The sequence below is a fragment of the Pseudomonas sp. RIT-PI-AD genome, assembly GCF_025642785.1.
Taxonomy (GTDB): domain Bacteria; phylum Pseudomonadota; class Gammaproteobacteria; order Pseudomonadales; family Pseudomonadaceae; genus Pseudomonas_T.
Genome location: NZ_JANZKU010000005.1, coordinates 56,600 through 114,270, shown reverse-complemented (window position 1 = coordinate 114,270; position 57,671 = coordinate 56,600). Strand labels below are relative to the sequence as shown.

General features: G+C 67.5%; 44 protein-coding genes and 1 tRNA gene (2 of these 45 running past the window's edge). 21 read left to right on the top strand and 24 right to left on the bottom strand.

The features are described 5' to 3' along the window. Together fadA and fadB are read right to left on the bottom strand one after the other, a co-directional pair. On the bottom strand, positions 1-169 hold the start of the coding sequence (gene fadA / locus OGL92_RS06205; protein ID WP_263141750.1) for an acetyl-CoA C-acyltransferase FadA. It extends 1,007 nt beyond the left edge of the window; the window shows 169 of its 1,176 coding nt (coding positions 1-169); it begins with the start codon at positions 167-169; the stop codon falls past the left edge of the window. An 18-nt stretch (positions 170-187) separates the two neighbouring features. Beyond that, positions 188-2,335 (bottom strand): fatty acid oxidation complex subunit alpha FadB, encoded by a 2,148-nt coding sequence (fadB, locus tag OGL92_RS06200; RefSeq protein ID WP_263141749.1) that lies wholly within the window; start codon positions 2,333-2,335, stop codon positions 188-190. Between the two features lie 402 nt (positions 2,336-2,737). On the opposite strand from fadB, the gene OGL92_RS06195 reads away from it, so the two are divergent. Next, positions 2,738-3,535 (top strand): hypothetical protein, encoded by a 798-nt coding sequence (locus tag OGL92_RS06195; protein WP_263141746.1) that lies wholly within the window; start codon positions 2,738-2,740, stop codon positions 3,533-3,535. A 20-nt stretch (positions 3,536-3,555) separates the two neighbouring features. On the opposite strand, the gene OGL92_RS06190 is transcribed toward OGL92_RS06195, so the two are convergent. Further along, the gene (locus OGL92_RS06190; protein ID WP_263141743.1) at positions 3,556-3,993 is read right to left on the bottom strand and encodes a hypothetical protein; all 438 of its coding nucleotides are present in this window, start codon (positions 3,991-3,993) and stop codon (positions 3,556-3,558) included. Between the two features lie 84 nt (positions 3,994-4,077). Here OGL92_RS06190 and OGL92_RS06185 point away from each other — a divergent pair, with 84 nt between their 5' ends. Beyond that, positions 4,078-4,518, top strand: coding sequence for a universal stress protein (locus tag OGL92_RS06185; RefSeq protein WP_263141740.1), 441 nt, complete (start codon positions 4,078-4,080; stop codon positions 4,516-4,518). Between the two features lie 36 nt (positions 4,519-4,554). On the opposite strand, the gene OGL92_RS06180 is transcribed toward OGL92_RS06185, so the two are convergent. Then, positions 4,555-5,241, bottom strand: a complete 687-nt coding sequence (locus OGL92_RS06180; RefSeq protein WP_263141737.1) for a hypothetical protein — start codon at positions 5,239-5,241, stop codon at positions 4,555-4,557. 16 nt (positions 5,242-5,257) lie between these two features. After that, on the bottom strand, positions 5,258-7,171 hold the full coding sequence (locus tag OGL92_RS06175; protein ID WP_263141735.1) for an ATP-binding cassette domain-containing protein: 1,914 nt from the start codon (positions 7,169-7,171) through the stop codon (positions 5,258-5,260). Positions 7,172-7,350: 179 nt separating this feature from the next. Between OGL92_RS06175 and OGL92_RS06170 the strand changes: the two genes are divergently transcribed. Further along, complete coding sequence (locus OGL92_RS06170) at positions 7,351-9,279, top strand: transglycosylase SLT domain-containing protein (RefSeq protein ID WP_263141732.1); 1,929 nt, start codon at positions 7,351-7,353, stop codon at positions 9,277-9,279. Positions 9,280-9,349: 70 nt separating this feature from the next. Here the strand turns inward: OGL92_RS06170 and OGL92_RS06165 are convergent, their stop codons facing one another. The 6 genes from OGL92_RS06165 to OGL92_RS06140 form a co-directional block, all read right to left on the bottom strand. Beyond that, positions 9,350-10,159 (bottom strand): MOSC domain-containing protein, encoded by an 810-nt coding sequence (locus OGL92_RS06165; RefSeq protein ID WP_263141730.1) that lies wholly within the window; start codon positions 10,157-10,159, stop codon positions 9,350-9,352. Between the two features lie 80 nt (positions 10,160-10,239). Beyond that, positions 10,240-11,169: a chemotaxis protein CheV gene (locus OGL92_RS06160; RefSeq protein WP_263141728.1), complete on the bottom strand. Its 930-nt coding sequence runs from the start codon at positions 11,167-11,169 to the stop codon at positions 10,240-10,242. A gap of 155 nt (positions 11,170-11,324) precedes the next feature. Then, positions 11,325-12,218: a lipid kinase YegS gene (yegS, locus tag OGL92_RS06155; RefSeq protein ID WP_263141726.1), complete on the bottom strand. Its 894-nt coding sequence runs from the start codon at positions 12,216-12,218 to the stop codon at positions 11,325-11,327. 253 nt (positions 12,219-12,471) lie between these two features. Then, complete coding sequence (locus tag OGL92_RS06150; RefSeq protein ID WP_263141725.1) at positions 12,472-14,031, bottom strand: FGGY-family carbohydrate kinase; 1,560 nt, start codon at positions 14,029-14,031, stop codon at positions 12,472-12,474. Then, positions 14,028-15,662 (bottom strand): glycerol-3-phosphate dehydrogenase/oxidase, encoded by a 1,635-nt coding sequence (locus OGL92_RS06145; RefSeq protein ID WP_263141723.1) that lies wholly within the window; start codon positions 15,660-15,662, stop codon positions 14,028-14,030. Before OGL92_RS06145 ends, OGL92_RS06150 begins: the two co-directional genes overlap by 4 nt. After that, positions 15,659-17,254 carry an FAD-binding oxidoreductase gene (locus OGL92_RS06140; RefSeq protein WP_263141721.1) on the bottom strand — a complete coding sequence of 532 codons (1,596 nt, stop codon included), beginning with the start codon at positions 17,252-17,254 and terminating at the stop codon, positions 15,659-15,661. Before OGL92_RS06140 ends, OGL92_RS06145 begins: the two co-directional genes overlap by 4 nt. Positions 17,255-17,410: 156 nt before the next feature. Here OGL92_RS06140 and OGL92_RS06135 point away from each other — a divergent pair, with 156 nt between their 5' ends. Then, on the top strand, positions 17,411-18,472 hold the full coding sequence (locus tag OGL92_RS06135) for an AraC family transcriptional regulator (RefSeq protein ID WP_263141719.1): 1,062 nt from the start codon (positions 17,411-17,413) through the stop codon (positions 18,470-18,472). 39 nt (positions 18,473-18,511) lie between these two features. Here OGL92_RS06135 and glp read toward each other — a convergent pair whose 3' ends face one another. Both glp and moaB read right to left on the bottom strand, forming a co-directional pair. Then, positions 18,512-19,726, bottom strand: coding sequence for a gephyrin-like molybdotransferase Glp (glp, locus tag OGL92_RS06130; protein WP_263142117.1), 1,215 nt, complete (start codon positions 19,724-19,726; stop codon positions 18,512-18,514). After that, a complete protein-coding gene (gene moaB, locus OGL92_RS06125; protein ID WP_263141717.1) occupies positions 19,723-20,262 on the bottom strand; it encodes a molybdenum cofactor biosynthesis protein B in 540 nt (179 codons plus the stop codon). Before moaB ends, glp begins: the two co-directional genes overlap by 4 nt. Positions 20,263-20,330: 68 nt before the next feature. On the opposite strand from moaB, the gene mobA reads away from it, so the two are divergent. From mobA to OGL92_RS06105, 4 genes are all read left to right on the top strand, one after another. Next, entirely contained in the window at positions 20,331-20,933 is a 603-nt protein-coding gene (mobA, locus tag OGL92_RS06120) for a molybdenum cofactor guanylyltransferase MobA (protein WP_263141715.1), read from the top strand. A 61-nt stretch (positions 20,934-20,994) separates the two neighbouring features. Continuing rightward, positions 20,995-21,216 carry a YgdI/YgdR family lipoprotein gene (locus OGL92_RS06115; protein ID WP_263141712.1) on the top strand — a complete coding sequence of 74 codons (222 nt, stop codon included), beginning with the start codon at positions 20,995-20,997 and terminating at the stop codon, positions 21,214-21,216. 89 nt (positions 21,217-21,305) lie between these two features. Then, positions 21,306-21,382 (top strand) — tRNA-Pro (locus tag OGL92_RS06110). 513 nt (positions 21,383-21,895) lie between these two features. Then, complete coding sequence (locus OGL92_RS06105; protein WP_263141710.1) at positions 21,896-22,729, top strand: AraC family transcriptional regulator; 834 nt, start codon at positions 21,896-21,898, stop codon at positions 22,727-22,729. A 166-nt stretch (positions 22,730-22,895) separates the two neighbouring features. Here the strand turns inward: OGL92_RS06105 and OGL92_RS06100 are convergent, their stop codons facing one another. Then, positions 22,896-23,057, bottom strand: coding sequence for a hypothetical protein (locus OGL92_RS06100; protein ID WP_263141708.1), 162 nt, complete (start codon positions 23,055-23,057; stop codon positions 22,896-22,898). A gap of 79 nt (positions 23,058-23,136) precedes the next feature. Beyond that, positions 23,137-23,343, bottom strand: a complete 207-nt coding sequence (locus OGL92_RS06095; protein WP_263141705.1) for a hypothetical protein — start codon at positions 23,341-23,343, stop codon at positions 23,137-23,139. Between the two features lie 242 nt (positions 23,344-23,585). Here OGL92_RS06095 and vgrG point away from each other — a divergent pair, with 242 nt between their 5' ends. The 4 genes from vgrG (at position 23,586) to OGL92_RS06075 (ending at position 30,722) form a co-directional block, all read left to right on the top strand. Beyond that, the gene (gene vgrG / locus OGL92_RS06090) at positions 23,586-25,076 is read left to right on the top strand and encodes a type VI secretion system tip protein VgrG (protein WP_263141703.1); all 1,491 of its coding nucleotides are present in this window, start codon (positions 23,586-23,588) and stop codon (positions 25,074-25,076) included. A gap of 118 nt (positions 25,077-25,194) precedes the next feature. Next, positions 25,195-26,526 (top strand): deoxyguanosinetriphosphate triphosphohydrolase, encoded by a 1,332-nt coding sequence (locus tag OGL92_RS06085; protein WP_263141702.1) that lies wholly within the window; start codon positions 25,195-25,197, stop codon positions 26,524-26,526. A gap of 28 nt (positions 26,527-26,554) precedes the next feature. Continuing rightward, positions 26,555-27,673: an FUSC family protein gene (locus OGL92_RS06080; RefSeq protein ID WP_263141700.1), complete on the top strand. Its 1,119-nt coding sequence runs from the start codon at positions 26,555-26,557 to the stop codon at positions 27,671-27,673. Positions 27,674-27,773: 100 nt separating this feature from the next. Next, positions 27,774-30,722: an HD domain-containing phosphohydrolase gene (locus tag OGL92_RS06075; protein ID WP_263141698.1), complete on the top strand. Its 2,949-nt coding sequence runs from the start codon at positions 27,774-27,776 to the stop codon at positions 30,720-30,722. Between the two features lie 59 nt (positions 30,723-30,781). On the opposite strand, the gene OGL92_RS06070 is transcribed toward OGL92_RS06075, so the two are convergent. Further along, positions 30,782-31,120 (bottom strand): 50S ribosome-binding protein YggL, encoded by a 339-nt coding sequence (locus OGL92_RS06070; RefSeq protein ID WP_263141696.1) that lies wholly within the window; start codon positions 31,118-31,120, stop codon positions 30,782-30,784. 256 nt (positions 31,121-31,376) lie between these two features. Here OGL92_RS06070 and dacB point away from each other — a divergent pair, with 256 nt between their 5' ends. After that, positions 31,377-32,831, top strand: a complete 1,455-nt coding sequence (gene dacB, locus OGL92_RS06065) for a D-alanyl-D-alanine carboxypeptidase/D-alanyl-D-alanine-endopeptidase (RefSeq protein WP_263141693.1) — start codon at positions 31,377-31,379, stop codon at positions 32,829-32,831. Between the two features lie 117 nt (positions 32,832-32,948). On the opposite strand, the gene OGL92_RS06060 is transcribed toward dacB, so the two are convergent. Beyond that, complete coding sequence (locus tag OGL92_RS06060; protein WP_263141690.1) at positions 32,949-35,762, bottom strand: diguanylate cyclase; 2,814 nt, start codon at positions 35,760-35,762, stop codon at positions 32,949-32,951. Positions 35,763-35,838: 76 nt separating this feature from the next. After that, positions 35,839-38,058, bottom strand: coding sequence for a bifunctional 23S rRNA (guanine(2069)-N(7))-methyltransferase RlmK/23S rRNA (guanine(2445)-N(2))-methyltransferase RlmL (gene rlmKL / locus OGL92_RS06055; protein ID WP_263141689.1), 2,220 nt, complete (start codon positions 38,056-38,058; stop codon positions 35,839-35,841). A gap of 416 nt (positions 38,059-38,474) precedes the next feature. Between rlmKL and OGL92_RS06050 the strand changes: the two genes are divergently transcribed. Beyond that, a complete protein-coding gene (locus OGL92_RS06050; RefSeq protein ID WP_263141687.1) occupies positions 38,475-38,690 on the top strand; it encodes a ribosome modulation factor in 216 nt (71 codons plus the stop codon). A 116-nt stretch (positions 38,691-38,806) separates the two neighbouring features. On the opposite strand, the gene OGL92_RS06045 is transcribed toward OGL92_RS06050, so the two are convergent. After that, on the bottom strand, positions 38,807-39,835 hold the full coding sequence (locus OGL92_RS06045) for a quinone-dependent dihydroorotate dehydrogenase (RefSeq protein WP_263141685.1): 1,029 nt from the start codon (positions 39,833-39,835) through the stop codon (positions 38,807-38,809). Positions 39,836-39,888: 53 nt separating this feature from the next. Next, entirely contained in the window at positions 39,889-40,110 is a 222-nt protein-coding gene (locus OGL92_RS06040; protein ID WP_263142116.1) for a DUF2835 domain-containing protein, read from the bottom strand. Positions 40,111-40,257: 147 nt separating this feature from the next. Between OGL92_RS06040 and OGL92_RS06035 the strand changes: the two genes are divergently transcribed. Continuing rightward, positions 40,258-41,163 carry a DUF6685 family protein gene (locus OGL92_RS06035; protein ID WP_263141683.1) on the top strand — a complete coding sequence of 302 codons (906 nt, stop codon included), beginning with the start codon at positions 40,258-40,260 and terminating at the stop codon, positions 41,161-41,163. Between the two features lie 102 nt (positions 41,164-41,265). Here the strand turns inward: OGL92_RS06035 and OGL92_RS06030 are convergent, their stop codons facing one another. Together OGL92_RS06030 and OGL92_RS06025 are read right to left on the bottom strand one after the other, a co-directional pair. Next, on the bottom strand, positions 41,266-46,131 hold the full coding sequence (locus OGL92_RS06030) for an NAD-glutamate dehydrogenase (RefSeq protein ID WP_263141680.1): 4,866 nt from the start codon (positions 46,129-46,131) through the stop codon (positions 41,266-41,268). A gap of 579 nt (positions 46,132-46,710) precedes the next feature. Continuing rightward, the gene (locus tag OGL92_RS06025) at positions 46,711-46,869 is read right to left on the bottom strand and encodes a metallothionein (protein ID WP_263141678.1); all 159 of its coding nucleotides are present in this window, start codon (positions 46,867-46,869) and stop codon (positions 46,711-46,713) included. A 379-nt stretch (positions 46,870-47,248) separates the two neighbouring features. On the opposite strand from OGL92_RS06025, the gene OGL92_RS06020 reads away from it, so the two are divergent. From OGL92_RS06020 to OGL92_RS05995, 6 genes are all read left to right on the top strand, one after another. Then, positions 47,249-48,229, top strand: a complete 981-nt coding sequence (locus tag OGL92_RS06020) for a MoxR family ATPase (protein ID WP_263141676.1) — start codon at positions 47,249-47,251, stop codon at positions 48,227-48,229. Between the two features lie 69 nt (positions 48,230-48,298). Next, entirely contained in the window at positions 48,299-49,225 is a 927-nt protein-coding gene (locus tag OGL92_RS06015; protein WP_263141674.1) for a DUF58 domain-containing protein, read from the top strand. Then, on the top strand, positions 49,222-49,719 hold the full coding sequence (locus OGL92_RS06010) for a DUF4381 domain-containing protein (RefSeq protein ID WP_263141672.1): 498 nt from the start codon (positions 49,222-49,224) through the stop codon (positions 49,717-49,719). Before OGL92_RS06015 ends, OGL92_RS06010 begins: the two co-directional genes overlap by 4 nt. Beyond that, a complete protein-coding gene (locus OGL92_RS06005) occupies positions 49,712-50,716 on the top strand; it encodes a VWA domain-containing protein (protein ID WP_263141670.1) in 1,005 nt (334 codons plus the stop codon). The genes OGL92_RS06010 and OGL92_RS06005 overlap by 8 nt, the downstream gene beginning before the upstream one ends. Further along, positions 50,713-52,626 carry a VWA domain-containing protein gene (locus OGL92_RS06000; protein ID WP_263141669.1) on the top strand — a complete coding sequence of 638 codons (1,914 nt, stop codon included), beginning with the start codon at positions 50,713-50,715 and terminating at the stop codon, positions 52,624-52,626. Before OGL92_RS06005 ends, OGL92_RS06000 begins: the two co-directional genes overlap by 4 nt. Then, positions 52,623-54,266 (top strand): BatD family protein, encoded by a 1,644-nt coding sequence (locus OGL92_RS05995; RefSeq protein ID WP_263141668.1) that lies wholly within the window; start codon positions 52,623-52,625, stop codon positions 54,264-54,266. Before OGL92_RS06000 ends, OGL92_RS05995 begins: the two co-directional genes overlap by 4 nt. A gap of 141 nt (positions 54,267-54,407) precedes the next feature. Here OGL92_RS05995 and OGL92_RS05990 read toward each other — a convergent pair whose 3' ends face one another. Continuing rightward, positions 54,408-56,795, bottom strand: coding sequence for an RND family transporter (locus OGL92_RS05990; RefSeq protein WP_263141667.1), 2,388 nt, complete (start codon positions 56,793-56,795; stop codon positions 54,408-54,410). 18 nt (positions 56,796-56,813) lie between these two features. Then, positions 56,814-57,671, bottom strand: partial view of a YCF48-related protein gene (locus OGL92_RS05985; protein WP_263142114.1) — the 3' portion only. 210 nt of this gene lie beyond the right edge of the window; only the last 858 of its 1,068 coding nucleotides appear in the window; its start codon lies off the right edge, out of view; its stop codon occupies positions 56,814-56,816.

Here is a 57,671-nt window from a genome sequence, read left to right as displayed (position 1 = left end):
CATCTTCCACTTCGGCGGGGTCGACTTTGTCGTTGCGCTTGAGCAGTTGGCTTATCAGGTGCGCCGACATGTCCTCGGCGCGGGTATTGCGGTGCATGCCACCCTTGGAACGGCCCATGGGGGTGCGGCCGAAGTCGACAATGACGGCGTCTCTCGGATTCAGACTCATATCTTCACTCTCGCTCGATTAACCGAAGAACTTCTGGCCGTTCTTGGCCATTTCGCGCAGTTTTTCGGTCGGGTGGTACAGCGGGCCGAGATCAGCGTACTGGTCGGCCAGGGCGACGAATTCGGCCACGCCGACACTGTCGATGTAGCGCAACGCACCGCCACGGAAGGGTGGGAAGCCGATGCCGTAGATCAGGCCCATGTCGGCCTCGGCCGCGGTCTCGACGATGCCGTCTTCCAGGCAACGCACGGTTTCCAGGCACAGCGGGATCATCATGAAATTGATGATGTCCTCGTCGGTCACTTCGCGTTTTTCGTAAACGATCGGCTTGAGCACTTCCAGCACCGACTCGTCGAAGACTTTCTTCGGCTTGCCGCGCTTATCGGTCTCGTAGACGTAGAAGCCCTTGCCGTTCTTCTGGCCCAGGCGCTTGGCCTCGTAGAGGGCGTCGATGGCCGACTTGCGGTCGTCCTTCATGCGGTCCGGGAAACCCTCGGCCATGACGTCGCGGCCGTGGTGGCCGGTGTCGATGCCGACCACGTCCATCAGATAGGCCGGGCCCATGGGCCAGCCGAACTTCTCCATCACCTTGTCGATGCGGACGAAGTCCACGCCGGCGCTGACCAGCTTGGCGAAGCCACCGAAATACGGGAACAGCACGCGGTTGACCAGGAAGCCCGGACAATCGTTGACCACGATCGGCGTCTTGCCCATTTTCTTGGCGTAGGCGACGGTGGTGGCGACGGCGGTTTCACCGGACTTCTCGCCACGGATCACTTCCACCAGGGGCATCATGTGCACCGGGTTGAAGAAGTGCATGCCGACGAAGTTCTGCGGGCGCTTCAGCGCCTGGGCCAGCAGGCTGATGGAGATGGTGGAGGTGTTGGAGGCGAGGATCGCATCCTCCTTGACCGCGCCTTCCACCTCGGCCAGCACCGCTTGCTTGACCTTGGGATTCTCGACCACCGCCTCGACCACGATGTCGACGTTGGCGAAGTCGCCGTAGGACAGGGTCGGACGAATGGCGTTCAGCGCCTCGGCCATCTTCGCCGGGGTCAGACGCCCTTTCTCCACGCGGTTGCCAAGCAACTTGGACGCCTCGTTGAGGCCCAGCTCGATGGCTTCCTCGCGAATGTCCTTCATCAGGATCGGTGTGCCCTTGACCGCCGACTGGTAGGCGATGCCGCCACCCATGATGCCGGCGCCGAGCACGGCGGCCATCTTCACATCCTTGGCCTGCTTGTCGTAGTCCTTGGCCTTCTTCTTCAGTTCCTGGTCGTTGAGGAACAGCCCGATGAGGCTTTCCGCGACGGACGTCTTGGCCAGCTTGGCGAAGCCGGCGGCTTCCGCCTCCAGGGCCTTGTCACGGCCGAAGTTGGCGGATTTCTGGATGGTCTTGATCGCTTCGACCGGGGCCGGGTAGTTCGGACCGGCCTGGCCGGCGACGAAACCCTTGGCGGTCTCGAAGGCCATCATCTGTTCGATGGCGTTGAGCTTGAGCTTCTCCAGCTTGGGCTGGCGCTTGGCCTTGTAGTCCAGCTCGCCGGAGATGGCACGCTTGACCAGGTCGACGGCCGCTTCCTTGAGCAGGGCGGGTACGACCACGGCGTCTACCGCGCTGACTTTCAGCGCGTCGGCGGCGGAGTTCTCTTTACCCGAGGCGATCCACTCGATGGCGTTGTCGCAGCCGATCAGGCGCGGCAGGCGCACGGTGCCGCCGAAGCCGGGGTAGATGCCCAGCTTGACTTCAGGGAGGCCGACCTTGGCGGTTTCGCTCATGACGCGGAAATCGCTGGCCAGGCACATCTCGAAACCGCCGCCCAGGGCGATGCCGTTGATGGCGGCGACCGTGGGCACGCCGAGGTCTTCGAAATCGCTGAAGATCTTGTTGGCTTCGAGGTTGCCGGCCACCAGTTGCTCGTCGGGAAGCTTGAAGTTCTCGACGAACTCGGTGATGTCGGCGCCGACGATGAATACGTCTTTGCCGCTGGTGACGATCACGCCCTGGATCGAAGCATCGGCTTTGATCGCATCGACTGCCTGGCGCAGTTCGTTCAGGGTCAGACGGTTGAATTTGTTGACGGACTCACCCTTGAGGTCGAAATTCAATTCGACGATGCCGCCCTCAAGAGCCTTAACCGTGATGGCTTTACCTTCGTAAATCATCAACTGATCTCCACGGTATAGAAGCTGGACAATTACACATCGGACGCCGCGTCGCGCCGCCCGCGGCGTCAGCCAACGAGCATAGGCACGAATCGCGCGGCATACCCGCCGACGCGTTAATCGGGCCGTAGCGGCGTCGACCATCCGGGCAAACGCTCAATTCATACGCCCGTTTGATTGGGGTTCGCACACCTTCGGGGAAAAGCGTGCGATTGTCAATTGCACGACGAACAGCGCTTGCCCCGAGCGCGCCATTCGCGCATGGGGCGGGCGCCGGAGGACGCAAAGCGTCGATCTGGCCAAACGACTATGCTGGCGCTAAAGTCGCCCGGATCGGCCGGACGGATCGTTCAGTCTTCAGGATTACAACAACGAAACCCGCCCCGGGTTCCCGGAGATGCCATGTCCAGTCGCCTGCTGGCCCTTCCGTTGAGCATTCTGCTCCTGCTCTCCCCGCTGCCCAGCCTGGCCTCCGATGTCGCTGCCCCGCTGCTCGGGTTGCACCGCATGCGCCTCGCCGTGCAGAAGAGCCTCGGCGATTTCTATATGTTCAAGGGCATGGAAGGCGATCGCGCCTATGCGCGGATGCTTGAGCAATCCATCGCGCAGGCGAGGACCCAGCTGGATGCCCTCGGAGAACTGCCCACCCCGGATGCGCCGAAGCTGCGCGAGCAATTACGGGAACAGTGGCTGGCCTATGTCAGCCAACTGGAAAGCCTGGTGGCGGCGTTCCGCAAACAGGGCTTCACCGATCTGCAACCGGTGACCGAACTGGCCACTCGTAACCAACGGGTGCTGGGTACCCTCGACGAACTCTCTCGAAGCCTGCGACACGACAATGCGTCAGCGGTGCCGGCCCCGGTGCAGAGTTGCCGCGACCTCAGCGTGAGCATGCGCGGCATTTCCGTGGAATACGCGTCGCGCAGTGCCTCGGTGGGCGCGCTGTCCTCGAAGGATTCGGCCATCGATCGCCAGACCGGCGGGTTCGCCGAGCGCCTGCAGAAGCTGCGCGAGTCTCCGGCGAACACCGACGAGACCCGACAGACCCTGCAACGGATCGAAGCGCCCTGGCACTATATCGAAACCGCCCTGCATCACCCCGACCAGAACAGCATGCCGCTGCTGGTCGACAAGTACGCCGGGCAGATCGTCGAGGGTTTGGAGCGCCTGTGCGAGCAGTACGCAGCGGCAGCTCGCTGAGCCCGGTGCCGAGGTATCGCTCAAGCGAGCGCCTGGAGGGCGGCCCGGACCTGCTCCAGCTCGGCCTCGTCGCCCCCCTCGCCCCAACACAGGGCGATCATCCGGGGAGTGGCCTCGACCTTGTAGACGTCTGCTGGCAAGCGCGCCAAGTGCTCGGCGAGCCGCGGGTCGCTACAGGGCTCGCGCCAGCGATCCAGCCACTCTCCGGGCTGCGCCTGCCAGTAGCACCAGGCGTCCGTGCGGCCGTGCGGGCGGGCGCGATGGTACTGCGGGCAGGAGACCGGCAACGGACGCTCCAGCCAGTGCGGCCAGTTCTCCGGGGACAGTTGCATCGCCAAGCCCAGGCGTCGCGCGCGCAGGCGCATGTCCATGCGGCCACGCTGGCGACGCGACGGCAGCAGCCATGCCAGGGGGCTCAAGGCGATTCCCAGCGATATGATTACCCACCACCCTGCCATAGCTTATCCTGCCGCGAATCAGTGTTTTTGTACGGCCCAGGCGGCCATACTCCTGTCCAGGCGCACATTAGAAGGAGATCCACCATGCCCTACCAGCACATCCTGATCGCCGTCGATCTCACCGACGACTGCCATCCGGTCATCGAACGGGCCCAGTCGCTGGCCCGGACCAACAACGCCAAGCTGTCCCTGGTGCATATCGTCGAACCCATGGCCATGGCCTTCGGCGGCGATGTCCCCATGGATCTGTCGATGCTGCAACAACAGCAGTTCGAACAGGCCCGCGTGCGCCTGGACACGTTCGCCACACGCTATCCCGAGCTGCAACCCGACCAACGCCACCTGGCCTATGGCCAACCGCGCCAGGAAATCCACCGCCTCGCCGAGGAACAGCATTGCGATCTGGTGGTGGTGGGCAGCCATGGCCGACACGGCCTGGCCCTGCTGCTGGGCTCCACCGCCAACGACCTGCTGCACGGCGCGCCCTGCGACGTGCTGGCGGTGCGCCTGAAGAAGAGCGAGTGAGGTCCAGGCCGCCGGCCTTGCGGTCCGGCGGCCTCTTCAGTCGAAGCCTTCGCCGGCGCTCATCACCAGCGGCCGGATCTTCTGCAACTGGGTCTCCAGGGAATAGGTCATGCTCGACGCCATGGAGAAGAAGGTGAGGAAGGCCTTGAGGTTCGAATCGCCCTCGCAGGTGTCGTGAATGCGCTGCCAGAACGCCTGATTGACCAACTGCAATTGCTGGAACAGGCGCACCAGGCCCTTCAGCTCCCAGTCCGCGTGCCGCCCCTCGCGCATGTTGAAATACTGCCGCGCCAGATAGAGCGACACGGTGCGCAGGGTGAATTCCTGGTGGCTGGCGAACGGAAGATGCTGGTGGGCCATGGGTTTCAGCCGGTTCAGGATCGGGCAGGCGCTGGTGGCCATGATCACCCCGAGCAATGCCCGCAGCCCCTCCTCCAGTCCCACCGTCTTGGCGTATTCGCGCTCCGGCGTGCGCACCCAGACCATCGCCCGCTTGAACGCCGGCAACCCGTGGAAATCCTCGATGACCCGGTGCAGATCCACCGCCGCCGGGCAATGGGGAAACGCCTCGCGCCTCAACGGGCAATTACTGCACTGCTGATACTCGAGGCGGGTCCACTTGGGCGCGATGGCGGCACGTTCGCGGTCGTAATCCCGGTCGATCTCGATGCGATAACTGAACTCGTGGTCGTCATCCAGGTTAATGCGGTACTCGATGGCCATGGCCGCTCCCCTTCACTCAGCCGTCCAGCTCAGCCCAGCGCTCCAGCAATGCATCCAGCTCATGCTGCAGCTTCTCCAGGCGCTCGAGGGTACTGGCGGTCTGCGCGGAAGGCCGTTGATAGAACGCCGGATCGGCGGTTTCCGCCTGCACGCGAGCCAACTCGCGCTCCAGTTGCTCGATCTGGGCCGGAATGGCTTCCAGCTCCCGTTGCAGCTTATAGCTCAATTTCTTCTTCGCCGGCTCGGCCTTGCTCGGCTCGGCGACAGCAGGCTGTGGCGCGGCGCCGGAGGCCTTGGCGTCCCGCGTCTCCTTGCCTTCGCCGACGCCCAGCAGGCGCGGCGAGCCGCCCTGGCGCAACCAGTCCTGGTAGCCGCCGACGTACTCGCGGACCCGCCCTTCGCCTTCGAACACCAGGGTGCTGGTGACCACGTTGTCGAGGAAGGCCCGGTCGTGGCTGACCATCAGCACGGTGCCCTGGAAGCTGAGCAGCACTTCCTCGAGCAGCTCCAGGGTTTCCACGTCGAGGTCGTTGGTCGGTTCGTCGAGCACCAGCAGGTTCGCCGGCTTGCTGAACAGCTTGGCCAGCAGCAAGCGCGCCCGCTCGCCGCCGGACAGCGCCTTGACCGGCGTGCGCGCACGCTGCGGGCTGAACAGGAAGTCGCCAAGGTAGCTCAGCACGTGCCGGCTCTGGCCGTCGATGACGATGAAATCGCGACCTTCGGCGAGGTTGTCGATCACGGTTTTTTCCAGATCCAGCTGATGGCGCAACTGATCGAAGTAGGCCACTTCCAGCTTGGTGCCGACCTCGATGCTGCCGGTCGTCGGCTGCAGGTCGCCCAGCAACAGCTTGAGCAAGGTGGTCTTGCCGGTGCCGTTGGCACCCAGCAGGCCGATGCGATCGCCGCGCTGCAACACCAGGGAGAAATCCCTCAGCAAGGGTTCTCCGCCACCATGGGCGAAGCCCACGTGTTCGGCGACGATCACCTGCTTGCCGGACTTCTCCGCGGTTTCCAATTGCAGGTTGGCCTTGCCCTGGCGCTCGCGCCGCTCGCTGCGCTCGGCGCGCATTTCCTTGAGCGCGCGGACCCGCCCTTCGTTCCGGGTGCGGCGGGCCTTGATGCCCTGGCGGATCCACACCTCTTCCTGGGCCAGGCGCTTGTCGAACAATGCGTTGGCGGTTTCCTCGGCGGCGAGTTGCTGTTCCTTGTGCACCAGGAAACTGGCGTAGTCGCCGTTCCAGTCGATCAACCGGCCGCGGTCCAGTTCGAGGATGCGCGTGGCCAGGTTCTGCAGGAAGGAGCGATCGTGGGTGATGAAGAGCACGGCGCCGTTATAGCCCAGCAAGGCTTCTTCCAGCCAGGCGATGGCACCGATGTCGAGGTGGTTGGTCGGTTCGTCCAGCAGCAGCAGGTCCGGCTCGGAGACCAGCGCTTGGGCCAGCAGGACGCGTCGGCGCCAACCACCGGACAGCTCGGCGAGGGTCTTGTCGGCGGGCAACTGGAGCCGGCTGAGGGTGCTGTCGACCAGTTGCTGCAAGCGCCAGCCGTCGCGGGCCTCGAGGTCCTGCTGGACATGCATGAGCTTGTCGAGGTCGGCTTCGTCGCGGATGTTCTGGCTCAGGTGGTGGTATTCGGCCAGCAGGGCGCCGACACCGGCGAGGCCCTCGGCGACCACGTCGAACACCGTCCGCTCGTCGGCGCGAGGCAGTTCCTGGGGTAGCTCGCCGATCTTCAGGCCGGGCGCGCGCCAGATTTCGCCGTCGTCGGCCGCCTGATCGCCCTTGACCAGGCGCAGCAGGCTGGACTTGCCGGTGCCGTTGCGGCCGATGATGCAGACCCGCTCGCCGCGGTCGATCTGCCAGGAAACGCCGTCCAGCAACGGGGTACTGCCATACGCCAGGGCGACATCGGTGAACTTGAGCAGGGCCATGGGCACCTCCGGAAAACTGGGCGCGCATTCTACCCGAGTTGCGACGCTACTCTCCCGGCAATTTTCGCCGGTCGGACCGATTCGGCCATACGCTTTCGCCGCCCCCGGCCAGAGGCTAAGCTAGGCGCTCTTGGCGCCGGCGAGCCCGGCCCTCCACGATCCCCTTACCCGGAAGTGTCATGCGCGGTCGCCTGCTCAGCCTGTTTTCCTGCCTGCTCCTTTCCACCCTCCCCTACACCGGCGTCCAGGCCGCCAACCTGGACCAGCAACGCCAGATGTACGACGAAGCCAAACGGGCGCTGGCCAAGGGCGACGGTGAACCCTATCGCCGCTATGCCAGCGCGTTGCGCGACTATCCGCTGGAACCCTACCTGGCTTACGACGAACTGACCGCCCGTCTGAAAAGCGCCAGCAACGAAGAAATCGAGAAATTCCTCGCCGAACACGGCGACCTGCCCCAGGCGGGCTGGATGAAGCTGCGCTGGTTGCGCTGGCTGGCCGACCGCGGCGACTGGAAGACCTTCGTCGACTATTACGACCCCAAGCTCAATTTCACCGAGCTGGACTGCCTGTACGGCCAATATCAGTTGAACCACGGGCTCAAGGCTGAAGGCTACGCCAGCGCCGAGAAACTCTGGCTGGTGGGCAAATCGCAGCCAGAGGCCTGCGACGTGTTGTTCGACATGTGGAGCGCCGAGGGCCAGCTCACCGAAGAGAAGCGCTGGAAACGCGCGAAGCTGGCCGCCGAGGCCCGCAACTATGGCCTGGCCAGCCATCTGGCGAAGACCCTGCCGAGCCTCGCCAACCAGGGCAAGCTGCTGGTGGACGTCGCGCAGAAGCCGCAGATGCTCGACCAGCCCGGGCTGTTCGTGCCCGCCGACAAGGCCATGGCCGATGTGGTCGGCCTCGGCCTCAGACGCCTGGCGCGCCAGGACCCGGAGAAAGCCCTGGGCCTGCTGGAGCAATACGCCAGCCGCCTACCCTTTTCGAAGGAAGAAAAAGTGGCCATCGCCCGCGAGGTCGGCCTGACCCTGGCGAAGAAGTTCGACCCGCGTGCGCTGCCGATCATGGCCAAGTACGACCCGGAGCTGCACGACGACACTGTCTCCGAGTGGCGCGCCCGGCTGCTGCTGCGCATGGGCCGTTGGGACGAGGTCTACCGTCTCACCGGGCAGATGCCGACGGAGCTGGCCAATACCAACCGCTGGCGCTACTGGCGGGCGCGCAGCCTGCAACTGGCGCAGCCGCAGAGCCAGGAGCCGCTGGCGCTCTATCAGCCGGTGGCCAAGGAAAGGGACTTCTACGGCTTCCTCGCCGCCGACCGCACCCAGGCGCCCTACAGCCTGAACAACAAGCCGCTGGCCCTCGACCCGAAGGTGGTGCAGAAAGTCCGCAACACCGCCGGTATCCGCCGCGCCCTCGAATTCCACGAGCGCGGGCAGATCGTCGATGGCCGCCGCGAGTGGTACCACGTCAGCCGTCTGTTCAGCCGCGAGGAAATGGTCGCCCAAGCCAAGCTGGCCTATGACCTGCAATGGTATTTCCCGGCAATCCGCACCATCAGCCAGGCGCAATACTGGGACGACCTGGACATCCGTTTCCCGATGGCCCACCGCTCCACCCTGATCCAGCAGTCGAAGGTACGCGGCCTGCACTCCAGCTGGATCTTCGCCATCACCCGCCAGGAAAGCGCATTCATGGACGATGCCCGCTCCCAGGTAGGCGCCATGGGCCTGATGCAACTGATGCCCGGTACCGCCAAGGAAACCGCGCGCAAATTCAGCATTCCCCTGGCTTCGCCGCAGCAAGCGATCGACCCGGACCTCAACATCCAGCTCGGCGCCGCCTACCTGAGCCAGGTACACGCGCAGTTCAACGGCAACCGGGTGCTCGCTTCCGCGGCCTACAACGCCGGCCCCGGCCGGGTGCGGCAATGGCTGAAAGGCGCCAATCACCTGGCCTTCGACGTCTGGGTGGAGAACATCCCCTTCGACGAAACCCGCCAATACGTGCAGAACGTGCTGTCCTACGCGGTGATCTACGGGCAGAAGCTCAACGCCCCGCAGCCCCTGGTGGACTGGCACGAGCGCTTCTTCGACGATCAGTGAACCAGGGGGAGACCCGCCCTCGGCTGAACGAGACGAACATCCGGCCAAGCCGCCGGACCGGGTGTTCCGCTCAGGCCAGGACCTCCACCTCCATGCCCACTTCGATCCGCCCGGTTCCGAGATTGACCAGATTCTGCCCCAGGTACACCGCCCCCTCGTGCTCGCGATAGGTCTTCAAGGTGGTCAGGGGTTCCCGATCGGCGCTGCGCTCGCCGGTATCCGGGTCGATGGTGGTCAGGATGCAGCGGCTGCAGCCCTTGGCCACCCGAAAATCCAGGTCGCCAATGCGGATGCGCGACCAGCCGTCTTCGGCGTAGGCCTCGCAGCCTTCCACCACCAGGTTGGGCCGGAAGCGACGCATGTCCAGGGGCCTGCCCACCCGCGCGCCCAGGTCGTCCACCGAGGCTTGCCCCATCACCAGCAGTGGATAGCCGTCGGCGAAGCCAACCTTTTCCTCGCCGTGCTGGGCATCCTCGACGAGCCGCGCCCGCGCCTCCGGCACATGGACGAGGCGGGTCGGCTTACCCACGAAGCGCGTGACCCACGCCGCCGCCTCTTCGCCGGCGTCGGGCACCCGCATCGCGTCCTTCCACAGGATCACGCCACGCAGGTCGGCGCGCTCGTCCGGGAGGGCGACCTCCAGGGCGGGCAACCCGGGCGCGGCCAGGGACAACCCGCCGGACGGACTCCAACGCGCCAGCAGGTGGGCCATGCGAGGAAGTGCCCGTTGGGTGAGGAAGCGGCCGCTGTCGGCATCCACCAGCATCCAGCGGCGATCGCCCACCGGGCCGAGCGCGTCCAGCTGCAGCGCCGGCACAGGCTCACCGATGGCGGATTTCAGGGGGTAGCGATACAACGCGGTCAATCGCGGCTTGGACATGGCATTCGCAACGTGGAAAAACGGAACGCCATGCTAACCCGAACCCGGCCGCGCAGAGCAGCGCGCCGGGCGGCGCCCCGCTAGGCCTGGTCGAGCATCAGGCGCTCGCGCACCACGTCGACCAGCTTGTCCGGCTGGAACTTGGAAAGGAAGTTGTCGCAGCCGACCTTCTTCACCATGGCGTCGTTGAAACTGCCCGATAGGGAGGTGTGCATGACCACGTAGAGGCCCCGCAGGCGCGGGTCCTGGCGAATCTCGGTGGTCAGGCGATAGCCATCCATTTCCGGCATCTCGGCGTCGGTGAAGATCATCAGCAACTTGTCGGTCATGACCTCCCCGGTGTCGGCCCACTTCTTCAGCAGGTTCAACGCCTTGAGGCCGTCGCTGGCCACGTGCATCTTCACCCCGAGCTGGCTGAGGGTGTCGCGCATTTGCGTCAGGGCCACGTTGGAATCGTCCACCAGCAGCACCTCGCGGCCACGGGCTCGCTCCAGCACCGGGTCCTGCAAACGGTCCTCGGAAACCTGGGTGCTCATGGGCACGATTTCCGAGAGGACCTTCTCGACGTCGATCACTTCGACGATCTGCTCGTCGACCTTGGTGATCGCCGTCAGGTAATGCTGGCGCCCGGCGCCTCCGGGCGGCGGCAGGATGGATTCCCAATTGAGGTTGAGGATGCGATCGACGCCGCCGACCAGGAACGCCTGCACCGAGCGGTTGTATTCGGTGACGATGATGGTGCTGTTCTGATCCGGGACCAGCGGGCGCATGCCGATGGCCTGGGACAGGTCGATGACCGGCAGGGTCTGCCCGCGCAGGTTGACTACCCCGCAGACCACCGGGTGGCGCTGGGGGATCAGAGTGAGCTTGGGCAGTTGCAGGACTTCCTGCACCTTGAAGACGTTGATGGCGAAGAGTTGCCGACCGGCCAGGCGGAACATCAGGATTTCCAGGCGGTTCTCGCCCACCAGTTGGGTTCTTTGGTCAACGCTGTCGAGAATGCCGGCCATCGTGTGCTCCTTTCGTGTTCAACGAGTCTAGCCCAGGTCGGCGAGAGTATCCCCCAGGGACATGGTTCCTGGAATCATGCCAGCCATGCGCCATCATGCCCGAGCGTCAAGGCGCGCACCAGCGCACCGCACGCGCCCGCACCGACCCTGGCCCCTCAGCCCAGCAACGGCGAGCCCATGGGCAAATGCACGCGCAGCGCCTTCGGACGAATGGCGAAGCGCAACCGCTGGCTTTCCAGCGGCTCGCCGTCCAGGTTGATGTCCAGCCCTTCCGGCGCCTCCACCTCGATCCAGGGCACCCGCGCCCGCAGCGCCACCGTGTCGACGCCGCGGACACCGCCGGAAAGCAGGGTACCCAGGGTGCCGACGACGTCGGCCGGCGCCGGGACGATGCACAGGTCCAGCAAGCCGTCGTCCACCAAAGCGTCCGGGCACAGCAGGTGCCCACCGCCCGCCTGGCGGCCATTGCCGATGCCCAGCGCGAGAAAGTCGCCTTCCCACTGGAAATCCGGCGCGTTGAAGCGTCCGAAGGCCGCGTGCACCTCGGGAAAGCGCGTCAACCCGGTGAGCAGGTAGGCGGCGCCGCCAAGCATTTTCTTCAGGTCCTCCGAGGTATTGGCGGTGATCTTCGAACCGAATCCGCCGGTGGCCATGTTGAGAAACAGGTGCTCGCCCGCCTCGCCCAGGTCGATCGCCTGGGCGGGCAGTTCCAGCAAGGCCAGGGCTTCGTGGGGAATCAGCGGAATGGCGGCGGCGCGGGCGAAATCGTTGGCGGTGCCTAGGGGCAGGATCGCCAGGCTGGCCTCGGCGCCGGCCTGGACCATGGCCTCGGCGACCTCGCGCAGGGTGCCGTCGCCGCCCCCGGCGATCAGCGTCGGGTAGCCCGCGTCCAGGGCAGCGTGGACGATGCGCTGGGCATCGCCGCTTTCCCAGGTCACCCGCACATCCAGCGCCCAACCGCTGATGCGGCAGTGGCGCACGGCATCCCGTACCTGTTCGTTCGAAGCCTGCTTGCCGTGCAGAATCAGCAAGGCCTTGCGTTGCGTCATCACTGTATGTCTCCGCTTACGCAGCCAAAGCCGCACCACGGCCCGCCGTCCTCGGGATCGACCGGCCGCTCACTGGGAATGCTGTAGTGCGCGAGGATACGTCCTCCGCCGACCCGGGTCGCGGGATATCGACTCAGCCGAAGGCATCGCGAGCGACGTCGGCCCAGCCCCGTCGGCCGGTCCGGCACGCAGTGTTAGGACCGGGGCGGCGAAGAATTGGTTTCCGTGGGGAACACCTGCCGTCGGCAGGCGCTCAGGCCGGATAGCCGGTGATGTCGCGGATGCTCAGGTGCAAGGGTTTCAACTGCCGGTACATGCGCTGGTAGACCTCCCGGTAGAGCCGCTGGTAGGTACGCTGGGCCTGGGGATCGGGCAGGAACACCCGGCCCACGCGGGTCATCGCCGCGAGGGCGCTGGGGAAGTCGGCATGCAGCCCCAGCCCCACCGCGCAGTCGATGGCGGCGCCCAGCCCGGAGGTTTCGTAGACGTGCGGCCGCTCGGCGGGAAGCCCGAAGATATCTGCGGTGAGCTGCATCGCCGCGTCACTCTGGGAACCGCCGCCGGACACCCGCAAGCGCTCGATGGGCGTACCCGAGCGGCGCTCGATGCGCTCCTTGCCCTGGCGCAGGGCGTAGGCCAGGCCTTCGAGGATCGCCCGATACAGGTGCGCCCGGGTGTGCACGTCGCCGAAGCCGATGATCGAACCCTTGGCTTCCAGCCCCGGCTCGCGGATGCCCGGCGACCAGTAGGGTTGCAGCATCAATCCCATGGATCCGGGCGGAACCGAATCGACCAGTTCGTCGAACAGGGCCTCCGCCTCGATGCCCAGGGCAGCGGCCCGCTGCTGCTCGTGCAGGCCGAACTCCTGCTTGAACCAGCTGACCATCCAGTAGCCTCGGTAGATCATCACCTCGGTGTTGTAGTGGTCGGGCACCGCCGCCGGGTACGGCGGGAGCAGGGGGATGGTCTCCAGGTAACGCCGGCGGGTGGTGTTGATGGTCGCGGTGGTGCCATAGGACAGGCAGGCGGTACTCGCCTCCACCACGCCGGCACCGAGCACCTCGCAGGCCTTGTCAGCGCCCGCGGCGATCAGCGGCAGGCCCGCCGGGATCCCGGTATGGCGGCTCGCCGCCTCGCTGATGCAGCCGAGCCGCTCGCCGGGCTTGCGTAGCTCCGGCAACTGCTCGCGGCGCAGGGCGATGGCCTGCCATTTCCAGTCGCGCGGGCCGGCCCAGCGCAGCTTCCTGTAGTCGAACGGCAGATAGCCCACGGTACAGCCCACCGAATCGACGAAGCAGCCGGTCAGGCGCTGGGTGAGGAAACCCGACAGCAGCAGCACCTTGTGGGTCTTCGCCCAGATCTCCGGTTGCTGCTGGGCGATCCAGTTGATCTCCGCCTGGGCGCGGAAATGATCCACCGTCGCCTGCGCGCCGATCAGCTTGAACAACCAGCCCCAGGGCCCGCGAATCCGTCCCTGAACCTCGGCGCGGCGCTGGTCGAGCCAGAGGATCGCCGGCCGCAACGCCTTGCCCTGCTCGTCGACGTTGATCAGCGTGCCGCGCTGGGTGGTCAAGGCGACGCCGCGGATCAGGCGCTTGTCGATGTCCACTTCGGCCCATAGCCGCCGGCAGGCTTCGCCCAGGCTCGCCCAGTAGTAGTCGGGGTCCTGCTCGGCCCAGCCCGGTTGCCGGGAGTAATAGGCCTCCAGCGGCACCTTGCCCTTGCCGATCAGGTTCCCGGCCAGGTCGAAGAGCAGCGCGCGGACGCTCTGGGTGCCGTTGTCGATGGCCAACAGGTAGCTTTGTTCGCTCAAGGCAGGGTTCCCGTGTCGGTGGAGGCGGCGTTGAGGGAGGCGCCTTCGTCCGGCAGGCTGTAGCAACGTCGCCAGAGCGCGCGGTAGGCGTCTTCCTCGCGGGCCCAGCGGCGGTCGTCCCAGCCCAGCAGCGGCTGGCACAGCGCGCGGATGCGCGGCAACTCGGAGGCGGCGCCCTCGGGCAGCAACAGCCCCAGGCGGGTGCGGCGCAGCAACAGGTCGTCCAGGTGCAGGACCAATTCGTGCCCCGCGGCCCAGGCCAGTTCGGCCCAGGCGGTCTCGCTGGCGCCGACCCGGGCATCGCCCAGGGCTTCGAACAGGCGATGCAATTCGGGAAGGGCTCGGCCGTAACGGCCCGCCAGGCGCCGTTGCCGGGCGGTCGAAAGGCCGTCGATGGTCGCCGGCGGCGGCCTGGAAAACACCGGGCCAGTGCCTTCCAGCAAAGGGCGGCCGACGAAGGGCGCACAGGCACGCAGCACTTCCAGCGCCAGGGGGCGGAAGGTGGTCAGCTTGCCGCCGGCCAGGGTGACGCTGCCGGGCTCGACCCACAGGACGTGCTCGCGGGGTTCGTCGGACGGTTTGCGCGACGTCTCGCCGGCACTGACTACCGGGCGTACCCCGGCCCAGGTGGACAGCACGTCGCGCCGGCCGATGCCGGCGCCGGGGAATTGCTGGGCGCAGGCGGCGAGCAGGTATTCCACCTCGCCTTCGGCGATCCGCGCCTCCTCCGCCAGGCTTTCCTGGTGATCCAGGTCGGTGGTGCCGATCACCGTTGCGCCTTCCCAGGGAAATACGAATACCGGCCGCCGATCGGCGGCATGCATGAAACTGAAGGCGTGGACCACTGGCAGGCGCCAGGCGGGCAACAGCAGGTGGCTGCCGCGCAGGGGCCGGACCCGCTCGCGGCCGCCGTCGCCCCGCCCGAGGCCGCCGGCCCAGGCCCCGGTGGCCTGGGCCACCGCCCGGCAACGAACGGTGAAGGCGCGTCCGCTCTCGCGGTCGGTGGCGACCAGGCCGACCACCTTGCCGGCGTCGCGCAGCAGCTCGCTTACGCCCATGCCGTTCAGCGCTTCGCCGCCGTCGGCGCGGGCTTCGTCCAGCACGCGCAGGACCAGGCGAGCGTCGTCGGTCACCGCGTCGAAGAAACGGGTGGCGCCAAGCAGGCCCGGCTCGCGCAGGCCGGGTGCCAGGTAGCGCAGTTGCCCGGCCGAATGGAAACGGTGGTTGCGCTGCCCGGCCAAGCCGTCGTAGACCGCCAGCAAGGCGCCGAACAGCCGCGGGCCGGGGAAGCCGCCGCGGTAATGGGTGAGCATGAAGCTCAAGGGATCCACCAGGCCGGGGGCCTCGTCCAACAGGCGTTGCCGCTCGCGTACCGAGGCGCGGGTCAGGCCGAACTGGCCGCGGGCGATGTAGCGCAGCCCGCCGTGCACCATTTTCGAGGAACGGCTAGAGGTGCCCCAGGCGAAGTCGCGCTGCTCCAGCAGCAGGCACTTCCAGCCTTGCCGGGCCGCCTCGCGGAGGATGCCGGCGCCGCTGATGCCGCCGCCGATCACCAGCAGGTCCCAATCGCGGCTCGCCAGTTCGGGCAGCGCCGCCTGGCGCCAGGCCGCATTCCAGGCCGGCGCGCTCATTCCTGCAACAGCACGCCCGGAACCAGGCGGCCCTCGGGATCGAAATGCCGGGACAGCGCGCGCAGCGCGGCCAACCCCTGCTCGCCCTTCTCCACCGCCAGGTAGGGCGCGTGATCGCGGCCCACGCCGTGCTGGTGGCTGATGGTGCCGCCGTTGTCGACGATGGTCTGGCTGGCGGCATGCTTCAGGCGCCGCCAGCGCGCCAGCGCCTGCGCATAGTCGCTACCGGGGCGGAACACATAGGTGCTGTACAGGCTCGAGCCCTGGCCATAGACGTGGGACAGGTGGGTGAAGACGTGGACGCGCTCGCCCTCCGCCGCCAAGCCCTCGCGCAGGCTCTTCTCAATCTGCGCCATCAGCGGCGCGACATTGGACCAGTCGGTGGCGGTTTCCAGGGTGTCCACCACATACCCGGCGCGCCACAGGGCTTCGCGCAGGTAAGGAAAGCGAAAGCGGTTCTCCGCCCATTTGCGCCCCAGCAGGGTGCCGGTGAACACCCCGCCGAAGCGCTTGAGCCAGTCCTTCGCCTGGCGCAGCGAAGCGGCGTTTTGCCGGCGGCAGCCGGTGACGCCGAAGGTCAGCATGCATTTGCCCTCGCGGGCGCCGCGCAGGGCCAGGTATTTCTCCAGCAGGGCGATCTGCTGCGGATGGCCGGCCAGGGCCAGTTGGGTCTGGGTCTCCTCGGCATTGGCCAGGCGCAGCATGGACAAGGGCACCCGTGCCTGGGTCAGCCGGCGCACCGCCTCCAGCGCCCGCTCCCACGACGGCAGGAACACCGCGTAGAAGCGCTCCTGCTCGGCCAGGGGCGTGACCCGCACCTTGATCTCGGAAAGCACGCCGAAGCGCCCCTCGGACCCCAGGACCATTTCCCGCAGGTCCGGGCCGGCGGCGGACGCCGGAAAGCTGGCGATCCGCAAGGGGCCGGCGAAGGTTTCCAGGGTGCCGCCGGCGAACAGTTGCTCGATCCGCCCGTAACGCAACGACTGCTGGCCACTGGAGCGGCTGGCCACCCAGCCGCCGAGAGTCGACAACTCCCAGGACTGGGGGAAATGCCCCAGGGTGTAGCCGCGGGCCCGCAACTGGCTTTCCACCTGCGGGCCGTTGGCGCCGGGGCCGAAGGTGGCGATCAGACTGGCTTCGTCGAGGTCCAGCAGGCGCCCCATGCGGGCGAGGGACAGGGTCAGCACCGGCCTGTCGCTGACCTGGGGATTGATGTGCCCCGCCACCGAGGTGCCGCCGCCATAGGGGATCAGCAATGCGTTCTGCTCGGCCGCCCATGCCAGCAACTGGCGAATCTGCTCGGCGCTCTCCGGGTAGGCGACCCCGTCGGGGAACACCTCGAAGCGCCCTTCGCGCATCGCCAGCCAGTCCGGCAGGCTCTGGCCACGGGCATGGCGGATGCGCGCCTCCGCGTCGAGACTGACCAACGGGTGCGCGCTCAACCGCGACGGCGGCACGCGCGCCACCACCTCGGCGAGGGAGGCATCCGCCAGGGCCTGGCCGGTGCCAATCCGCGCCGCCAGGAAACCCGCCCCATGGGCCGGCAGATCCACCACCGTCGCCTCGTCGCCCCACCCGTTCCAACGCCGCATGCCACCCTCCCCCGTTCGCTCGGCCCCGCAGCCGTGTTCCGCCGCCGGGTCTTTCCTATCGCTCGTCATGGCTGCCTATACTAGTCGGCCCCTGTCGGGCGTCACTGTCGGATCGGGACAGCGACTGTCGCCAATCGAGCCAAGCGGAATCGACGCATGCACGCACTGGGCTATACCGCCGTCCCCGTCCTGTCGAAGTACCTGCGCTACGCCGAACACCTCGGCCTGGATACGGCGGCGGCCCTGCGCGAGGCCGGCATCGCCGCGCAAGCGCTGGCGGACAACAACGCGCGCCTGCCCAGCGAGGCCCACGAACGGCTCCTCGAGCACCTGCTGCGGCGCTCCGCGGACCCCTTGTTCGGGCTACGGGCGGCGCGCTTCGTGCAGCCCGGCTCGTGGAGCGTGCTCGGCTACATCACCATGAATTGCGCCACCCTCGGCGAGGCCATGGGGCGCATCGTGCCCTACGAAAAACTGGTGGGCGACATGGGCGTCAGCCGGGTCGAGGCAAGCGCCGGCCTGGTGCGATTGATCTGGAGCTGCCGGCATCGGACCGCGGAAATCCGCCGGCACATGGTGGAGAACGTGCTGGCCTCCTGGTTGCTGTATGCCCGTTGGATCGCCGACACCGAGCGCTCGCCGCGGGAAGTCTGGTTCAGCCACCGCCAACCGCCAGGGGTCGCGCTGGAGGCGTATCAGGACGTCTTCGGCTGCCCGGTGCGCTTCGAACAGGACTGCGACGCCTTGCTGATCCCCCGGGAATACCTGGACCTGCCGCTGCGCCTGGCGGACGCCCACCTGCTGCGCACCCTGGAAGCACATGCGCTGGGGCTGATGGCCGAGCTGAGCGAGGACGAGCCGCTGCCGCAGCGGGTGAAAGCCGCCCTGCGCGCCTTACTCAAGGACGGTCTGCCGCGCAAGGAGCGGGTAGCCGACAAGTTCGGCATGACCCTGCGCACCCTGCAACGCCACCTGCAGCAGGAAGGCACCAGCTACCAGCGGCTACTGGACGAGCTGCGCCGCGAACTGGCGGAGCATTACCTGCTGCGCAGCGACCTGGCGATCCAGGAGATCGCCTGCTACCTCGGCTTCAGCGAGCCGCGCTCGTTCCATCGCAGCTTCAAGCTCTGGACCGGCAGCACGCCTGGCGAGTACCGCGACGTCCAGCGCCAGGGTCAGCCCGACACGCCCCGGCCGGCAGCCTTTACCACGTCCTGAATCCACAGGGCGCAGCGACCACGCCGGCACCCGACCGGCTCAGCCGAGCAACTCGCTCAGGGGAATGAAACGCAGGCGATCGCCCTCGGCCAGGGTTTTCCCCTCCAGCACCTCGGCGAAGCCTTCGGCCCAGGCCGCGCTGCGCAGCACGCCGGAGCTCTGGTTCGGATAGGGCACCGCGCGACCGCCTTCCAGGCGCGCGCGCAGGTATTCGCGGCGATTGCCCGGCATCGGCCAGGCGAAACCGGCCGGCACCTCGAAGCCCAGGGGGTCGACCCGCTCGACACCGAGCCGTCGCAGCAGGTAGGGCCGCGCCAGCAGGGCGAAGGTCACCAGGGTGGACGCCGGGTTGCCGGGCAGCCCGATCACCGGGACGCCACGAAAATGACCGCAGGTGAGCGGCTTGCCGGGTTTGATCGCCAGCTTCCACAGGGCCAGTTCGCCGTCCTCGCGCAACGCTTGACCGAGGAAATCCGCCTCGCCCACCGAGACCCCGCCAGTGGACAGGATCAGGTCGACCCCGCCCAGCCCGGCCAAGGCCTCGCGGGTGCGCTGCAAGTCGTCAGGCAGGATTCCGGCATCCACCACCGCGCACCCCAGGCGTTGCAGCCAAGCGATCAGTAGGCGCCGGTTGCTGTTGTAGATTTGCCCGGACCGCAGCGGCTGACCGGGCTCCACCAGTTCATCGCCGGTGGACAGCACCGCGACGTTCGGCCGCCGGCGCAGCGACACTTCGGCCAGGCCCAGGGAAGCGGCCAGGCCCAGCTCGATCGGCCCCAGGCGGGTACCGGCTGGCAGCACCACCTCGCCGCGCCGGGTCTCCTGGCCCTGGGGCCGCACGTGCTGGCCGGCCTGCAGGGGCTCGAGGAAACGTACCCGTCCCTGCGCGTCCAGCACAGCGTTTTCCTGCATCTCCACGGTGTCCGCGCCCGCGGGTAGCGGCGCTCCGGTGAAGATGCGCGCGCAGGTTCCGGGGACCAGCGGCGAGGGCGCCTGCCCGGCGAGGATGCGCTGGCTGACCGCCAGCCCCTCGCCGCGCCAGTCCGCCAGGCGCAACGCATAGCCGTCCATGGCGCTGTTCGCCCAGGGCGGCAGGTCGAAGCCGGCCACCAGCGGCGCGGCCAGCACACGCCCTTCGGCTTGCTCCAGGGAGACCATTTCCGCTGCGTCTATCGGGCTGGCGGCGGCCAGCTCGAGCAACCGCTTCGAGGCGGCCTCCAGCGGCAGCAGGGTCTGCTCGGGCACGCCGGTCACCCGCGGCTGGCGCAGGCATCGGCCTGCTTGAGATGAGGCACGAAATTGCACGGCCGGTGCCGCGCGTCCAGTTGCTCGGCGAGGATGCCGTCCCAGGCGGTGCGGCACGCGTTGGTCGAACCCGGCAGGCAGCAGACCAGCGTACCGTTGGCCAGTCCGGCGAGGGCGCGCGACTGCAGGGTGGAGGTACCGATGTCGGTCAGCGAAATCTGCCGGAACAGCTCGCCGAAACCGTCGACCCGCTTGTCCAGCAGACAATCCACCGCTTCCGGGGTACTGTCGCGCTCGGTGAAACCGGTGCCGCCGGTGATCAGCACCACCTGAACTCGGTCGTCGGCGATCCAGGTCGCGACCTGGGCGCGTATTCTGTACAGGTCGTCCTTCAGCAGCACCCGGCTGGCGAGGCCATGGCCGGCGCTCTGCACGCGCTCGACCAAGAGCTGCCCGGAGGTATCGGTTTCCGCGGTGCGGGTGTCGCTGACAGTGAGCACGGCGATGTTCAGCGGCACGAACGCCGCCTCGGCCTTGTGATTCATCGAGGTCATTTTCCGGTTTTGGGGCGATGCCGACGTTATATCACAGGCCTTTTTTCACGGAGACGCCGATGCCCTTTCCCGCATCCACGCCGTTGCGCTGCTCGGTCCTGCTGCTGGCGGGCGGCCGTGGCCAACGCATGGGCGGCCAGGACAAAGGACTGCTGGAATGGCGCGGGCGCCCGCTGGTCGCCTGGCTGTACGAACTGGTTCGGCCCCTCGGCGACGACCTCATCCTCTCCTGCAATCGCAACGCCGAGCGCTATCGACCCTACGCCGATCGCCTCGTCGACGATGGCGATGACGCCTACCAGGGCCCGCTCGCCGGAATACGCGCCGGTCTCGCCGCGGCGCGGTGTGCGAATCTGTTGGTGCTACCCTGCGACGCGCCGCGCCTCGACCGCCCCTTGCTGGACGCCTTGCTGGCGCGCGCGGGCGAAGGCCCGGCGGCGATCAGCTGCGGCGGGCAGCTGGAACCCCTGTTCAGCGTATGGCCGAAAAGCCTGCTCGCACCGCTGGAACGGGCATGGCACTCTGGCGAACGAAGTCCGCAACGGCTGCTCCGCCAATGGCAGGCCGCGACCCTGGAGTGCGCCGCGGACGATCCACGGTTGGCGAACCTGAATACCCCGCAATCGCTGGCGGAACCCGAGGCCCATGGGCCAGGAACTTGATCCGGCGATTCCCGTCATACCTTCCCTATTCATCTGCACGTCCAGACTCAGGAGATTTCACATGACCCAACGGACCCTCCCCGCCCTGCTGCTCGCCCTGGGCCTCGCCGCCCTCGCCGGCTGCTCCACGCCCACCGTGATCACCCTCAACGACGGGCGCGAAATCCAGGCCGTCGACGAACCGAAATACGACGAGGAATCCGGCTTCTACGAATTCGAGCAACTCGACGGCAAGCGCGCCCGCGTCAACAAGGATCAGGTGCGTACGGTCAAGGAACTCTGAGGGAACGGACGGGCGGCTCGATCGGGCTGAAAAATTTTCTGCACTAACCCCTTGTGCGGTAAAAGTTTTTCGGTACAATTCTCGCCCATCGGAGTGTAGCGCAGCTTGGTAGCGCGTCTCGTTCGGGACGAGAAGGTCGCAGGTTCGAATCCTGTCTCTCCGACCATCCCCTTTGTTTTCGGACACTCCCGTGAACCGGAAACACTCAAGAAAGCCCGCCCAGTGCGGGCTTTCTCGTTTCTGGCTTCGGCCCATTGCCGCCTCGGCGGCGGGCGATCGGCAGGGATCCCCGGCGGCTTCTGGCCACAACCGGCGGAGCGTAACTTCGCCGGCCGGCCGGGTGAAATTCCGATACCGACAAGCGTCAGGGCTGGCCACGCCATTGGCGACTTGCGGGACCCCGCCCTCCCCAACGCCAGTCCGGCAGCGTTCCGAGCCCAACCACTTCTGCCATCGATACGACGAAGCCCTAGCCCCTGGTGCGACCGTACCCAGCCTGCCATTGAGGGGGGTTGTCACCGGGGCGTGAAACCTCATCGAGAACGCGTCGCCCCTGTCCAGGTTCGCTTCATGCCCGCGCAGCCTCAGCGCCCGGAGACGCGAGACGCTGCCGCAAGAACGATCAAACGCGCCGCCACCGACGCTTTAGTATGAGCCCCTCACCTCTTGGAACCCGCTCATGAACCCCATCGAGAAGGCGCTCTGGTACATCGAGATCGAGTTGGATGGCGAGCTGCATCTCGACGCGATCGCCCGACGCTGCGAGCTGACCCGGTTCGGTTTGGCGCGGCTGTTCGCCTTGAGCACCGGCTGGCCGGTCATGCGCTACGTACGCGCCAGGCGGCTCACTCGGGCCGCGCGGTCCCTGGCCCAAGGCGCGCCGGACATCCTCGGCGTGGCGCTGGATGCAGGTTACGGGTCCCATGAGGCATTCACCCGCGCATTCAGCGAACTGTTCGGCCTGCCGCCCAGGCAGGTACGGTCGCCGGATGCGCTGGACTCCCTCCCTCTCGTGGAACCCTTACGCATGAAAGAATTACAGCCCGTCGAGCTTTCCACTCCACGTTTCGAAAGCAAGCCGGCTTTCTGGATCGTCGGCTTCGGCGAGCGCTTCACCTTCGACAACAACCAAGGCATACCCGCGCTCTGGCAACGCCTGAACCCTCACCTCGGCCGGATACCCGGGCAGATCGATGGAGTGACCTACGGGCTCTGCTGCCATCCTCACGCCGACGGCAGCTTCGAATACGTCGCCGGGGTCGAGGTGCGCGATGCCCAGGGGCTGGCGCCGGGCTTTCGCGGGATCAAAATCGCTCCCCAACGATATGCCGTCTTCACTCATCGGGGACACGTTTCGACCCTCCACCGGACGTTCCACACACTGTTCAATCAGTGGTTGCCGGCGTCGACCCTAAGGGCCGCGGACGCACCGGAGTTCGAACGCTACAGCGAAGACTTCGATGCCATCGCGGGTACCGGGTCCGTGGAAATCTGGCTGCCTCTCGCCGACTGACGTCGGTGACGGAACGGACATGACCCGCAGTCCTACAGCACCTTCATGGAAACGTCACATCGAAACCCAATGATGGACGCGCTGAAGGACCAGCGCCCCATCGAAGCCCGTACCAGCGGGCTTTTCATTGTCCATCGACAGCCTGCCGCGGTAGCCGGATGGGCGTTCAGCGCTCGCCGGAAGGCTCGTCGTCCCAGCGCTCGGCCTCCTCGCTGCCGGTGCCTGGCCGGGGCTGCTCGCCCTTGCCGTTGAGGTCTTTCCTCTTCTCGTCTACCTGGGCCGGGTGGCCGGCATCGCTTTTGGGCGGCTGGGAGGGTTTGGCGGACATGGGCTTCTCCTCGTGGTGATCTCTCTTCTTTTTGTCAGCATGATCCGCCTTCCGTGCCGGGCGGTTGACCAATGGCGCCTCAGGCCCGCAACAAGAACGGCAAGGCCATCGCACCCAGGCCGATCGCCAGGGTTACCCAGAGATCGCTGACGAAATAGGTGAATCCCATCAGCAGCAGGCCGCACAGCAAGCTGACCAAATGCTGCTGGCGCTTGCCATAGAGGAAATAGCCGACACCGATCCCGCTGAACACTATCCCCAGCAACAGACTGGTCTGGTCTTCCATGGCGACTCCGGAGGGCAGGACACCGCGAATGCTCCACGGTAGCGCCAAACCGGCGCGTTTTGATCGTCGATTTGCCCACTGGTTAACACTTTCTCAGCGGCGAACAGCGACCCAGTACGCATTTCACCCCGCCGGCGGCGCAGTATCATTTCGCCATCGCAGGACGGGCAGATGCCCAATGCGACGAAAGAGCCGGTCCACGGCTCGCCCCCATGGATGATTGATTCAGCAAGGGAGTTGCTGTGAAACCCACCTTTTCGTTGACCACCGCGCTCGGGCCGGGGAGCCTGGATTTTGCCGCCCTGAGCGGGCGCGAGGAAATCTCGCGGCTGTTCGAGTTCGTCCTGAGCCTGAACGGTCCCGACCCGGAACTCGATCCGGAACGCCTGCTGGGCACCTCGATGACCCTGGAGATCGCCCTGCCTTCGGGCCGCCGACGCTACCTGAACGGCGAATGCGTGGATTTTTCCAATCTCGGCTGGCGGCACGGCCAGGCGGCGTACGAAGCACGCTTGAGGCCCTGGCTCTGGTATGCCGACCGCCAGACACGCAGCCGTGTGTTCGAGCGGCAAAGCGTGCCGGATATCGTCCGCCAGGTGTTGGCGGCCTATCCCTTCCCGACGCGCTTCCTCCTCAGCCGCCGCTACGCGCCGCGCAGCTATTGCGCGCAGTACCGGGAAAGCGATGCGCAATTCGTCATGCGCCTGCTGGAAAGCGAGGGCCTCTGGTTCTGGTTCGAGCACCTTGCCGGGCGGCACGAACTGATGATCGTCGACGACGTCGCCCTGAGCGGTCCGGGCCCCGGGCATCGTCCGATACGCTATTGCGGTCCCGGCCAGAGGAGCGCCGGCCAGGCGGAGTACCTCGACAGCTGGAAAACCGGCGGCACGCTTTCCACCACCGCGGCGCCGATCCCGGACCACGCCGCGCCGCCGTGCCGGCGATACGCCGACGCCGTCCCCGGGCGCCCCTGGAACAGCGCATGCGGCGGCAGCGCCAGCGGCTGTACCGCAGCCCTGGCGCCCGGCCATCTGTTCGCGCTCGAGGGCCATCCCTGCGCGACGCAGAACCGCCGCTACCTGGTGCTGGCGGCCGACTACCGCTTCAGCGCGGTGCACGGCCAGGCACGCACCCTGAGCACGCGGATCGAAACCCATCCCGGAGACCGAGCCTTCCGCCCGGCCTGCCGCACGCCCCAGCCCCGCGTGGTCGGCCTGCAGACGGCCACGGTCATCGGCAATGCCGTGCGCTTCGCCGACGGCCGCGACCGGCTCAGGGTCGGCTTCGCCTGGCCCGGCAAGGACCTGGAGAATCGCCACTGCGGCTGGGTACCCCTGGCATTGGCCAAGCGAGGCCAGGACGACCAGGGATACCCCGCGGTCGGCGAAAAGGTTTTCATCGATCACCTGGATGGCGACCCCGACCGGCCGCTCATCACCGGCCGGGTCGGCGCGCCTCGACAGGACGCTTCGCGTGCCACTGCCATGCCTCCGGCGAATCGCGCGCCGACCGCCCTGCCACCCCCGACCAGCCTCTATCCCCTGCTCGCGGCGGCCGCGGCCGATCCCCGCCTGGCACAGGCATGCAGCCAGAGCATCCGTTTCCTCAACGAACGGGAAATCGTCCTGCGCTGCGAGGGGCATTGCATCCGCATCACCCCGGAACGCATCGAAGTGACCGCCTCTCCGCTGGAGGAACGCCCCTGGGCGAACGCCGGGCTGGAACCTGGCTGAGCGCCCGGATAGCGGCAGCCGGGGCGCACCGCCGGCCCGATTCCGCGCGCTCGCCCTTGCGGCGCCGCATGCGAACCGGGAAGCTAGGCCCCTTTGGCATCGACAGAGAGAATCGGCATTGGATTGGCAGACCCTGCTCAACCGCGAACGACTCGGCAAACCGGTACGCAGCTCGGAAGAGCTGGGCCGCAGCCCGTTCCACAAGGACCATGACCGCATCATCTTCTCCGGCGCCTTCCGCCGCCTGGGCCGCAAGACCCAGGTGCATCCGGTCTCCAGCAACGACCATATCCACACGCGCCTCACCCACTCCCTGGAGGTCAGCTGCGTCGGCCGTTCCTTGGGCATGCGCGTTGGCGAAGTGCTGCGCGAGACGCTGCCCGACTGGTGCACCCCCGGCGACCTCGGCATGATCGTGCAGTCCGCCTGCCTGGCCCACGACATCGGCAACCCGCCGTTCGGGCACTCGGGCGAGGACGCGATCCGCCACTGGTTCCAACAGGCCAACACCCGCGGCTGGCTGGACGCGATGAGCGAGGCGGAGCGCGGCGACTTCCTCAGCTTCGAAGGCAACGCCCAGGGGTTCCGGGTGCTCACCCAGCTGGAATACCACCAGTTCGACGGCGGCACCCGCCTCACCTACGCCACCCTCGGCGCCTACCTGAAATACCCCTGGACCGCCCGCCACGCCGAAGCCCTCGGCTACAAGAAGCATAAGTTCGGTTGCTACCAGAGCGAGCTGCCGCTGCTGGAGCAGATCGCCGCCAAGCTCGGCCTGCCGCTGCTCGAGCCGCAGCGCTGGGCGCGCCATCCCCTGGTCTACCTGATGGAGGCTGCGGACGACATCTGCTACGGCCTGATCGACCTGGAAGACGGCCTGGAGATGGAGCTGCTCGACTATGCGGAGGTCGAGGCGCTGCTGCTCGACCTGGTGGGCGACGACCTGCCGGAGACCTATCGCCAGCTCGGCCCGAACGATTCGCGGCGGCGCCGCCTGGCGATCCTCCGCGGCAAGGCCATCGAGCACCTGACCAACGCGGCCGCCAACGCCTTCGTCGAACAGCAGGACGCGCTGCTCGCCGGCCGCCTGCAGGGCGACCTGGTGGAGCACATGCATGGCGCGGCCCAGCGCTGCGTGCTGCAAGCCAAGGCCATCGCGCGGGAAAAGATCTTCCAGGACAAGCGCAAGACGCTGCACGAGATCGGTGCCTACACCACCCTGGAGATTCTCCTCAACGCCTTCTGCGGCGCGGCGCTGGAACAGCACGGCGGACGCACCCCGTCGTTCAAGAACCGGCGCATCCTCGACCTGCTCGGGATCAACGCGCCGGACCCGCACTGGCCGCTGTACCGCTCCTTCCTGAGGATGATCGATTTCATCGCCGGCATGACCGACAGCTACGCCACCGAAATGGCCCGCGAGATGACCGGACGCTCCAGCCCGGTGTAAAGTCGCCGGTCACTTCTTGGGATATTCGATGCGCAAGCTGCTCAAACAATGGCTGCACTGGCACGCCGGACCACCCGCCTGGGGACCGGCGCTGATCGCCGGGATCGGCTGCGGCGGGCCGCTGCTGCTGGGTCTGTTCAGTGCCCATATCGGTTTCATATGGGCGGCCACCGGTGCCTTCCAGGCGGCCCTGACCAACCCCCTGCACCGCTTCGGCATGTTGCGCATGCTGCTGCTCACCGCCCTCGGCGCGTGCAGCACCGGCCTGGGGTTCTGGGCCGCCAGCCATGCCCTGCTGAGCCTGCTGATCTTCGCCGCCTACGGTTTCCTGCTGGCCTGGCTGCAACGCTTCGGCAGCGAGCTGGGCAAGCTGGGCGTCGGCCTGGCGGTATGTGTCTGCCTGGGGCAAGGCCAGGCCGGCATCGGTGCCTTGCCCAACGGCCTGGCGATCGGCGCGTTGTTCGCCATCGGCGGACTCTGGGTGATGCTGCTGGCCTTCGCCCTGCGCGGCCTGCACGGCCTGCGCATGTGGCCGCACCTGCCACGCCTGCGTGGGCTGATCCGGGTGCTGCGCCGGCACGCCAAGCGCCTGCCCCGCCATCTCTGGCTGATCCATGCGCTGGCCTGCACCCTCGCCACCGCCCTGGCCGGCCTGGCGGTCAACCTCAGCGGCATGCCGCGCGGGTACTGGCTGACCCTGACGGTGGTCACCACCATCCAGATGGAACTCAACAGCAGCCTGGAGCGCGCCGTGCACCGCTGCCTGGGGAGCCTGCTGGGCGCAGTGATCCTGATCCTGTTCGGCCACTGGTTGGAAACCCCCGGCTGGATGGTCGCCTGCATGCTGCCGCTGATCGTGCTCAGCCGCGCCTTCATCGCCCAGCACTACGGCCTGTTCGTGCTGCAGACCACGGTCTGCTTCGTGTTGCTGGCCGAGAGCCTGGCGCGCGACTGGCACTTGCCCGAGGTACGCCTGTACAACACGCTGCTCGGCGCCGTGCTGGCGCTGATGGTCTCCACCCTGGCTCACCAGGCCCGCAAGCGTTGGGCCCGACGGTCGCGCGCGGCGGCCCGGGCGCCCCTTCCGGCCGACGAAGCCGAGCCGCTCGCAGAGCCTCCGCCGCCCGAAACGCCCCGCGCCGACTGAGCGCCGCCGCCCGACAGGAACCGGCGGGTCCGTCGGCCTGCGCCTGCCGCTGCGTCTTCTATGCTGCTGGGACCGCCGCGATGGATATCCGGAGCCTCGCATGCCGTCCCAGCAGCCTGACCGTCGTTTCCCGTTGCACGTCCACATCGGTCTTCTGTTCACGCTGCTGTTGATCCTCAGCGGCGTCATCCTCGGCCTGTTCAACTACTGGCAAACCAGCCAGATCATCCTGTCCAGCAGCGAACAGCTCTTCGCCCGCATCCGCCACGCGGTGGAGCGCGACTTGCGCGACACCTATAGGCCCGTTCGCCAGGCCCTCGGCGTACTGGCTCTGGACGGAGCCATAGGCGCAACGGATACCGCGCAACGCCTGAAGCTGCTGCCGGCCTTCGCCCAGGTCCTGCGCGACAACCCCCAACTGGCTTCGCTCTACCTGGGCTACCGGACGGGCGACTTCTTCATGGTCCGGTCCTTGCGCAGCGAGGCCCTGAAGCGCCTGTTCGACGCGCCTGCGAAGGCGGCCTACCAGGTCTGGACCCTCGAGCGCGACGGCACTGGCGTCACCCGCGCCGCCTCGCTGTTCTTCGATGCCGGCCTGGGCCCGCTGGAACGCCGGGACATCGCAGACGAAACCTACGATCCGCGCACCCGTAGCTGGTTCGACGCCGCGCGGGGCGCCAGCGGGCAGATCGCCACCATGCCCTACGTCTTCTTTTCCAGCCAGGAAGTGGGCACCACCCTCGCCCGCAGCGCCGGCGTGGACGCGGTGATCGCGGCCGACCTGACCCTCGCCGACCTCTCCGCCGCCCTCGCCGCGCAGCGCATCTCGCCTTCCACCGAAGTGGTGCTGTCCACGCCCGGCGGCGAGGCCGTGGCCTATCCCCACGACGAACGCCTGATCGCCAAGGAAGGCCCCACCCACCTGCCGAAGGTGAGCGAACTCAGCCCCGCGCTGGCGGCGCTGTTCGCCCAGGACCAAGTGGAGGATCGCCAGGCCGTGATGCAGTTGGCGCAGCGAAGTTGGCTGGTGTCCTCCAGCCGGATCGCCGAAGGCGGCCCGCAAGGGCTGCGCCTGACCATCCTGGCGCCGGAGGATGAATTGCTCAGCGAAGCCCAGCGCATCCGCTGGCAAAGCGCGGTGCTCACCCTCGGCATCCTGCTGCTGTGCGTGCCCCTGGGCTGGCTGCTCTCGCGCATTCTGGTGCGCCCGCTGCACGCGTTGGTGGCGAGTGCGGAGGCTGTCCGGCGCTTCGACCTGTCCCATCCGGCCGCGGGCCGTTCGCCGATCAAGGAGATCGACCAGTTGGCGGTGTCCATGGCGCGCATGAAGGAAACCCTTTCCAGCTTCCTCGAGATCACCGCCAGTCTCTCCGCGGAAACCCGCTTCGATACCTTGCTGCAACGGGTGCTGCGGGAAACCGTGGAGATCGGCGAGGCCAGCGGCGGCCTGATCTACCTGGTGGACAGCGAGAGCGGCCACCTACAGCCCCAGGGACTGATCCTCCACGGCGAAACGTTCGACCCGCGCGGCAAGGGCCTCGGCGGCTACGACCCGAGCGATCCGCGCCTGCCCCACTGGCTGGCGCAACCGGCGCGCGGCGGCGCCAGCGTCGCGTTGTCCCTGGGCTACGACCAGGCCGAAGGTTTCGAAAGCCTGCTGTTGCAACTGAGCAGCCCGCGCATCCACCTGGTCAGCACCGGCCTGCACAACCGCCAGGGCAGCACCCTAGGCGTGCTGGTGCTGCTGCATCGCGACAGCGGCGAAGGCAACGCCCCGACGCTGCTCCGTCCCGAGCGGATCGCCTTCGTCGAAGCGGTATCCGGGGTCGCCGCGCTGTGCATCGACAGCCAGCGGCTGCTGGAGAAGCAGAAGCACCTGCTGGACGCCTTCATCCAATTGATCGCCGGTGCCATCGACGCCAAGAGCCCTTACACCGGCGGGCACTGCCAGCGGGTGCCGGAAATCGCCCTGGCTCTGGCCCGCGCCGCCGCGGACAGCCAGGAGCCGGCATTCCGCGCCTTCGACCCCGGCGAGGACGAGTGGGAGACGCTGCACATCGCCGCCTGGCTGCACGACTGCGGCAAGGTCACCACCCCGGAATACGTGGTGGACAAGGCGACCAAGCTGGAAACCCTGTACAACCGCATCCACGAGATCCGCACCCGCTTCGAGGTGCTCAAGCGCGACGCCTGGATCGCCTACTGGAAAGCCCTCGCCGAAGGCGCAGCCGGCGACGCCGAGGCAGCGCGGCGCGACCGCACCCTGGCGGAACTGGATGCCGACTTCGCCTTCGTCGCCCGCTGCAACCTCGGCGGCGAGGACATGGACGAGGCCGACCTGCGGCGTTTGCGCGAAGTCGCCGAACGCCGCTGGCTGCGCACCCTCGACGATCGCCTCGGCCTGTCCTGGGAAGAAGCCCAACGCGTCGAGCGTCAGCCGCCCCCGGCCCTACCGGTGTGGGAAGCGCTGCTCGCCGACCGCGCGGAGCAGAAGATCGAGCGTCCGCCCAGCGAATGCCTGGCACCGGACAACCCCTGGGGCTTCCAACTGGACGCGCCGGCGTTCAAGTTCGATCGCGGCGAGCTGCACAACCTTTCGGTACGCCGCGGCACCCTCACCGCGGAGGAGCGCTACATCGTCAACCACCACATGGTGCAAACTATCCTGATGCTCGAACGGCTGCCTTTCCCGCCGCACCTGCGCAACGTGGCCGAGATCGCCGGCGGGCATCACGAGCGGATGGACGGCACCGGCTTCCCCAGGCGCCTGAAGCGCGACGACATGAGCCTGCCGGCGCGGATCATGGCGATCGCCGATATCTTCGAGGCCCTGACCGCGGCGGATCGGCCCTACAAGAGCGGCAAGCCGCTGTCCGAAGCGCTGGGGATCATGGCGATCATGTGCCGCGACGGGCACATCGATCCCGACCTGTTCGGGCTGTTCCTGGATTCCGGCGTCTACCTGGACTACGCCAGGCGCTTCCTCGCCGCCGGGCAAATCGACGCCCCCGAGCGGGACGCGCTACGGGCCACGGCCGGGTTGGCCTGAGCCTTTCCCCGGAAAAACGAAAGGGGCGCACCAGGCGCCCCTCGCGGACTCGTCTTCGCTCAGGCGTTGATCGAGTTTTCCGGATACCAGACGTCCATCAGCGGGCTGACGGTGAAACCGGCCAGTTCCTTGCGCCCTTTCAGCCAGGTCTCGACCTGCTGGCGCTGTTCTTCGTTGACCGAGCCGCGCTTGGCCAGGCAGACGAAACCGTAGTCTTCGCCGCCGACGTAGCCCAGGCCATTGGCAGTCAGGGCTTCCCGGGTCAGCAGGTCGAGGAAGGCGTCGATCTCGTCCTCGCCGGCGCTTTCCGGATAAGTCAGGGTCAGTTCGAAACCCAGCTCCTGGAATTCGTCTACACAGAGTTTTTTGCGCAGGCGACGGGAACGGTTGGTGGCCATGGAGAAGTCCTCTCGAGTGATAACGCGCGGCACTCTAACAGGTTAGGCCGCGCGCTGCCCGTCCCGCCGCCCGAACGCGCCCGGCGAACGGAGGAAAATCTCTCGCCTTCCATCGTCGATTAGCGCAGTACGTCACACCTTGCGGCATAATGCGCGGCAATTTCCCGCATCTACGTGGAAACCGCATGTCTGTCATCTTCATGTTCTCCTTCACTTATTCCTTCTTCACCCGCTCCCATCCAGGGGTCTTCATCTGATGTTCACATCCATACGTGCCCTGGCCCTCGTCGGCCTGCTCCTGCCTGTCGCCCTGCCGCTCCACGCGGCGCCAATCAACACCACCCTGCCGGCCAAGATCCAGCAGGCGCTGAAAACCAACAAGATCGGCAACGACTCCCTGTCGCTGGTGATGCTGCCGCTCAATGGCCCGGGCATCCAGACCCTGTCCAACGCCGACGTGTCGGTGAACCCGGCCTCCACCATGAAGCTCATCACCACCTACGCCGCCCTGGAAATCCTCGGCCCCACCTACCAGTGGCGCACCGAGTTCTACAGCGACGGTCCGCTCAAGGACGGCGTGCTGCACGGCAACCTCTACCTCAAGGGCGGCGGCGACCCCAAGCTGAACATGGAAAAGCTCTGGCTGTTGATGCGCGACCTGCGCGCCAACGGCGTGCTCAAGGTGACCGGCGACCTGGTGCTGGACCGTAGCCGCTTCGTGCCGCCGCAACTGCCGTCCTTCAACGACGACGGCGGCGACGAGAACAAGCCCTTCCTGGTCGGGCCCGATTCGCTGCTGGTCAACCTCAAGGCGTTGCGCTTCATCGCCCGTGCCGAGGGCGGCAAGGTCAACATCGCCTTCGACCCGCCGATCGAGACGCTGCACATCGACAACAAGGTGAAGGTCAAGCCGTCCGGCAAGTGCCCGGCCTGGCCGGACATCCGCTACAGCCCGGTGACCCAGTTCGACGGCACCACGCTGATCGCGTCCGGCGAGATGGTGGAAGGGTGCAGCGCCCAGTCCTACCTGTCGCTGCTCGACCATCCCAGCTACGCCGCCGGCGCGGTGCGGGCGATCTGGAAGGAGCTGGGCGGCAGCATCCTCGGCAAGGATCGCCTGGGCGACGTGCCCAAGGACGGCCAGTTGCTGGCGCGGGCCTTTTCCCCGGACCTGGTGGAGATCATCCGCGACATCAACAAATACAGTAACAACACCATGGCCCAGCAGCTGTTCCTCAGCATCGGCGCCCAGTTCCGCACCGAGGTCGATGCCGACGACTCCAAGGCCGCGCAGCGCGTGATCCGCGCCTGGCTGGCGCGCAAGGGCATCACCGCGCCGCACCTGGTGATGGAGAACGGTTCCGGGCTGTCCCGCCAGGAGCGGGTCAGCGCCCGGGAAATGGCGACCCTGCTGCAGGCCGCCTGGGAAAGCCCCTACGCCGCCGAGTTCATCTCCTCGCTGCCCCTGGTGGCGATGGACGGCACCATGCGCAAGCGCCTGCGGCGCACGCCGCTGGCCGGCGAGGCGCACATCAAGACCGGCACCCTGAATACGGTCCGCGCCGTGGCGGGCTTCAGCCGCGACGCCAACGGGCATACCTGGGCGGTGGTGGCGATCCTCAACGATCCGCGTCCCTGGGGCGCGTCCTCGATCCTCGATCAAGTGCTGCTGGAGCTGTACAAGCAACCGAAGAGCGGCGCCGATCGCTGAGTTCCGCGGGGAAAGCATCGGCGCTCGACCAGGCGTGTTGAAAACCGGTGGGGAACGCCACCGGCAGCACGCACGCCGTGCGTCCTCGCCGGTCCGATCCCGCGCCGGGACGATCGCTCAGGCGGTTTCCGGCGCCACGCGATCGCGACCGGCTTGCTTGGCCGCGTAGACCGCCGCATCCACCCGGCGCAGCAATGCGTCGGCGGTCTCGCCTTCGCGCCAGCTGGCCACGCCGAAGCTGGCGCTGATGTGCCCGACGCCCTCTACCGGCTCGCGACGTATCGCCTGGCGCAGCGCTTCGGCGAGTATGCGTGCCTGGGCGGAGTCGGTATCCGGGCAGAGCACGATGAACTCCTCGCCGCCCAGCCGGCACAGGCTGTCGATCCGCCGCAGGCGTTCGCCCAGTCGCTGGCAGAGGGTGCGCAGGACCAGGTCGCCGGCCGAGTGGCCGAATTCGTCGTTGATCCGCTTGAAATGATCGATGTCCAGCATCACCAGCGACAGCGCGCCGGCGTGCCGATGGGCGCGGGCGATCTCGGTTTCCAGGCGCTCGTTGAAGAAGCGCCGGTTGTAGACGCCGGTCAGCGGGTCGGTGATCGACAGCGCGCGCAGTTCCTGCTCGACCTGCTTGAGCCCGGTGATATCGGCCAGATAACCGTGCCAGAGCACCGAACCGTCGCCCTGGCGTTCCGGCGCCGCCTGGCCGCGCAGCCAGCGCAACCCCTGCCGGGGCAGTACCACGCGGTAATCCTCGCGCCACAGGGTCTGCTCCAGGGCCGATTGCTCCAGGGCGGCGTGGAAGCGCTCGCGGTCCTCGGGATGGATGCGGGCGAACGCCGGCGCCGCGTCCTCGCGCACCTCTTCCGGACTGACCTCGTAGACATCCCGCAGGCCGGCGCTGGCATAGAGGAAACGGCAGCGCCCGTCGGGTTCCCGGCAAAGCTGGTAGATGGCGCCCGGTAGCCACAGGGTGAGCTTCTCCAGCAGGCGGTCGCGGCCCTGGAGAATCTCGCGTATCCGCTTCTCTTCGCTGACGTCCATGGCCACGCAGAGGAAGCCGATCAGCACGCCGTAGGGGTCGCGGATCGCGGTAACGATCAGGTTGACCGTGAGGTGGCTACCGTCGCGCCGCACGTAGGTCCACTCGCCGGCCTCGTGCTCGTTGAGTTCGACGGCCCGCGCCACCAGGGCCTCGAACCCGACCACCGGCCGGCCGAGGTCGCGCGCCAGCGTCTGCGAACGCGCCTGGACTTCGTGCCACAGGTGCAGCGATTCGATGGAGGCCGAGCCGACCAGTTCGGCGGCCGCGTAGCCGAGCATGCGCTCGGCACCGATGTTGAACGTGAGGATCAGACCGCTGGGGTCGACGGCGATGATGGCGATTTCGGTGGCCGAGTCGAGGATACCGCTCAACTGCCCGTGGGCCCGCGCCAGCTCCAGTTCGGCGGCCTTGCGTTGGCTGATGTCGACGTGGGTGCCGATCATCCGCTTCGGCGCCCCCTGGCTATCGTGCTCCAGCACCTTGCCGCGCTCGAGAATCCACAGCCAACCGCCATCCTCGCGGCGCACCCGGTACTCGTGGCGGTAGTCCGGCGTCTCGCCGCGCAGGTGGGCCTGCAGGTCGGCGAGGCACCCCTCCAGGTCCTGGGGGTGCAGGCGGCTGCGCCATTCCGCCAGCGTCATCGCCGGCTTCTCCCTGGAATAACCGAGGATGTTCCGCCAGGCCGCCGAGTGATAGATCTCGCCGGTCTCGAGGTTCCAGTCCCAGACGCCATCGCCCGCGCCTTCCAGGGCGAACTGCCAGCGCCGCTCGCTCTCCTGCAATTCGCGCTCGCGCTGGCGCAGTTCCGCGGTGCTCTCGTCGACCAGCAGGAAGGCGCGGCGACGCTGGCTGGCGAGGGTATAGAGCAGGGTGCTGAGCAGCACACTGAGCGCCGTGCCGGCGGCCATGGCCAGCCAGGGCTCGGGCGTCCGGTTGCCGACCAGGAAGGCTTCGGTAGGGTGGATATCCAGGCGGAAGCGACGATCGGCGATCGCCAGGCTCTTGCGTACGTGCAGGGTGGACGCCGCCGGCTGCCCAGGCGAACGGTACAGCGGCGCATCGGGCAGCCGCGCCGCCAGGGGATCGTCCTCGGCGCGGCTCAGCACCAGGTAAAGATTGGCGTCGCTTTCCGGGCTGGAGCCCTCGCTCATCAAGCGCCGCAGGCTGAACACCGCGCTGACGAAACCGATGGGCGAGGCGACGCTGTCGTTCGTGGACGCCTCGATGTCGAAGATCGGCGCCAGCAGCGAGAGGCCGGTGGCATCCGCCTCGGGCACGCCGGGAAAGTGCAGCGGCTCGGACACCGCCATTTGCCCGCTGGCGCGGGCCCGCGCCAGGGTTTCCCGGCGAGTGGGCTGGGACATCAGGTCCAGGCCGATCGGCGCCTTGTTGATGCTGCTGGCGGCGACGAACAACACCGGGAAATACTCCGCGCGCTCGGCGGCCGGGTGCAATTGCCCGCGTTCGTCCAGGTCGCGGATCAGATAGCCCGCGATGCCTTCGCGCCGCGCGGCGGCCTCGAACGCGGCGCGCTCGCCGGCGGCGACGCGCGGAATCCAGGAATAGGCGAGGGAGCTGTCCAGCAATGGCGCCACATAGCGGGAAAATTCCGCGTGGTGCAGGTAACCGGGCTTGGCGAGGAAACGGCGCAAGCCATCGAGATCCTTGACGTGCTCGTCGAAACGCTGCTGAAGCACGTTGGCGCGCTCGCTGGCCGCCCACAGGAAGCGTTGGCGCACCTGCTCCTGGTAGAAATGCCGAGTGCCTACGGTGATCGCCGTGGTGAGCAGCATGCCGCCGGCCAGGGCCACTGCCGCGATGAACCAGGCGGGGGCGGCGGGACTGACGAAGCCGGAGCTTCGCGACCGGATTTCATCGTTGACAGTCATGCATACGGCTCGCAGATGACGCCGTCCATGGCGATTTCGGCCGGGTCCGCGACCCGACCGGCTGCTGGCACTTTAGCTAGACGGCGCTTAGACGCCAAGCGCGATGAATCCTCGGGTTACGGGCGAAATCCGGATCGAGGGTCTCGGCGCTGATCTCGGCCACCGCATAACGCGTCGAAATGCCTTCATCCAGCTGGAACTTGCGGAAGTTGTTGGAGAAATACAGCACGCCGCCGGGCGCCAGCCGGGCCATCGCCAGATCGAGCAGACGCACGTGGTCGCGCTGCACGTCGAAGACATCGTCCAAGCGCTTGGAGTTGGAGAAGGTCGGTGGATCGATGAAGATCAGGTCGTACTCGCCGCGGTCCTCGGCCAGCCAGGCCATGACGTCGCCCTGCTCCAGCCGTTGCTTGTCGGAGAAACCGTTCAGGGCGAGGTTGCGCCGCGCCCAGTCCAGGTAGGTCTTCGACAGGTCGACGCTGGTGGTGGCGCGCGCGCCACCCTTGGCTGCATGGACGGTCGCGGTCGCGGTGTAGCAGAACAGGTTGAGGAAGCGCTTGCCGGCCGCCTCGCGCTGGATTCGCAGGCGCATCGGACGATGGTCGAGGAACAGGCCGGTATCCAGGTAATCGGTGAGGTTGACCAGGAGTTTCACGCCGCCCTCCCGGACCTCGAGGAACTGCCCCTGGGCGCCCTGCCGCTCGTATTGCCGGGTCCCGCTCTGCCGCTCGCGGCGCTTGATCGCCACGCGCGCGGGGTCTACGCCGAGGGTCTGCGGAATCGCCGCGAGGGCGTCCAGCCAGCGCGCCTGAGCCTTTTCCGGGTCGATGGAGCGCGGCGGCGCGTATTCCTGCACGTGCACCCAGTCGCCGTAGAGATCGACCGCCAAGGCGTATTCGGGCATGTCGGCGTCGTACAGCCGATAGCAGGAAACGCCCTCGCGGCGTGCCCACTTGCCCAGTTGACGGAGGTTCTTCTGGAGCCGGTTGGCGAACATCTGCCCGCCCTCGGTCAACCGCGCCGCCTGCGCCACGGCCGGCTTCGGCTCGCGCCCCTGGCCGCCCTGCTCCTCGCCGGGTGCCTCCCGTTCACCGGCGTCGCGTTCGCGGCGCTCGCCGGTGACGAACTGTTCCAGTTGCACCTTGAACAGCAACAGCTTGCAAGGCAGCGCACCGTTCCAGAACGCGTATTGCTTGTGACTGCGCAGGCCCATGCGCTTGCCCAGTTCCGGCGCCCCGGTGAACACCGCCGCCTGCCAGCCGAGGCAGGCCTGGCGCAGCCTTTCGCCCAGGTGCTGGTACAGATAGAGCAGGCTCGCCTCGTCGCCGAGGCGTTCGCCATAGGGCGGGTTGCAGACCACCAGGCCCTTCTGGTTCTGGTCCGGGCGCGGCTCGAAAGTCGCCAGTTCCCCCTGGTACAGCTTGATCCAGGCGGACAAGCCGGCGCGCTCGATGTTGTTGCGCCCCGGCTGGATCAGCCGCGGATCGGCTTCGTAGCCGCGAATCCACGCGGGCGTGCGCGCCAAGCCGATCCGTGCGCGCGCCTCGGCCTCCTCATGCAGCCGGCTCCACAGGGCCGGCACGTGGCCGAGCCAATTGGAGAAACCCCATTTCTCGCGCTTGAGGTTCGGCGCCATGTCGGCGGCGATCATCCCGGCTTCCACCAGGAAGGTGCCGACGCCGCACATGGGGTCGGCCAGGGCGCCGCCCTCGGCGGCGAGCTTCGGCCAGCCGGCACGGATCAGGATGGCCGCGGCGAGGTTTTCCTTGAGCGGCGCCGCCCCTTGCTGCAAGCGATAGCCGCGCTGATGCAGGCTGTGCCCGGACAGGTCGAGGGACAGGATGGCCTCGCCCCGTTCGAGTCGCAGGTGGACGCGCAGGTCCGGATCGAGCTTTTCCACCGAGGGCCGCAGGCCTTCCGCGGTGCGCAGGGCATCGACGATGGCGTCCTTGACCTTCAGCGCGCCGAAGTGGGTGTTGTCGATGCCCGAGCCCAGGCCGCTGAACTCCACCGCGAGGCTGCCATCGGGTTCTAGGTGATCGGCCCAGTCGACCTCGCGCACGCCCTGGTAGAGGCTTTCGGCGTCCTGGGTGGGAAAGCGCTTGAGCACCAGCAGCACGCGGTTGGCCAGGCGCGACCACAGGCATAACCGGTAGGCCGTCTCCAGGTCGGCGAAGCCGCGCACCGCGGCGGTCTGCTCGCGCGCGTCCTCCAGGCCCAGGCTCCCGGCCTCGTCCAGCAGCAGCCCTTCCAGGCTTTTCGGGCAGGTGAGGAAGATTTCGTAACGGTCCGACATCGTTGTATCCAGTGCCTGTGGCAATCGAGAGGCGCAATGAGCCTCGTGAAAACGGGACAAAAGGTCGCACGGGACCCTTCGTCGGAATAAATACCGGGTGCGGACGAGAGCGATTCGCGATAGCACAGCGCCGCCATCCTGCTCCGTAACGCCCTGGGTATGCGGGCTGCACCCACGAACGGTCCGCCAGGCCGTTCCATCTTATGGCCTGGGGTCCCGCCAGGTTACGTCCTTATGACAAAACGATCATTCACAGGCGGGGGTGCTTTGGTTAGAACTCAGCCTAGCTCGTCGCCGCAATGGCGATGACAGGAGTCCGCCACGCCGGCAGCGGGCTCCGCTGGCAGACGCTTAGCTGCCTGACCCCGCTACGGGGCCAACGGGACATAACAGTCAACAAGTGAGGGCAACACCCTATGAGAAGACTTAAGCGTGATCCGATGGAACGAGCATTTCTACGCGGCTATCAACACGGCATTCATGGCAAATCCCGCGACCTCTGTCCTTTCACCCATCCGTCCACACGTCAGGCCTGGATCAACGGCTGGCGCGAGGGTCGCGGCGATAACTGGGATGGTTTAACCGGCACCGCCGGCATTCACCGATTGAACGAACTCAAAGCGGTCGGTTGACCGAGATCGACCCGATTTAAACCAAGCACGCCCCATCCGGGCGGCGGGCGAGAGCCCAGGGCTCCTTCGGGAGCCCTTCTCCTCGAAAACCTATTCCTTCCTCCGCTCCATCCGCTCTAATCGACCCGTGCCGGCATCGCCGCGATGGCATCCACCGCTTCGCGGATCAGCGCCGGTCCTCGATAGATGAACCCCGAATAGACCTGCACCAGGCTGGCGCCCGCAGCGATCTTCTCGGCGGCGTGGGCACCTTCGGTGATTCCGCCGGCCGCGATGATCGGCAGGCGCCCGCCCAGCTCCGCGGCCAACACGCGCACCCGGTGGGTACTTTTCTCGCGTACTGGCGCCCCGGAGAGGCCACCCGCCTCCTCGCTGTGGGGCAAGCCCTCGACGCCTTCGCGGCCGAGGGTGGTGTTGGTGGCGATCACCGCGTCCATGCCGGCTTCCAACAGGGCGGCGGCCACCTCGCGGGTTTCCTCGTCGCTCATGTCCGGAGCGATCTTGATCGCCAGCGGGACGTGCTTGCCATGCCGTTTGGCCAGGTGCTCCTGATGCTGGCGCAGCGCGGCCAGCAGGCGTTTCAGCGAGTCGCCGAATTGCAGGTCGCGCAGCCCCGGGGTGTTCGGCGAGCTGACGTTCACCGTAACGTAACTGGCGTCGGCATATACCTTGTCCAGGCAGACCAGGTAGTCGTCCACCGCGCGCTCGACCGGCGTATCGAAGTTCTTGCCGATGTTGATCCCCAGCACCCCGCGATAACGCGCGGCGCGCACCCGCTCCAGCAGATGATCGACGCCAAGGTTGTTGAACCCCATGCGGTTGATGATGGCGTTGGCCTCGGGCAGGCGGAACAGCCGCGGCTTGGGATTGCCCGGTTGCGCGCGCGGGGTGACGGTGCCGATTTCGACGAAACCGAAGCCCAACTGGGCGAAGCCATCGATGGCGTCGCCGTTCTTGTCCAGCCCCGCTGCCAGCCCAATCGGATTGGCGAAGGTCAGGCCCATCACCTCGACCGGCAGCGCCGGTTGCCGATTCAGCAGGCCATTGAGGCCGAGGCGGCCGCCGGCGCCGATCAGGTCGATGGACAGCTCGTGGGAGGTTTCCGGAGACAGTTTGAACAGCAGGTTGCGGGCCAGCGTGTACATGGGCAGGTTTCGGTCGGCGGAAAGAACGGCGATTATAGCCGCTGGGCTCCCCATCAGGCGAGGCGGCGCAACTCCAGCAGCTCGCCGCTGGCGCTGAATTCCATGACGAAGGAACCCTGCACCCCCTGGTGCGTCAGAAAGGGCCGCAGGTGATACGCGGGCAGGCTGACCCGGCGCCCGTCCCGGCTACGCAGCATGATCCGATTCGCATGCCCTCGATAAACAGCACGCAAGTGCTCGGCAGATAGGGCAATATCCAGAACCAGGCTTGGCATGGAGACCGACCTCAGGATGAACATGGCGACTACGCCGCAGCGACTCGGGCGTGCGGCCTCAAGCATACCGACCCCGGCGCCTCGCCGAGGTGCGGTCCGCGCGCTGGCGCGCAGGGATGCCCGCGCCGGGAGCACGCCGTCTCCGTCATGAATCCCGTGCCGTCCCCCCTCACCTTTTCCGCCCGCCTCGCCGCCATCGCCCAGCGCTTCGGCATCGGCGGCCGTGCGCCGCGTCAGGTGCTGGAGCGGGCGAGCCGCTTGCAGTTGCCGTTCCAGCCCCTTCCCGTGCCCCCGGCGAGCATCTGGTGGGAACGGGGCGCGCCCCTGCACCGCCTGGTGGATTTGCCCCGGGATGCCTTGTCTGGCCCGGTGCAGGACGACAAGCAAGCGGCGCGCGCCGCGCTGATGGGGGTCGTGGAAACCCATCGACGCTGCCTTTCCCGTTTCGACCTGCGCGAAGTGGACGGGCTTTCCGGCGACGACCCGGACACCGGCGCCTGCGCGCGCTTCGAGGACTATGTCGCCCACCTGCCCCATCGCCGCGTGCGGATCATCAGCTACAAGGATTTCGTCAAAGCCATCGGCCTCGCCCTGCCACGCTTTCCCGCCGTCGAGCCGGTGGCCTTGCGCCAGGCGAGCTGGCGCGGTGAACGCCTCTATTGGGCCGGCGAACAGCACGTCGAGGCCTTCGCCAGCGCCATCGCCTATGCGCGCTTCCGCGGCCTGGAGCTCGTCGCGCCGGCGGAACTGACCCATTACCGCCTGAGCGAGGACGGTGTCCGCGCCCTCGACCGCCGCTACCATGTCCTGGCGATGCCCCACCAGGCCTGGAACGACCCGGCCTTCATGCGCCTGCTGCTCGACACCGGCATGCCCTACGCACGCCTGTCCCTGCTACGGGCCGCCGCCTCGCCGGAGTTTCTCCTGCTGCCGAAGGAGGATGCCCAGGCCACCGCCCTCGGTGCCGGCCTGCGTCTCGCCGGCGCACCCGACGTGGTGGCCTACCTGCGCGCCTTGGAAAACTCCGGCGAAGACCCGCGACGCTCGCGCTAGCCAGACCGCTCGGAGCGCCTGGAGACCCAGCTCGGAGCGGATTCCCAAGGCCATAAAAAAACCCCGCCATCAGGCGGGGTTTTCGTCAGTGCCGTCGCCGGCTCAGGGGATGCAAATGCTCTGTTGGCCGCTTTGCGCCAAGTCCATCAGCTCGCGATCGGCCACCGCATACATGGCGTAATCGCTGCCGGTGGCGGCACGCAGCTCGCCGAGCATGACGCGCCAGCGATCGACCAGCGGGCGGTGCTGCTCCAGCCACAGCGCCACGCGTTCCTCGATGTCCGCCGGGCCGTCGGTCATTTGCAGGACCGAGACGGTGATGGCGCGCTGTTGCCAGTCGAGGTCGTCGCGGAAGGCTTCGCGGGCCAGGGACTGCCAGGTGCTTTCCACCGACAGGTTGGTGATCTGCTGCAGGTACCAGGACAGGTCCAGCGCGCCGCCTATGGAGAAATAGGCTTCGGCGACCTGGGCGGTGTCCTTGCCGGTGACGTCCGAAGCCTCGATGATCGGCAGCAGGGTGTAGAGGTGGCTGGTGCCCGCCACCACCCGCGCCAGTTCCTCGGGGGCGCCGGCCTCCACATAGGCCTGGTACTTCGCCAGCCATTGCTCGCGGGCCGGCCCTTCCAGCAGTTCGTCCAGGCGACCGGCCAGTTCGGCGACGCGCGGAGCGAAGTGCGCCACGTCGCGGGCGGCATCCAGCTCGTTGCGGCGGCTGCGCAGGAACCAGCGCGTGGCCCGACGCACCAGACGCATCAGCTCGTCCATCAGGGTCAGTTGCAGCTCGGCCGGCACCTGGTAGTCGAGCGCCTCGATGCGCTTCCACCAGCGCGGCAGGTGGAACACGTCGCGGACGATCACATAGGCGCCGGCGACGTTGGCCGCGCTCATGCCGGTGGACTCCTTGAGCCGCTGCACGAAGGTGATGCCCATGTGGTTGACCAGGTCGTTGGCGATCTGGGTGCTGACGATCTCCCGTTTCAGGCGGTGACGGCGCATGGCGTCGCCGAACTTCTCCGCCAGCAGCGGCGGGAAGGCGGTTTCCATTTCCCGCGCCAGGTACTCGTCGTCCGGCACCTGGGACTTCAGCAAGGCTTCCTTGAGGTCGATCTTGCTGTAGGAAATCAGCACCGACAGTTCCGGGCGGGTCAGCCCCTGGCCGTTGGCGGCGCGCTCGTTGAGCTCCTCGTCGCTGGGCAGGAACTCCAGGGCGCGGTCCAGCTTGCCGGCGCTCTCCAGGGCGGCGATCAGTCGCTTGTATTCACCGATCCGCTCGCGCGCGCGGCGTTGCGCCAGGGACAGCGCCTGGGTCTGCTTGTAGTTGTTGCCGAGCACCAGGCTGCCCACCGCGTCGGTCATTTCCGCCAGCAGCGCATTGCGTTGCTTGCCGGTCATGTCGCCCGCCGCGACGATCTCGTTGAGCAGGATCTTGATGTTGACCTCATGGTCGGAGCAGTCCACGCCCCCGGCGTTGTCGATGAAGTCGGTGTTGCTGGCGCCGCCGTTGAGGCCGTACTCGACGCGGCCCAGCTGGGTCATGCCGAGGTTGCCGCCCTCGCCCACCACCTTCGCCCGCAGCTCGCGGCCGTCGACCCGCAGGGCGTCGTTGGCCTTGTCGCCGACGTCGGCGTGGCTCTCCTGGCTGGACTTGACGTAGGTGCCGATGCCGCCGTTCCAGATCAGGTCGACCGGCGCCTTGAGCAGGGCGCTGATCAGCTCGGTGGGGGTCAGCTTGTCGGCGCGGATGTCGAAGCGTTCCTGCATTTCCGGGCTGATGTTGATGCTCTTCGCGCTGCGCAGGAAGATCCCGCCGCCGGCGGAGATCAGCTTGGCGTCGTAGTCCGACCAGCTGGAACGCGGCAGGTCGAACAGGCGCTGGCGCTCGACGAAGCTCTTCGCCGCGTCGGGGTTCGGGTCGATGAAGATGTGCTGGTGGTTGAACGCCGCCACCAGTTGCAGGGTTTCCGAGAGCAGCAGGCCGTTGCCGAACACGTCGCCGGCCATGTCGCCGATGCCAATGACAGTGATGTTGTCCTTCTGCACGTCGATGCCGTGCTCGCGGAAGTGCCGCTGCACCGAGACCCAGCCGCCCTTGGCGGTGATGCCCATGCCCTTGTGGTCGTAACCCGCCGAGCCGCCGGAGGCGAAGGCGTCGCCGAGCCAGAAGCCGTACTCGGCGGCGATGCCGTTGGCGATGTCGGAGAAAGTCGCGGTGCCCTTGTCGGCCGCCACCACCAGATAGGGATCGTCCTCGTCGTGGCGCACCACGTTGGCCGGCGGTACCACGTCGCCTTCCTTGAGGTTGTCGGTGAGGTCGAGCAGGCCGGAGATGAAAATCCGGTAGCAGGCGATGGCCTCCGCCTGGATGTCATCGCGTCCGCCGCCCACCGGCAGCCGCCGCGGGATGAAGCCGCCCTTGGCGCCGACCGGCACGATGACGGCATTCTTCACCTGCTGCGCCTTGACCAGGCCCAGCACCTCGGTGCGGAAGTCTTCCTCGCGATCCGACCAGCGCAGGCCGCCACGGGCGACCTTGCCGAAGCGCAGGTGCACGCCTTCCACGCGGGGGGAATAGACGAACACCTCGAACTTGGGCACCGGCTTGGGCAGCTCCGGGATCGCCTTGGGGTTGAACTTGAAGCTGAAGTAGCTCTTCGCCTGGCCGTTGGCGTCGGGCTGGTAGAAGTTGGTGCGCAAGGTGGCCTTGATCAGGTCCAGGTAGCGCCGCAGGATGCGGTCCTCGTTGAGCACGGCGACGTTGTCCAGGGCGGACAGGATCGCCTGCTCCAGGCGCTGCTGCTTGTCTTCGAGATCGTCGGCGGTGAGTTTGCGCGCCAGGTAGAAGCGGGTCTTGAACAGGCGCACCAGTTCGCGGGCGATGTCGGTGTGGTTGAGCAGCGTGCTGGCGATGTAGCCCAGGTCGAAGCCGAGGCGGATCTGCTTCAGGTAGCGCGCATAGGCACGCAGCAGGGCGACATCGCGCCAAGGCAGACCGGCGGTCAGCACCAGGCGGTTGAAGGCGTCGTTCTCGGCGGCGCCGCGCACGATCTGCACGAAGGCATCCTGCAGGGTGTCGTTGAGCTGCTGGATGTCCACGTCCAGCCCGTCGGGGCAGCTGAAGGCGAAATCGTGGATCCAGAACTCGCGGCCCTGGCGATGGTGCAGGCGATAGGGGAACTCACCGAGCACGCGCAGGCCGAGGTTCTCCAGGATCGGCAGCACGTCCGACAGCGCCAGCGGGGTATCCGCGTGGTACAGCTTGCAGTGCAGCAGGCGCTCTTCGCCCTGGGCGAGGGGCTGGTAGAAGCTCATCACCAGCGGGCGATCTTCCGACAGGCTGAGCAGGTGCTGCAGGTCGACCACGGCCGAATGGGGCGCGAAACGCTCGCGGTAGCCCGCCGGGAAGTTCTTCGGGAAATCCGCCAGCACGCGGGTGCCCTGGGCTTCGCCGAAGCTTTCGACGACCAGCCCGGAGAGGTCGTCCTGCCAGGAGCGGCAGGCCTGGATGACTTCGCGTTCCAGTTGCTGCGGATCGATGTCCAGCTTGGTCTTCGGGTCGACGCGCAGGATCAGTTGGACGCGGGCTAGCACCGACTCGGAGAAGTAGGTCCAGAACTCGCAGTCGGTGGCGTGCAGGCGGTCCACCAGCACCTGCTGGATGCGCAGGCGGCTTTCGGTGGAATAGACGTCGCGCGGCACGTAGGCCAGGGCATAGACGAAGCGTCCGTAGGGATCGAAGCGCAGGAACAGGCGAACCTTGTTGCGCTCCTGGATCTGCACGATGGACAGCGCGGTGTTGAACAGCTCCTCCACCGGGGTCTGGAACAGGTCGTCGCGGGGCAGAACCTCCAGCACCTTGACCAGCTCCTTGCCCAGGTGACCCTGGGCATCGAAGCCCGAGCGGCGCTCGACCTCGGCCACCTTGCGGCGGATGTAGGGAATCTCGCGGACGCTTTCGCTGTAGGCGATGGAGGTGTAGAGGCCGAGGAAACGGCACTCCTTGACCACCTTGCCGGTGGCATCCAGTTCGCGGATGGAAACGAAATCCGGGTAGGCCGGCCGGTGCACGCGGCTCGGCTGCGCGGCCTTGGCGAAGGACAGCAGTTCCGGCTCGCGCAGGTATTTCACCGCGTAGGGTTCGACGTGCAGGTCCTCGTCGCTCAGGCCGCTGCGCAGCAGCTTGGACAGGCCCAGCAGGGAGGACGGTTCGTAGACCAGGCGGCCGCCGCCGGCCTCGTCCACCAGGGTGAACTCTTCATAGCCGAGGAAGGTGAAGTGGTTGTCCAGCAGCCACTCCAGGAACACCTTGATCTCTTCGCGCTCGGTGGCGTCGGCCTGCAGCTTGGCCTTGTCCAGCCAAGCCAGCAGCTCGCGAGCCTTGGCTTTCATCGGCTGGAAATCGGCGACGGTCAGGCGGACTTCGCCGAGCACTTCCAGCACCGCTTTTTCCAGGGCGCGCATGTCGGTGGGGCTGGCGCAGCGGTCGATCTCCAGGAACATCAGGGATTCCTGGCGCACGCCTTCGCCCTGGGTGCCCTTCGGCAGGACTTCCAGCAACTCGCCCTTGTCGTTGCGGCGCACGCTGAGCACGCTGTTCTGCAGGGTATGGATGCTGTGGCCGTGGCGGTTCAGCTCCATCCGCACCGAGTCGACCAGGAAGGGGATGTCCGGGTGCAGCACTTCCACGGCGGTGTGGGTGGACTGCCAGCCGTGCTTCTCATAGTCGGGGTTGAACACCCGGACTTCCGGCTTGGCATGGTCGAACTGCTCGAGCAGGCGCCAGGAGGACAAGGTGGAGCCGACCAGGTCGGAGAGCCGGCGCTGGGTGAGCTCGTCGAGCGCGATGATGCCGAAGAATTGCTCGGCGAACAGGCTCACTTGTGGCAGTGCCTGCTCGCTGACGTGCTGTGCCAGGGCCGCTTGCAGTTGATGCTGGAAGTCGGCTTTGCTGGCCGCAGTAAAGAACGCCATGGTTATGCTCCACTTGGCTTGTTGTGCAGGATGACATCGTCAGGTACAGCCACCGGCGCCCGCCCGCTGGGCAGGCAGGGTCGAAGCGCCGCCGAAAGACGGCGCGCGGACCGGGGATGGCGGTGGCGTGCGTGGGGAATTCGGGTACGGGGGTGACGGGTGGGTGTCGCCCCGCGGGCCCGCTCGACCGGCCCGGAGGGCGCGGGAGCGAACGACAGCGTCGAAGGAACGGCGGAATGCGGGAGACTCGGGGACGACGGGAATGCACCGCTGGAAAGCGCCGCCCCGACTTGTTGCAACAGGATATGAACGAGCACAGCCAATTCGAAAAGTCCCTCGGACCCATCGGTCACATTCGTGTAGAGCTTATCGATGGAAGCCCCCCGGCCGCTTGTCGCGCTGCGACATTTTCGGTCAGGAAACAACGGACAAGGTGTCGCAGTGCTCGCCACGCGGCGAAACCCGAGGGTGCCCGGGGCCCACAGCGACCGGAAATGCATGAGCCACCCGCCGCTGCCGCGGCGATGACGGCCCCGGAATGGGACGGAGACCCCGGCGGGCCCTCCGTCCCCCATGGCATCACTTGGCGCCGCACTTGCATCCAGGGTGGCTGCATGGGCTGCCCGTCGCGTGGCCGCTGGCGCAGGCCTGGCAGCAGTATTTCTTGCCGTCCTTCTCGACGTAATCGCTGCCGATCGAGCAATTGCATTGACTACAGGCGCAGGTGTTCTGGCTCATGTCCGTCTCTCCGTTGCATCCCCGCGTGGGGTCTTGAGGGAGCCGCCGCTTCGTCGCCCGGATCGCTCCCTTCGGGAGGCGGGCATGGACGGCCGTCGAAAAACTAGACCACGCGAGCGCCGATTGACTCACCCCCGGACCCAAGGGCGGGATGAGCGGTCGCTCACAGCGAAGGCAGAATCGGCCGGTCGCCCCTGGGCATTCGCCCGGCGCCTCATTACGATACGCCGCGCACCTGGGCTACCATGTGCCGGATGTGTGACGCGGGCAGGTCGGATCGCCGGCCGCCGGCCGCCGGCGCGGACCGCGCGCCCCGCCTCGCCGGCCGATCGCCCGGCAACGTACGACATGGCCGGATGGCCGGAGTGGTGAAACAGGCATGAGCAGCGAAACCCAGACCCTTACCCACCGGCAGCACATCGTCGAGCTGCGCAGCTTTCTCTCGACCCAGATCCTCGGCCAGGAGAAGCTCATCGAGCGCCTGCTGATCGCCCTGCTCGCCGACGGCCACCTGCTGGTGGAAGGCGCGCCGGGCCTGGCCAAGACCAAGGCGATCAAGGACCTGGCGGAAGGCGTCGAGGCCGAGTTCCACCGCATCCAGTTCACCCCCGACCTGCTCCCCGCGGACATCACCGGCACCGAGATCTACCGGCCGGAGACCGGCAGCTTCGTGTTCCAGCAGGGGCCGATCTTCCACAACCTGGTGCTCGCCGACGAGATCAACCGGGCTCCGGCCAAGGTCCAGTCGGCGCTGCTCGAGGCCATGGCCGAGCGCCAAGTCTCCATCGGCCGCTCCACCTACGACCTGTCGCCGCTGTTCCTGGTGATGGCGACCCAGAACCCGATCGAGCAGGAAGGCACCTACCCCCTGCCGGAGGCGCAGCTCGACCGCTTCCTGATGCACGTGAAGATCGGCTTCCCCGACGCCTCGGTGGAACGCAAGATCCTCCAGCAGGCGCGGGGCGAGGCGCTCAACGGCGAAACCAAGCCGGAACACAAGGTCAGCCAGCAGGCGATCTTCGCCGCGCGCAAGGAAATCCTCGGGCTGTACATGGCCGACGCGGTGGAGGAATACCTGGTGCAACTGGTGATGGCCACCCGCACCCCGGCGAAATTCGACGCCGAGCTGGCCGAATGGCTGGCCTACGGCGCCAGCCCGCGGGGCTCGATCTCCCTCGACCGTTGCGCGCGCGCCCACGCCTGGCTGGCCGGGCGGGACTTCGTCAGCCCGGAAGACATCCAGGCGATGCTGTTCGACGTGCTGCGCCACCGGGTGATCCTGTCGTTCGAAGCCGAAGCCGCCGGGATCGACCAGGATCGCGTACTGCAACGCATTCTCGACGTGGTCGCGGTGGCCTGATGGCGCCCTTGCAAGCGCCCACGCCCTCGTCCCGACGCCGGCCCCGCGCCCGCCGGAACCGCTGAATCCATGCCCGTGCAACCCGGCGTCTATGCCAGCCTCGCCGAGCTGATCGAGATGCGCCACCGCGCGCGCGAGGTGCAACTGTTCTCGACGCCCTCGCGGCGCAGCCCGCTGGTCGGCCTGCACCATTCAAAGCTGCGCGGGCGTGGCGTGGACTTTGACCAGGTGCGCGTCTACCAGGCCGGCGACGACGTGCGCACCATCGATTGGCGCGTCACCGCGCGTACCCAGGAACCCCATACCAAGCTGTTCCACGAGGAGCGCGAACGCCCGGTGTTCGTCCTGGTGGAACAGAGCCGCCGGTTGTTCTTCGGCAGCGGGCTGGCCTTCAAGTCGGTGCTCGCCGCCCAGGCCGCGAGTCTGTTCGGCTGGGCCGCGCTGGCTCACAACGACCGGATCGGCGGCCTGGTGTTCGGCGACGCCGAGCACCACGAGATCAAACCGCGGCGCAGCAAGCAGAGCCTGTTGCAACTGCTCAGCCGGCTGGTCCGGGTCAATCACAGCCTGGACGCCGAGGTGGCACCCAACCGCGACGGTTTCAGCCTGGCCCTGCGCCGCGCCCGCGAAGTGCTGCGCCCCGGCAGCCTGGTGGTGATTCTCTGCGACGAGCGCGCCCTGTCGGACACGTCCGAACTGCAGCTCGGCCTGCTGGCGCGGCACACCGACCTGATCCTGCTGCCGCTGTCCGACCCGCTCGATCACGCGCTGCCGGCCGCCGGCTTGCTGCGTTTCGCCGACCGCGACGCGCAACTGGAGCTGGATACCCACGACGCCGAGCTGCGCCAGGCCTATGGCCAGCAGGCCGAAACCCGCCGCGCGCGCTGGCAACGCCTGTCGCAGAAGCTCGGCGTGCTGTTGCTGCCGCTGAGCACCCGCCAGGAGGTGGTCGAACAACTGCGCGAACACTTGCAGCAGAAAGGGGCGGGCCGGTGAATCCACTCGACCAACTGGCGCCGCCCATCGCGCCGCCGGCCGTCCTCTGGTGGCCGCCGGCGCCCGGCTGGTGGTTGCTGGCGCTCCTGTTGCCGCTGCTGCTGTGGGGCTTCTGGCGCCTGCTGCGACGCCTGCCGCGCCAGGCCCCTCGCCGCCCGGCCGATCCGGCCGGTCTCGACCCGCTGCGCCAGGCCGCCCTCGCCGAACTGGCGGGCTTGTCCAAGCCCTACGGTGGGCAGCCCGCCCAGCACTGGCTGCAACAGCTCAACGCGCTGCTCAAGCGCCTGTGCCGCGCCCAGTATCCGCACGAGGCCAGCCACGTGCTGAGCGGTCGCGCCTGGCTGGCATTCCTCGACAGCCGCTGCCCGGCCGCCGGCCTGACCCGCTGGATGATCCTGGTGGAAGGCGCCTATCGCCCGGACTGCCGGCTCGACGACAAGGCCATCGAAGGCCTGTACCTGGCGATCGACACCTGGGTGCGCCGTCATGTTTGAGTTCGCCTGGCCCTGGATCCTGCTGCTCGCGCCGCTGCCCTGGCTGTTGCGCCGAGTGCTGCCGCCCGCGGACAGCGGCGAGGCGGCGCTGCACGCGAGCTTTCTCGGCGAACTGGAAAGCCTGGCCGGCCGTCGCGCCCGCCTGCACCTGCCGGCCTGGCGCCAACAGGCGCGCTTTGCCCTGCTGTGGCTGTTGCTGCTGGCGGCCGCCGCGCGACCGGAATGGGTCGGCAATCCCCTGCCGCTGCCTTCCAGCGGGCGCGACCTGCTGCTGGCGGTGGACGTCTCCGGCTCCATGGAATATCCCGACATGCTGCTGGATGGGCGCAAGGTCAGCCGCCTGGAACTGGTCAAGCGGCTGATGGGCGGTTTCATCGACGGTCGCCAGGGCGATCGGGTCGGCCTGATCCTGTTCGGCAGCCAGGCCTACCTGCAGGCGCCGCTGACCTTCGACCGCAAGACCGTGCACACCTGGCTGGACGAGGCGCTGATCGGCATCGCCGGCAAAAACACCGCCCTCGGCGACGCCATCGGCCTGGGCGTCAAGCGCCTGCGCCAACGTCCGGCGGAGAGCCGGGTGCTGGTGCTGGTCACCGACGGCGCCAACACCGGTGGCGAGGTGGAGCCCCTGACCGCGGCGCGCCTGGCCGCCGAGGAAAAGGTCAAGGTCTACACCATCGGCATCGGCGCCGATCCCAACCAGGCCGGCGCCCTTGGCCTGTTCGCCATGAACCCCGGGCTCGACCTCGACGAGGCGACGCTGAGCGCCATCGCCGAGCGCACCGGCGGCGAGTATTTCCGGGCCCGCGACGGCGGCGAGCTGGCGCGCATCGAGGCGGCCCTCGACGAACTGGAGCCGGTGGCCCAGGCGCCGACCCAGGCGCGCCCGGCCAAGGCGCTGTACCCCTGGCCGCTGGCCGGCGCCCTGCTGCTCAGCCTGCTGTTCGTCGTCCGGGTGCTCTGGCCCCACGCCCGGTTGCGCCGGAGGGCCGAATGATCGCCCTCTGGCCACACTGGCTGCGACCCTACTGGCTGCTCGCGCTGCCCCTGCTGGGCTGGCTGCTGTGGCGCCTCTGGCACCGGGAAAGACGCAGCGGGCGCTGGCAACAGTTGCTTCCCGAAGCCTTCCATCCCTGGCTGCTCAAGGGCTCGCGGCAGCGCGGCAGCCGCCTGCCCTGGATCGCCCTCGGCGGCGCCTGGCTGCTCGCGCTGCTGGCGCTGCTCGGGCCCAGTTGGCAGCACATCGAACAGAGCCTCGGCAAGCGCGCCGACCCGCTGGTGGTGTTGCTCGACCTGACCCCGACGATGCTCGCCACCGACGCGCCGCCGACCCGCCTGGAACAGGCGCGGCGCAAACTGCTCGACCTGCTGGAAGAACGCCGCGACGCGCAGACCGCTATCGTCGTCTACGCCGGCAGCGCCCATACCCTGGTGCCGCTGTCCGACGACCTGATGACCGCGCGCAACCTGCTGGAATCGCTCAAGCCCTCGATCATGCCGGTGGCCGGCCGCCGCGCCGACCTGGCCGTCGGCAAGGCGCTGGAGCTCCTCGACCAGGGCGCCCAGGGGCAGGGCCGGATCCTGCTGATCACCTCGCGCCTGAGTGCCGAAGAGCGCCGCGGCATCCGCGCGGCGCTGGGCGCGCGCGGCGCGCGGCTGAGCATCCTCGGCATCGGCACCGCCCAGGGCGCGCCCGTGGCCCAGGAAAACGGCGGCTTCCTCAAGGACGACCAGGGCGTGATCCTCCTGCCGAAGCTGGATGCCCCGGGCCTCAAGCGCTTCGTCGGCAAGCTCGGCGGCCGCTACGGCAGCGCGCGCCTGGATGACAAGGACCTGCACGCACTCGGCTTGCTGGAAGGGGCCAGCGGGCTGCGCGAAGTCCGCGAGACGCTGCACTTGCAAAGCTGGGCCGATCAGGGCCATTGGCTGCTGGTGCCGTTGCTGCTGCTCGCCGCCTGCGCCGGCCGCCGTGGCTGGCTGTTCTGCCTGCCCCTGTTGTTCGCCCTGCCGCAGCCGAGCCAGGCCTTCGAGCTCGCCGACCTGTGGCTGCGGCCGGATCAGCAAGGCCAGCGCCTGCTCGAAGCGAACCGTCCGGCGGAAGCCGCCCAGCGCTTCAGCGATCCGCAATGGCAGGGCCAGGCCCTCTACCAGGCCGGTGATTACCCGGGCGCCGCCGAGCGCTTCGCCCGGGAAGACAGCGCGACGGCGCATTACAACCGCGGCAATGCCCTGGCCAAGGCCGGGCAATTGGAAGCCGCCGTGGACGCCTACGACAGTGCCCTGGAGCGCCAGCCCGACCTGCAACCGGCGCAACGCAACAAGGCCCTGGTGGAGGCGTTGCTGGAGGAAAAGAAACGGCAGGATGCGCAACAGGGCGCAAAGGACGGCGCCCGCCAGGACACCGACCCGGCCGACAAGTCCGCCCAGGACGCGCAGCGGCAAGGGCAAGGGCAAGGGCAAGGGCAAGGGCAAGGGCAAGGGCAAGGGCAAGGGCAAGGGCAAGGCTCGGACCGGGAGACCGCCGAGCCGTCCCCCGCCGCCGGCACCGCGCCCGACCCGGGGGACTCCAGCCAGCCGCCGAAGGCTTCGCCCTCGCCCGAGTCCGAGCACAGGGCCGAGGCCGCGCCGCCCTCCGCCGAGCGCGTCAACCCGGACAAACCCCAGCCCTCCGCTTCGGCAGCCGGACCGGGACGAGCGCCCGCCGGCGACGCCAGCGCCACTGGCTCCGGCCACGAAGCGAACGGCAAGGTCGCCCAGGGCGACGCGTTGGCGCCCCGCGAACCCTTCGACGACGAACGCCGCCAGGCCCTCGAACAGTGGCTGCGGCAAATCCCCGACGACCCCGCCGAACTGCTGCGCCGCAAGTTCTGGTACGAACAGCAACTGCGCCAGGAAAATTCTCGATGATGCGTCTGCTCTGCACCCTGCTGCTCGCCCTGCTGGCCGCCCGAGCCGGTGCCGCCGGACTCACCGCCAGCGTCGACCGGACCCGTCTGAGCGAAGGCGAAACGGTCGAGCTGACCCTGGAATCGGACGACGTGACGGTCTTCGGCAAACCCGACCTGAAGCCCCTCGAGACGCTGTTCGAGGTGCTCGGCACCCGCCAGGTGAACCGCCTCACCACCCTGGACGGCGCGGCCCATGCCTCCACCCAGTGGATGGTCACCCTGCAACCGAAGCAGACCGGCTACGTGGTGGTGCCGCCGGTGCAGTTGGGCGACGCCGAAAGCCAACCCATCACCCTGCGGGTGCTGCCCACCGACGCCAGCGCCGGCACGCAGCAGCTGGCACCGGTGTTCATCGATGCCAGCCTGGACCAGGAAACCACCTACGTGCAGGCCCAGGTGGTGCTGACCCTGCGCATCTACCATTCGGTGTCGCTGTACGACGACAGTGCCCTCACCCCCTTGCAGATGGCCGACGCGCGCGTCGAGGCGCTCGGCGACCCGCGCACCTACGAAAAGGACATCAACGGCGTACGCCACGGGGTGATCGAACTGCGCTACGCGATCTTCCCGCAACGCAGCGGCGAGCTGAGCATCCCCGGGCAGACCTTCAGCGCGACGCTGGTGGAGCGCAACACGCAGAACCCCTACCGACCCTTCGGCTCGCGCCCGGGCAAACTGACCCGGGTCAAATCGCCGGATATCCCGCTGACGGTGAAAGCCAAGCCGGCCGAGTACCCGACCGATGCGCCCTGGCTGCCGGCGCGCTCGCTGACGCTCGGCGAGACCTGGAACCCCGAGCCGGACCAGGCCAAGGTGGGCGACTCGCTGACCCGCAGCCTGCGCCTGGAGGTGGAAGGGCTGTCCAGCGCCCAGTTGCCGCCGTTGCCGGCCACCGAGGTGGCCGGCCTGCGCCGCTACCCGGACCAACCGCAGTTGGCCAACCGCAGCGACGAACGCGGCGTGACCGGGAGCCGCGAAGAGCGTGAGGCGTTGGTACCGACCCAGGCAGGCGCGGTCGAGGTGCCCGCCCTGGACTTGGTCTGGTGGAACACCCGCGAGGACCGCCTGGAACACGCGACCCTGCCGGCACGCCGCCTGACGGTCGCCGGCAACCCCAACCTGGAGGTGGAAGCGCCGGTGAGCAGCCCGCCGACGCAGGTGGAAAACCTCGCCGGGGCGAAGCTCTGGCCCTGGCAACTGGCCTGCGCGGCACTGCTCTGCACCACCCTGCTCGGCTTCGGCCTCTGGTGGCACGCGCGGCGCCAGCCGGCGATCCTGCCGACCGTGCAGAGCGGCCCCAGCCCGCGCACCCTGCTCGACGACCTGCGTCGCGCCTGCCAGGCCAACGACCCCCAGGCCAGCCGCCAGGCCCTGGATGCCTGGGCGCGGCAGCAACCGGAGACCCTCGCCGCCATGGCCGCGCGCTTCGCCCCGCTGTCCGAGGCGCTCGACAGCCTGAATGGCGCGCTGTACAGCGAAAGCGGCCAGCACTGGCAGGGCGAGGAGCTGTTGAAGGCGATCCGTGCCCTGCCCGCCGCGGAAACCCCGGACGGCGCGGGCCAGGAGCCCAACCCGTTGCCACCGCTGTATCCGCGCTGAGCGGCATACCCAGCCGGCGGCGTCCGCCCAGCGGATGCGGCAGCCGGTGGCGACACCCTTTTTCCGCCCATGAAAAAACCGCGCGTCGCGCGGTTTCGTCGTATCGAGCCGGGCCTTCTCGCGGAAGGCCCGGCGCCCGCCTCAATGGGCCAGCAGCGAACCGCCCTGCTTGCCGACCAGCTTCTCCGGCTTGATCAGGAACCGCGCCAGCGCCGGCAACAGCCAGAGCGCGCCGAACATGTTCCACAACAGCATGAAGGTCAGCATCAGACCCATGTCGGCCTGAAACTTGATCGCCGAGAAAATCCAGGTGGCGACGCCGATGGCCAGGCAAAGCCCGGTGAACAGCACGGCCTTGCCGGTGGATTTCAGGGTTTCGTAGTAGGCCTCCTGCAAGGTCAGGCCGGCGCGCAGGAAGCTTTCCAGGCGGCTGTAGATGTAGATGCCGTAGTCCACGCCGATCCCCACGCCGAGGGCGATCACCGGCAAGGTCGCGACCTTGACGCCGATGCCCAGGGACGCCATCAGCGCGTTGCCCAGCACCGAAGTGAGGATCAGCGGCAGGATGATGCACAGGGTCGCCGCCAGGGAGCGGAAAGTGATCATGCACATGGTCGCCACGCAGAGGTAGACCAGGATCAGGATGGTCAGCTCGGACTTGGCGATCACCTCGTTGGTGGCGGCCTCGATCCCGGCGTTGCCGGCGGCCAGGAGGAACTCCAGCCCCTCCTTGTTATTCGCCTGAGCGAATTCCTCGACGGCATGCACCGCACGCTTCAGGGTCGCCGCCTTGTGGTCCTCGAGGAACACCAGCACCGGCGCCAGGGAGCAGTCGGCGTTGTACAGGCCGTCGGCGCGGCTGATGGAGTTGTTCAGCACGTCTTGGTTACGCGACAGGCTCTCCCACTTGAGGTTGCCCTCGTTCATGCCCTTGATCAGTTGCTTGGAGACCGTCACCAGGGAAATCGCCGACTGCACGCCCTCGGTGTTGTTCATTTTCCACATCAGTTGGTCGATGGGCTCCATGGCCGCGTAGGTGGAGCAGCCTTCCCGGGCGGTCTTGACCATCACCACCAGCACGTCGGAGCTGGTCGAGTAGTTGCGGATGATGAAGTTGTTGTCGAGGTTGTAGCGCGATTCCGGGCGCAGCTCGGGCGCGCCCTGGTCGAGGTCGCCCACTTGTAGGTTCTGCTTCTGGTACCAGAAGCCGCCGAGGCCGACCGCCAGCGCGAGGATCACCGAAACCGGCGCCACCGCGGGGTGAGCGAAATTGGACAGCAGGCGCCAGAACGGGTGTTCGCTGACCGCGTCGCGTTTGCTGCGCTCCACCGCCTTCTTGCTGATGCCGACGTAGGAGATCGCCACCGGCAGCAGGATCAGGTTGGTGAAGACGATCACCGCCACGCCGATGGAAGCGCCGATGGCCAGCTCGCGGATCACCCCGATGTCGATGATCAGCAAGGTGATGAAGCCCACCGCATCGGCGAGAATCGCGATCATTCCCGGCAGGAACAATTGGCGGAAGGTCCGTCGCGCGGCGGTCAGGGCGTTGTCGGCGTCGCTGGACTGCAAGGCGATGCCGTTGATCTTCTGCACCCCGTGGGAAATGCCGATGGCGAAGATCAGGAAGGGCACCAGCATCGAGTAAGGGTCCAGGCCGAACCCCACGGCGTGCATCAGGCCGAGCTGCCAGACCACCGCGATCAGCGTGGTGGACAGCACGGCGATGGTGCTGCGGATGCACCAGGTGAACCAGTAGAGCAGCACCAGGGTGATCAGGAAGGCGATGCCGAAGAAGGCCACCACCATGATCAGGCCGTCGATGAGGTCGCCGACCTTCTTCGCGAAGCCGACGATGTGCACCTTGATCCGCGGGTTTTCCACCTGGTACTTGTCGCGGATCTTCTGCTCCAGCTCGTGGGAGAACTGCCGGTAGTCCAGCTTGATCTGCCGCCCCTGGTCGGCCGGGTCCGGATAGGACTCGAGCAAGGGGATGTCGACGATGCTGGACTTGAAGTCGTTGGCCACCAGGCGACCGATCTGCCCGGACTTGAGCACGTTGTCGCGCAGCGCGTCGAGGCTGGCGGGCGAACCGTCGTAGGTCTGCGGGATCACCTCGCCGCCGGCGAAGCCTTCCTCGGTGACCTCGGTCCAGCGCACGCTGGGGCTCCACAGGGACTTCAGCCCGGAGCGGTCGACGCCGGGGATGTAGAACACCTCGTCGTTGATCTGCCGCAGGGTCTCCATGTAGGTCTTGTCGAAGATGTCGCCGTCCAGGGCCTCCACCGAAATCCGCACGGTGTTGCCCAGGTTGGCCAGGTCGTTGCGGTGCTCCATCATCTTTTCGATGTAGGGATGATGCAGCGGGATCATTTTCTCGAAGCTGGTGGAGGGGCGCACCTGCAACGCTTGGTAGAACAGGAACAGGCTGACCAGCAGGCAGATGACGATGACCGCGGGGCGGTTGTTGAAGATCAGGCGTTCGAGCAGGGTCGCCTTGTCCTGGTGATGGTTACTTTTCATGCTCATCTCTCGGAAGCCCCGGCGTTATTGTTGTTGCTCGGTGCCGGTCGGCGAGGCGACGCGAACGCCGCCCTGTCCCACCAGAATCAGATTGCCCTTGGCATCGGCGGCGACCGCCGACAGCGATTGCCGGTCGGGCCGGTTGACCACGCTGAAGCTGGCCCCGTCGTCGTGGCTCTGCAGCACGCTGCCGCCGTGGCCGACGATCACCAGAGTGCCGTCGGCCAGCAAGGCGCCGCCGGCCAGGCCGAACTCGAGGGTCCCGCCCGAGGCGGTCTTCAGCTTCACCGGCTGCCAATCGGCGCCGAAGTCGGTGGAGCGGAACAGGTTGCCCCGCAGCCCGTAGGCCAGCAGGGTCCCAGGGGTGGCGGTGGCGGTGACGCCGAACAGCGAGCCCGGGTAAGGCCCCTCGATCTTTTCCCAGGTCGCGCCGCCATCGGCGGAGCGGAACATGCTGCCCATCTCGCCGACGATGAACAGCCCGGCATCCTTCACCGCGGCGATGCCGTTGAGGTGGTACTGGTCTTCGTTGTCCAGGCGGTCGCTGGCGTCTTCCCAGTGCTGGCCGCCATCGGTGGTTTCCAGCAGCGCGCCGTAGGCACCCACCGCGTAGCCCACCCGGGTGTCCTGGAACCAGACGTCCAGCAAGGGCGCCTCGCGCTTGAGGTCCTCGAACTGCAACCTCCAGGTGGCGCCGGCGTCGTCGCTGGCGAGGATCTGCGCGTCGTGACCGACCGCCCAGCCATGCTTGTCGTCGACGAAATACACCGCGGTGAGCATCTGCCGCGTCGGGACCTTGGCCTGCTGCCAGGTCCGGCCGTCGTCGTCGGAATAGAGAATGTGGCCCCGCTCGCCCACCGCCACCAGCCGGGCACCGGCGTG

Bases quoted from the DNA above. Each gene is read 5' to 3' on its own strand.
- fadB (WP_263141749.1), bottom strand. From the start codon at position 2,335: ATGATTTACGAAGGTAAAGCCATCACGGTTAAGGCTCTTGAGGGCGGC.
- OGL92_RS06195 (WP_263141746.1), top strand. From the start codon at position 2,738: ATGTCCAGTCGCCTGCTGGCCCTTCCGTTGAGCATTCTGCTCCTGCTC.
- OGL92_RS06190 (WP_263141743.1), bottom strand. From the start codon at position 3,993: ATGGCAGGGTGGTGGGTAATCATATCGCTGGGAATCGCCTTGAGCCCC.
- OGL92_RS06185 (WP_263141740.1), top strand. From the start codon at position 4,078: ATGCCCTACCAGCACATCCTGATCGCCGTCGATCTCACCGACGACTGC.
- OGL92_RS06180 (WP_263141737.1), bottom strand. From the start codon at position 5,241: ATGGCCATCGAGTACCGCATTAACCTGGATGACGACCACGAGTTCAGT.
- OGL92_RS06175 (WP_263141735.1), bottom strand. From the start codon at position 7,171: ATGGCCCTGCTCAAGTTCACCGATGTCGCCCTGGCGTATGGCAGTACC.
- OGL92_RS06170 (WP_263141732.1), top strand. From the start codon at position 7,351: ATGCGCGGTCGCCTGCTCAGCCTGTTTTCCTGCCTGCTCCTTTCCACC.
- OGL92_RS06165 (WP_263141730.1), bottom strand. From the start codon at position 10,159: ATGTCCAAGCCGCGATTGACCGCGTTGTATCGCTACCCCCTGAAATCC.
- OGL92_RS06160 (WP_263141728.1), bottom strand. From the start codon at position 11,169: ATGGCCGGCATTCTCGACAGCGTTGACCAAAGAACCCAACTGGTGGGC.
- yegS (WP_263141726.1), bottom strand. From the start codon at position 12,218: ATGACGCAACGCAAGGCCTTGCTGATTCTGCACGGCAAGCAGGCTTCG.
- OGL92_RS06145 (WP_263141723.1), bottom strand. From the start codon at position 15,662: ATGAGCGCGCCGGCCTGGAATGCGGCCTGGCGCCAGGCGGCGCTGCCC.
- OGL92_RS06140 (WP_263141721.1), bottom strand. From the start codon at position 17,254: ATGCGGCGTTGGAACGGGTGGGGCGACGAGGCGACGGTGGTGGATCTG.
- OGL92_RS06135 (WP_263141719.1), top strand. From the start codon at position 17,411: ATGCACGCACTGGGCTATACCGCCGTCCCCGTCCTGTCGAAGTACCTG.
- moaB (WP_263141717.1), bottom strand. From the start codon at position 20,262: ATGAATCACAAGGCCGAGGCGGCGTTCGTGCCGCTGAACATCGCCGTG.
- mobA (WP_263141715.1), top strand. From the start codon at position 20,331: ATGCCCTTTCCCGCATCCACGCCGTTGCGCTGCTCGGTCCTGCTGCTG.
- OGL92_RS06115 (WP_263141712.1), top strand. From the start codon at position 20,995: ATGACCCAACGGACCCTCCCCGCCCTGCTGCTCGCCCTGGGCCTCGCC.
- OGL92_RS06105 (WP_263141710.1), top strand. From the start codon at position 21,896: ATGAACCCCATCGAGAAGGCGCTCTGGTACATCGAGATCGAGTTGGAT.
- OGL92_RS06100 (WP_263141708.1), bottom strand. From the start codon at position 23,057: ATGTCCGCCAAACCCTCCCAGCCGCCCAAAAGCGATGCCGGCCACCCG.
- OGL92_RS06095 (WP_263141705.1), bottom strand. From the start codon at position 23,343: ATGGAAGACCAGACCAGTCTGTTGCTGGGGATAGTGTTCAGCGGGATC.
- OGL92_RS06080 (WP_263141700.1), top strand. From the start codon at position 26,555: ATGCGCAAGCTGCTCAAACAATGGCTGCACTGGCACGCCGGACCACCC.
- OGL92_RS06075 (WP_263141698.1), top strand. From the start codon at position 27,774: ATGCCGTCCCAGCAGCCTGACCGTCGTTTCCCGTTGCACGTCCACATC.
- OGL92_RS06070 (WP_263141696.1), bottom strand. From the start codon at position 31,120: ATGGCCACCAACCGTTCCCGTCGCCTGCGCAAAAAACTCTGTGTAGAC.
- dacB (WP_263141693.1), top strand. From the start codon at position 31,377: ATGTTCACATCCATACGTGCCCTGGCCCTCGTCGGCCTGCTCCTGCCT.
- OGL92_RS06060 (WP_263141690.1), bottom strand. From the start codon at position 35,762: ATGACTGTCAACGATGAAATCCGGTCGCGAAGCTCCGGCTTCGTCAGT.
- rlmKL (WP_263141689.1), bottom strand. From the start codon at position 38,058: ATGTCGGACCGTTACGAAATCTTCCTCACCTGCCCGAAAAGCCTGGAA.
- OGL92_RS06050 (WP_263141687.1), top strand. From the start codon at position 38,475: ATGAGAAGACTTAAGCGTGATCCGATGGAACGAGCATTTCTACGCGGC.
- OGL92_RS06045 (WP_263141685.1), bottom strand. From the start codon at position 39,835: ATGTACACGCTGGCCCGCAACCTGCTGTTCAAACTGTCTCCGGAAACC.
- OGL92_RS06040 (WP_263142116.1), bottom strand. From the start codon at position 40,110: ATGCCAAGCCTGGTTCTGGATATTGCCCTATCTGCCGAGCACTTGCGT.
- OGL92_RS06035 (WP_263141683.1), top strand. From the start codon at position 40,258: ATGAATCCCGTGCCGTCCCCCCTCACCTTTTCCGCCCGCCTCGCCGCC.
- OGL92_RS06030 (WP_263141680.1), bottom strand. From the start codon at position 46,131: ATGGCGTTCTTTACTGCGGCCAGCAAAGCCGACTTCCAGCATCAACTG.
- OGL92_RS06025 (WP_263141678.1), bottom strand. From the start codon at position 46,869: ATGAGCCAGAACACCTGCGCCTGTAGTCAATGCAATTGCTCGATCGGC.
- OGL92_RS06020 (WP_263141676.1), top strand. From the start codon at position 47,249: ATGAGCAGCGAAACCCAGACCCTTACCCACCGGCAGCACATCGTCGAG.
- OGL92_RS06015 (WP_263141674.1), top strand. From the start codon at position 48,299: ATGCCCGTGCAACCCGGCGTCTATGCCAGCCTCGCCGAGCTGATCGAG.
- OGL92_RS06005 (WP_263141670.1), top strand. From the start codon at position 49,712: ATGTTTGAGTTCGCCTGGCCCTGGATCCTGCTGCTCGCGCCGCTGCCC.
- OGL92_RS06000 (WP_263141669.1), top strand. From the start codon at position 50,713: ATGATCGCCCTCTGGCCACACTGGCTGCGACCCTACTGGCTGCTCGCG.
- OGL92_RS05995 (WP_263141668.1), top strand. From the start codon at position 52,623: ATGATGCGTCTGCTCTGCACCCTGCTGCTCGCCCTGCTGGCCGCCCGA.
- OGL92_RS05990 (WP_263141667.1), bottom strand. From the start codon at position 56,795: ATGAGCATGAAAAGTAACCATCACCAGGACAAGGCGACCCTGCTCGAA.